This window comes from Acetobacter okinawensis, assembly GCF_002153655.1.
In the GTDB taxonomy this organism is placed as follows: domain Bacteria; phylum Pseudomonadota; class Alphaproteobacteria; order Acetobacterales; family Acetobacteraceae; genus Acetobacter; species Acetobacter okinawensis_A.
On sequence record NZ_JOPJ01000010.1, the window covers coordinates 1 to 57,671 of the forward strand.

The 57,671-nt window shown below is 55.6% G+C and carries 50 protein-coding genes (1 of these 50 running past the window's edge); 26 read left to right on the top strand and 24 right to left on the bottom strand.

The genetic code is table 11. The features are described from left to right. Nucleotides 1–163: 163 nt before the first annotated feature. A complete protein-coding gene (locus HK26_RS06680; protein ID WP_086639070.1) occupies nucleotides 164–1,054 on the top strand; it encodes a LysR family transcriptional regulator in 891 nt (296 codons plus the stop codon). Nucleotides 1,055–1,165: 111 nt separating this feature from the next. On the opposite strand, the gene HK26_RS06685 is transcribed toward HK26_RS06680, so the two are convergent. The 5 genes from HK26_RS06685 to HK26_RS06705 form a co-directional block, all read right to left on the bottom strand. Beyond that, a complete protein-coding gene (locus tag HK26_RS06685) occupies nucleotides 1,166–3,550 on the bottom strand; it encodes a TonB-dependent siderophore receptor (protein WP_257640897.1) in 2,385 nt (794 codons plus the stop codon). Between the two features lie 507 nt (nucleotides 3,551–4,057). Next, nucleotides 4,058–4,288 carry a transposase gene (locus HK26_RS13740; protein ID WP_086639071.1) on the bottom strand — a complete coding sequence of 77 codons (231 nt, stop codon included), beginning with the start codon at nucleotides 4,286–4,288 and terminating at the stop codon, nucleotides 4,058–4,060. Nucleotides 4,289–4,319: 31 nt separating this feature from the next. Then, nucleotides 4,320–5,348, bottom strand: coding sequence for a methionine synthase (locus tag HK26_RS06695; RefSeq protein WP_086639072.1), 1,029 nt, complete (start codon nucleotides 5,346–5,348; stop codon nucleotides 4,320–4,322). A gap of 27 nt (nucleotides 5,349–5,375) precedes the next feature. Beyond that, nucleotides 5,376–6,359, bottom strand: a complete 984-nt coding sequence (locus tag HK26_RS06700; protein ID WP_086639073.1) for a DUF1852 domain-containing protein — start codon at nucleotides 6,357–6,359, stop codon at nucleotides 5,376–5,378. Between the two features lie 297 nt (nucleotides 6,360–6,656). Further along, nucleotides 6,657–7,553, bottom strand: a complete 897-nt coding sequence (locus tag HK26_RS06705) for a LysR family transcriptional regulator ArgP (RefSeq protein WP_086639074.1) — start codon at nucleotides 7,551–7,553, stop codon at nucleotides 6,657–6,659. A 75-nt stretch (nucleotides 7,554–7,628) separates the two neighbouring features. Between HK26_RS06705 and HK26_RS06710 the strand changes: the two genes are divergently transcribed. Next, a complete protein-coding gene (locus tag HK26_RS06710) occupies nucleotides 7,629–8,267 on the top strand; it encodes a LysE/ArgO family amino acid transporter (RefSeq protein WP_374188225.1) in 639 nt (212 codons plus the stop codon). Between the two features lie 8 nt (nucleotides 8,268–8,275). Next, nucleotides 8,276–8,596, top strand: a complete 321-nt coding sequence (locus tag HK26_RS06715) for a DMT family transporter (RefSeq protein ID WP_086639076.1) — start codon at nucleotides 8,276–8,278, stop codon at nucleotides 8,594–8,596. Nucleotides 8,597–8,629: 33 nt separating this feature from the next. Here HK26_RS06715 and HK26_RS06720 read toward each other — a convergent pair whose 3' ends face one another. From HK26_RS06720 to HK26_RS06730, 3 genes are all read right to left on the bottom strand, one after another. Further along, nucleotides 8,630–9,595, bottom strand: coding sequence for a GlxA family transcriptional regulator (locus HK26_RS06720; RefSeq protein WP_086639077.1), 966 nt, complete (start codon nucleotides 9,593–9,595; stop codon nucleotides 8,630–8,632). 11 nt (nucleotides 9,596–9,606) lie between these two features. Next, nucleotides 9,607–11,118, bottom strand: coding sequence for an acetyl-CoA hydrolase/transferase family protein (locus tag HK26_RS06725; RefSeq protein WP_086639078.1), 1,512 nt, complete (start codon nucleotides 11,116–11,118; stop codon nucleotides 9,607–9,609). Between the two features lie 208 nt (nucleotides 11,119–11,326). Beyond that, nucleotides 11,327–12,751 (bottom strand): aminotransferase class I/II-fold pyridoxal phosphate-dependent enzyme, encoded by a 1,425-nt coding sequence (locus HK26_RS06730; protein ID WP_475638869.1) that lies wholly within the window; start codon nucleotides 12,749–12,751, stop codon nucleotides 11,327–11,329. Nucleotides 12,752–12,889: 138 nt separating this feature from the next. On the opposite strand from HK26_RS06730, the gene HK26_RS06735 reads away from it, so the two are divergent. Beyond that, the gene (locus HK26_RS06735) at nucleotides 12,890–13,750 is read left to right on the top strand and encodes a DMT family transporter (protein ID WP_086639080.1); all 861 of its coding nucleotides are present in this window, start codon (nucleotides 12,890–12,892) and stop codon (nucleotides 13,748–13,750) included. Between the two features lie 210 nt (nucleotides 13,751–13,960). Continuing rightward, nucleotides 13,961–14,878, top strand: a complete 918-nt coding sequence (locus HK26_RS06740; protein WP_086639081.1) for a dihydrodipicolinate synthase family protein — start codon at nucleotides 13,961–13,963, stop codon at nucleotides 14,876–14,878. Between the two features lie 56 nt (nucleotides 14,879–14,934). On the opposite strand, the gene HK26_RS06745 is transcribed toward HK26_RS06740, so the two are convergent. Both HK26_RS06745 and HK26_RS06750 read right to left on the bottom strand, forming a co-directional pair. Beyond that, nucleotides 14,935–17,037, bottom strand: coding sequence for a S46 family peptidase (locus tag HK26_RS06745; RefSeq protein WP_086639082.1), 2,103 nt, complete (start codon nucleotides 17,035–17,037; stop codon nucleotides 14,935–14,937). Nucleotides 17,038–17,200: 163 nt separating this feature from the next. Continuing rightward, entirely contained in the window at nucleotides 17,201–17,821 is a 621-nt protein-coding gene (locus tag HK26_RS06750; RefSeq protein WP_086639083.1) for a DUF1826 domain-containing protein, read from the bottom strand. 257 nt (nucleotides 17,822–18,078) lie between these two features. On the opposite strand from HK26_RS06750, the gene HK26_RS06755 reads away from it, so the two are divergent. Next, nucleotides 18,079–18,969 carry a LysR family transcriptional regulator gene (locus HK26_RS06755; RefSeq protein WP_086639084.1) on the top strand — a complete coding sequence of 297 codons (891 nt, stop codon included), beginning with the start codon at nucleotides 18,079–18,081 and terminating at the stop codon, nucleotides 18,967–18,969. A 51-nt stretch (nucleotides 18,970–19,020) separates the two neighbouring features. Here HK26_RS06755 and HK26_RS06760 read toward each other — a convergent pair whose 3' ends face one another. Further along, nucleotides 19,021–19,896, bottom strand: coding sequence for an arginase family protein (locus tag HK26_RS06760; RefSeq protein WP_257640898.1), 876 nt, complete (start codon nucleotides 19,894–19,896; stop codon nucleotides 19,021–19,023). 375 nt (nucleotides 19,897–20,271) lie between these two features. On the opposite strand from HK26_RS06760, the gene HK26_RS06765 reads away from it, so the two are divergent. Both HK26_RS06765 and HK26_RS06770 read left to right on the top strand, forming a co-directional pair. Beyond that, entirely contained in the window at nucleotides 20,272–21,054 is a 783-nt protein-coding gene (locus HK26_RS06765) for an AraC family transcriptional regulator (RefSeq protein WP_086639086.1), read from the top strand. A gap of 274 nt (nucleotides 21,055–21,328) precedes the next feature. Continuing rightward, nucleotides 21,329–23,545 carry a TonB-dependent siderophore receptor gene (locus tag HK26_RS06770; protein WP_086639087.1) on the top strand — a complete coding sequence of 739 codons (2,217 nt, stop codon included), beginning with the start codon at nucleotides 21,329–21,331 and terminating at the stop codon, nucleotides 23,543–23,545. Between the two features lie 56 nt (nucleotides 23,546–23,601). Here the strand turns inward: HK26_RS06770 and HK26_RS06775 are convergent, their stop codons facing one another. After that, nucleotides 23,602–24,399, bottom strand: coding sequence for an acid phosphatase (locus tag HK26_RS06775; RefSeq protein ID WP_257640899.1), 798 nt, complete (start codon nucleotides 24,397–24,399; stop codon nucleotides 23,602–23,604). A gap of 222 nt (nucleotides 24,400–24,621) precedes the next feature. Here HK26_RS06775 and HK26_RS06780 point away from each other — a divergent pair, with 222 nt between their 5' ends. Together HK26_RS06780 and HK26_RS06785 are read left to right on the top strand one after the other, a co-directional pair. Continuing rightward, on the top strand, nucleotides 24,622–25,413 hold the full coding sequence (locus tag HK26_RS06780) for a deaminated glutathione amidase (protein WP_086639088.1): 792 nt from the start codon (nucleotides 24,622–24,624) through the stop codon (nucleotides 25,411–25,413). A 54-nt stretch (nucleotides 25,414–25,467) separates the two neighbouring features. After that, nucleotides 25,468–26,664 carry an MFS transporter gene (locus HK26_RS06785; protein ID WP_086639089.1) on the top strand — a complete coding sequence of 399 codons (1,197 nt, stop codon included), beginning with the start codon at nucleotides 25,468–25,470 and terminating at the stop codon, nucleotides 26,662–26,664. A 23-nt stretch (nucleotides 26,665–26,687) separates the two neighbouring features. Here HK26_RS06785 and HK26_RS06790 read toward each other — a convergent pair whose 3' ends face one another. From HK26_RS06790 to HK26_RS06825, 8 genes are all read right to left on the bottom strand, one after another. Next, entirely contained in the window at nucleotides 26,688–27,644 is a 957-nt protein-coding gene (locus tag HK26_RS06790; protein ID WP_086639090.1) for a GGDEF domain-containing protein, read from the bottom strand. A 387-nt stretch (nucleotides 27,645–28,031) separates the two neighbouring features. Further along, complete coding sequence (locus HK26_RS06795; protein WP_086639091.1) at nucleotides 28,032–28,649, bottom strand: YceI family protein; 618 nt, start codon at nucleotides 28,647–28,649, stop codon at nucleotides 28,032–28,034. Nucleotides 28,650–28,911: 262 nt separating this feature from the next. Continuing rightward, entirely contained in the window at nucleotides 28,912–29,895 is a 984-nt protein-coding gene (locus tag HK26_RS06800) for an ABC transporter ATP-binding protein (protein ID WP_086639127.1), read from the bottom strand. Nucleotides 29,896–29,940: 45 nt separating this feature from the next. Then, nucleotides 29,941–30,978: an ABC transporter ATP-binding protein gene (locus HK26_RS06805; protein WP_086639092.1), complete on the bottom strand. Its 1,038-nt coding sequence runs from the start codon at nucleotides 30,976–30,978 to the stop codon at nucleotides 29,941–29,943. Next, nucleotides 30,968–31,942 carry an ABC transporter permease gene (locus HK26_RS06810; protein ID WP_086639093.1) on the bottom strand — a complete coding sequence of 325 codons (975 nt, stop codon included), beginning with the start codon at nucleotides 31,940–31,942 and terminating at the stop codon, nucleotides 30,968–30,970. The genes HK26_RS06805 and HK26_RS06810 overlap by 11 nt, the downstream gene beginning before the upstream one ends. Nucleotides 31,943–31,957: 15 nt before the next feature. Further along, nucleotides 31,958–32,968 (bottom strand): ABC transporter permease, encoded by a 1,011-nt coding sequence (locus HK26_RS06815; protein WP_374188226.1) that lies wholly within the window; start codon nucleotides 32,966–32,968, stop codon nucleotides 31,958–31,960. Nucleotides 32,969–32,981: 13 nt separating this feature from the next. Further along, on the bottom strand, nucleotides 32,982–34,790 hold the full coding sequence (locus HK26_RS06820; protein WP_086639094.1) for an ABC-F family ATP-binding cassette domain-containing protein: 1,809 nt from the start codon (nucleotides 34,788–34,790) through the stop codon (nucleotides 32,982–32,984). Between the two features lie 68 nt (nucleotides 34,791–34,858). Beyond that, complete coding sequence (locus HK26_RS06825; RefSeq protein WP_086639095.1) at nucleotides 34,859–35,608, bottom strand: PhyR family response regulator anti-anti-sigma factor; 750 nt, start codon at nucleotides 35,606–35,608, stop codon at nucleotides 34,859–34,861. A gap of 187 nt (nucleotides 35,609–35,795) precedes the next feature. Between HK26_RS06825 and HK26_RS06830 the strand changes: the two genes are divergently transcribed. The 12 genes from HK26_RS06830 (at nucleotide 35,796) to glpK (ending at nucleotide 49,766) form a co-directional block, all read left to right on the top strand. Further along, a complete protein-coding gene (locus HK26_RS06830; protein ID WP_374188229.1) occupies nucleotides 35,796–36,239 on the top strand; it encodes a sigma-70 family RNA polymerase sigma factor in 444 nt (147 codons plus the stop codon). A 104-nt stretch (nucleotides 36,240–36,343) separates the two neighbouring features. Beyond that, nucleotides 36,344–36,940 (top strand): sigma-70 family RNA polymerase sigma factor, encoded by a 597-nt coding sequence (locus tag HK26_RS06835; protein WP_086639097.1) that lies wholly within the window; start codon nucleotides 36,344–36,346, stop codon nucleotides 36,938–36,940. A 116-nt stretch (nucleotides 36,941–37,056) separates the two neighbouring features. Beyond that, on the top strand, nucleotides 37,057–37,218 hold the full coding sequence (locus tag HK26_RS13455) for a NepR family anti-sigma factor (RefSeq protein ID WP_242005619.1): 162 nt from the start codon (nucleotides 37,057–37,059) through the stop codon (nucleotides 37,216–37,218). Nucleotides 37,219–37,319: 101 nt separating this feature from the next. Further along, nucleotides 37,320–38,993: a sensor histidine kinase gene (locus tag HK26_RS06845; protein WP_086639129.1), complete on the top strand. Its 1,674-nt coding sequence runs from the start codon at nucleotides 37,320–37,322 to the stop codon at nucleotides 38,991–38,993. 100 nt (nucleotides 38,994–39,093) lie between these two features. Then, nucleotides 39,094–40,815, top strand: coding sequence for a thiol reductant ABC exporter subunit CydD (cydD, locus tag HK26_RS06850; RefSeq protein ID WP_086639098.1), 1,722 nt, complete (start codon nucleotides 39,094–39,096; stop codon nucleotides 40,813–40,815). 1 nt (nucleotide 40,816) lies between these two features. Next, nucleotides 40,817–42,550, top strand: a complete 1,734-nt coding sequence (cydC, locus tag HK26_RS06855) for a thiol reductant ABC exporter subunit CydC (RefSeq protein WP_374188227.1) — start codon at nucleotides 40,817–40,819, stop codon at nucleotides 42,548–42,550. An 85-nt stretch (nucleotides 42,551–42,635) separates the two neighbouring features. Further along, on the top strand, nucleotides 42,636–43,013 hold the full coding sequence (locus HK26_RS06860) for an OmpA family protein (protein WP_025825793.1): 378 nt from the start codon (nucleotides 42,636–42,638) through the stop codon (nucleotides 43,011–43,013). A gap of 35 nt (nucleotides 43,014–43,048) precedes the next feature. Continuing rightward, complete coding sequence (gene recQ / locus HK26_RS06865; protein ID WP_086639131.1) at nucleotides 43,049–44,950, top strand: DNA helicase RecQ; 1,902 nt, start codon at nucleotides 43,049–43,051, stop codon at nucleotides 44,948–44,950. Then, on the top strand, nucleotides 44,947–45,729 hold the full coding sequence (locus HK26_RS06870) for a DeoR/GlpR family DNA-binding transcription regulator (protein WP_086639099.1): 783 nt from the start codon (nucleotides 44,947–44,949) through the stop codon (nucleotides 45,727–45,729). Before recQ ends, HK26_RS06870 begins: the two co-directional genes overlap by 4 nt. Nucleotides 45,730–45,832: 103 nt before the next feature. Next, complete coding sequence (glpD, locus tag HK26_RS06875; RefSeq protein WP_374188228.1) at nucleotides 45,833–47,368, top strand: glycerol-3-phosphate dehydrogenase; 1,536 nt, start codon at nucleotides 45,833–45,835, stop codon at nucleotides 47,366–47,368. A 50-nt stretch (nucleotides 47,369–47,418) separates the two neighbouring features. Beyond that, entirely contained in the window at nucleotides 47,419–48,237 is an 819-nt protein-coding gene (locus HK26_RS06880) for an MIP/aquaporin family protein (protein WP_086639100.1), read from the top strand. A 29-nt stretch (nucleotides 48,238–48,266) separates the two neighbouring features. Then, nucleotides 48,267–49,766, top strand: a complete 1,500-nt coding sequence (gene glpK / locus HK26_RS06885) for a glycerol kinase GlpK (protein WP_086639101.1) — start codon at nucleotides 48,267–48,269, stop codon at nucleotides 49,764–49,766. Between the two features lie 60 nt (nucleotides 49,767–49,826). On the opposite strand, the gene HK26_RS06890 is transcribed toward glpK, so the two are convergent. Then, nucleotides 49,827–50,324, bottom strand: coding sequence for a copper chaperone PCu(A)C domain-containing protein (locus HK26_RS06890; protein ID WP_180539401.1), 498 nt, complete (start codon nucleotides 50,322–50,324; stop codon nucleotides 49,827–49,829). 132 nt (nucleotides 50,325–50,456) lie between these two features. Between HK26_RS06890 and nrdR the strand changes: the two genes are divergently transcribed. From nrdR to thiL, 3 genes are all read left to right on the top strand, one after another. Next, nucleotides 50,457–50,933 carry a transcriptional regulator NrdR gene (gene nrdR, locus HK26_RS06895; RefSeq protein WP_025825805.1) on the top strand — a complete coding sequence of 159 codons (477 nt, stop codon included), beginning with the start codon at nucleotides 50,457–50,459 and terminating at the stop codon, nucleotides 50,931–50,933. Nucleotides 50,934–50,995: 62 nt separating this feature from the next. Next, nucleotides 50,996–51,523, top strand: a complete 528-nt coding sequence (gene nusB / locus HK26_RS06900) for a transcription antitermination factor NusB (protein WP_086639103.1) — start codon at nucleotides 50,996–50,998, stop codon at nucleotides 51,521–51,523. Next, nucleotides 51,489–52,487 carry a thiamine-phosphate kinase gene (thiL, locus tag HK26_RS06905; protein ID WP_086639104.1) on the top strand — a complete coding sequence of 333 codons (999 nt, stop codon included), beginning with the start codon at nucleotides 51,489–51,491 and terminating at the stop codon, nucleotides 52,485–52,487. Before nusB ends, thiL begins: the two co-directional genes overlap by 35 nt. A gap of 32 nt (nucleotides 52,488–52,519) precedes the next feature. Here the strand turns inward: thiL and HK26_RS06910 are convergent, their stop codons facing one another. Beyond that, nucleotides 52,520–53,665 carry a GNAT family N-acetyltransferase gene (locus HK26_RS06910; protein ID WP_086639105.1) on the bottom strand — a complete coding sequence of 382 codons (1,146 nt, stop codon included), beginning with the start codon at nucleotides 53,663–53,665 and terminating at the stop codon, nucleotides 52,520–52,522. 9 nt (nucleotides 53,666–53,674) lie between these two features. Between HK26_RS06910 and HK26_RS06915 the strand changes: the two genes are divergently transcribed. Continuing rightward, a complete protein-coding gene (locus HK26_RS06915; protein WP_086639106.1) occupies nucleotides 53,675–54,538 on the top strand; it encodes an SDR family NAD(P)-dependent oxidoreductase in 864 nt (287 codons plus the stop codon). 374 nt (nucleotides 54,539–54,912) lie between these two features. On the opposite strand, the gene HK26_RS06925 is transcribed toward HK26_RS06915, so the two are convergent. Both HK26_RS06925 and HK26_RS06930 read right to left on the bottom strand, forming a co-directional pair. Continuing rightward, nucleotides 54,913–56,040, bottom strand: coding sequence for a glycosyltransferase family 4 protein (locus HK26_RS06925; RefSeq protein WP_086639133.1), 1,128 nt, complete (start codon nucleotides 56,038–56,040; stop codon nucleotides 54,913–54,915). A gap of 308 nt (nucleotides 56,041–56,348) precedes the next feature. Then, nucleotides 56,349–57,671 carry the 3' portion of an NAD-dependent succinate-semialdehyde dehydrogenase gene (locus HK26_RS06930; protein ID WP_086639108.1) on the bottom strand. The gene runs 66 nt beyond the window's last position, so 1,323 of the gene's 1,389 nt are visible here — the last part of the coding sequence; its start codon lies off the right edge, out of view; it ends in the stop codon at nucleotides 56,349–56,351.

A 57,671-nucleotide genomic window follows, 5' to 3' on the forward strand; every position in this document is an offset into this window, starting at 1 on the left:
ATTCATGTCCGCAATCCACATCGCAGCAAGCGTCATCTTCTACCTCAAAGAATGAGTCCTGAGCCTAGCGTGAAGAAGTTTGACTGCTTCCGCCTGTGTCAGGTTTTCTGCATATTATAATTTTAGTTATTATATTAATCTTATGGCTTGTTTGGAGTGGAATATGGGTTTTCTGGAACGCAGCCATCTGAAAATTATTCAGGAAGTGGCCAGAGAAGGTTCTTTAACCGCCGCGAGCGTGCGCCTTAATCTGACCCAGCCAGCACTCAGTCATGCTATCCGCAAGATAGAAACCCAGTTCGAAGTTAAAATATGGCGGCGGGAGGGACGCTCTCTTGTGCTCACTCAAGCCGGAGAATGGCTGCTAGGGCTGGCTAACCGCCTTCTTCCTCAATTTGAATTGGCGGAAAAACGTCTTCAGCAGTTTAGTAATGGCGAACGCGGCACACTCCGTATCGGCATGGAATGTCACCCTTGTTATCAATGGCTTCTCAAGGTCGTCTCTCCATATTTGGAGCGATGGCCTAAGGTTGATGTGGACGTGCGACAGAAGTTCCAATTTGGTGGAATTGGTGCATTACTCAGTAATGAGATTGATCTTCTCGTCACCCCAGATCCTCTTTACAAGTCCGGTCTGAAGTTCACTCCGGTTTTTGATTATGAACTTGTTCTGGCTGTTGGCCCCGAACACCCTTTGCACAAACAAAATTTCATCTTGCCAGAACATCTTGCAGACGAAACCTTGATTACATACCCTGTTCCATCAGAACGTCTTGATATTTATACGCAATTTTTACAACCAGCCGGAATTGCCCCACGGCAGCAGAAGCAGATCGAAACAACAGATATCATGCTGGTCATGGTTGCACATGGTCGGGGCGTGGCCGCACTCCCGCGCTGGCTTGTTACAGAATATGCCACTCGCTTTGAACTTTATCCTGTCAAATTAGGCAAGAAAGGCATCGCGAAACAGATCTTCCTTGGTCATAGAGAAACTGATGAGGATATTCACTACCTGCGAGATTTTATAGAATTTGCAGCTTCGGCTCCCTGAGCCTGTTTAATCAATAACGGAGTAATCCTGTTTTCCTAAGTAACCCTAAGAAGCCTCAGCATTACAGAAAAACAAAAGCAGGAAAGCTCGTTCTCCTGCTTTTGTAAAAAATCAATAATGGCCGCGCAGAGTAAAGCTGAACGTACGGGGTTCTCCGTAAATCATGCCATCATAAAACCCTTCCTGTCTTACATAGGTCCGATCAGTCAGGTTTGTGATATTCCCTGCAATATCGAGCCAGTTAGCCACCCGGTATCGAGCCATAATATTGATAAGCGTGTACCCTTTAACCCGGAGGTTGGAGGCATCATACTTACCGTTACCAAGAGGTCGTCCCGGATTGGTGGACCATTCCGTGCTGGATTGACTGGATATACCCCCACCAATGGTCAGGTGCCGCAACTTACCGGGGAACGTGTAACTTGTTGTAAAACGGACCAGATGATGTGGGTCCTGACGGTAACTCAAACCTTTTTCGTAAAGATAGCTATAACCGAAGAAGACATTCCAACCTGGCAGCAACTCACCCGAGGCATCAAAGTCGATACCTTCTGTTTTTACACCGTCGACTGAATCGTAAATAGCTTCCCCTGTGCTGGCATTTGTCGCCCCCGTTGCCTGAGCCACATTGCTTTGTCTATTGAGATAGAAAGCCAGAGAAGTGTTTAACCGCTTTTTGAAAAACTCTCCCTTCAACCCTGTTTCATAACTTTTACCCATAACAGGATTTAGGGGTTTGTTATCAACATCCCGCAGATTGGATTGCGGCGTATAAATGTTTGTGTAACTTCCATAAATCGACATGGTTTTGGTAAAGTCATAGACCATACCGGCATAAGGCGTCAGAACAGCATTCTGCTGACCCGTGCTGGAAGAGCCCGAATATTGGTTCGCTTTATTATAGGTGCCCGTATAAGCCTGATAACTGCTCATACGCCCCCCCAGAATGAGAGACAGACCTTTAGCCAACACAAAATGCCCAGACGCATATGCACCATAATTGCGTGTGACATCGACTTCACGCGCATGGGTACGATACGTTGTAAAATTGGGGTAAGACCCGTCCCACGTCTGCCAATTCGCAATAGGTAGCCCGGTTGCACGATACTGGCACCCTGAATACGGGCTAACCCCTGCAATAGAACAGTTCCCCAATGCTTTGCTAAAGGTATACTGGGTCAACTCATCATTATAACCGTTAAACCCAAAAACCAACTGATGCTCGTGGCCCAGAAAATGGACTGGCCCAGAAACATGAACATCAGCATTGTCACGCGCATCTTCATATTCGGCATGCAGGGCGTTCAGATATGCACCTGTTCCATCCTGATTCCAAAAACCACCATAACTGCCGCGTGAAGCATTGTTGACTTTTGCAACCCCAAGATTGTTGTAGGAACTCCCCTGAGTGCGCATATAACCAACCTTCAGGTGCCAGCCAGCGGAGAAATCATGGTCATAGTTAATAAATGCCGTGTACTGGTCGCGAACCGCCTTGCTCCAGTCGGCTGCTGGGTTGGTGCTGCGCGGCAGGTTTGTTGCCGTTCCATCCGCATACCAAATCGGGACGTTTGACCCCCAAGAGGCACCATCATTCTGGGTTCTTTCATATTGGAAACCAAAATTGAGGGTATCACGCGCAGAGATATCTGCTGTAAAATTTGCCAACGCACCAATGCGATTGACATGCTCGCGCACCCGAAACGTATCCGTGTCATCCCATGAAAAAACATAACGGCTGCGAATGGTGCCTGAATGATTCAAGGGCGTATTCAGGTCCGCCATAACCCGATGTTCATTCCAGTTTCCCAGCCTTAAAAGGCCATTGGCTGCGAATTCACGCTGTGGTGCCTTGCGCTGCATATAAATGGTCGCAGACGGATCTCCCGTCCCGCCCAGCAGACCATTTGCTCCGCGAACAATCTGCACGTTATCATACAGATCCATGTTCATGGATGACCCAACACCGCCAAAGCTGGTGGAGGCATCAATCTGCATTCCATCTATTTTGTAGTTGGTAATGTCAAAACCGCGTGCGCGATATGTTGTTCTACCAGCATTATCATTCGCATACGATGTTACACCGGGCGTGGTGTTCAAAACATCATCAAGGGTATTGATCTGCTGATCATCCATAACCTGCCGGGTTATGACTGTTACAGTTTGCGGCGTTTCTCGCAGGCTTAACGGTAAACCGGTGGAAGCGCTGGTTTCGGACGCAGTATAACTTCCACGGTCCCATCTACGGGCTTTAACCAGAATATGTTCATCGGTCTTGGATGCAACGTTGACGATGGTATTCTGGTTCTTATCCGTTTTGACCGCAGAGTCTTTACGATCATCCGCTTTTTTTTCCACCACCTCATCAGAAGCAGTTTTATTATTCTTATTATATGCTGTATCCGCAGCCTCTGCAGAAAAAACTCCTCCTAAGGAGAGGAATGTCGAGGCTAACAGAGCAGTTACGCGAAGAGGTGTTACGGGACGGAGTGTCACATCAAAATCCTACCATAGAGGTTAATGCGAATCATTCTCATAGTCATCGCATCTAGCAGATTGCATCGCGCCCCTAAAGCAACAATAAATTACATTTTATCCATTTTTTATAATGATCCGCAGGATTGATGATTGTTTTATATAAGCTCAGGATTCATTCCTTGAGATAGAAGATGCAACTCGCTGCAGGGTGGATTGCGGACATGCGCGTATGAGCGCAGCGATCGTATCTGGTCGCAGCACATCTGCGCCTTTGAAGTCACTGACCTGACCTTGCTGTCAGATGCAGGAGAACAGGCTTGCCCTGACCATCGTACATGGCAGGGGGTTTGGGGGGGGGCAGACCGCCTTTTGTTCGCCCGATATGGTGGGGAAAAGCCCCTTTTAAAGCGGGGATGCCAATGTCCGGTGGGCTTTGAGGTGCGTCGCATCAATCATCAGGCGCTTCGAGCGGCCAGATTGTTTTGTTAGGGCGACGCATATCCAGTCCAAGGCACCAGGGCGGCTCTACTGAATGAAGTAATTATATAAAGCCTTGTGAGAACCACACGCTTGCGGAGCGTTTTTCCACTGGGGGCCGTTGCGGAACACATAAACGACCCTGCGCAAAACACAGCGGTCATCCACGCGTGGCTCACCGTGTGCCAGAGGATAAAATGGCTCAATTCGCTCCATCTGGTGTTCAGGCAGCAAAAATACATCACTCACAGTCTCACCTCCATCGGTGAGACTGTGCATGACAACTGCTCGCTCAGTTCAATAAATGATCCTAGGCGGAGAGCTCTTTGCGAATAATGTCTGCTCCAGCGCTTAAGGCATTGAGTTTACCTCTGGCAATCTGCCGGGGCAGGGGAGCCATGCCGCAGTTGGTGCAGGGGTAAAGATTTTTCGCATCCACAAACTGCAAAGCTTTGCGTAAAGTATTGGCAACGTTTTCTGGCGTCTCAATAGTATGAGTTGCCACATCAATTGCACCGACCATAACTTTTTTGCCACGGATGAGTTCGATAAGGTCCATTGGAACCCGGGAGTTCTGGCATTCGAGAGAAATCAGGTCGATGTTAGATTTTTGCAGTTTGGGAAAAATTTCTTCATATTGGCGCCATTCTGACCCCAGAGTATTTTTCCAGTCAATATTAGCTTTAATGCCATAACCATAGCAGATATGGACTGCCGTTTCGCATTTTAGACCTTCAAGTGCTTTCTCCAGAGTGGCGATGCCCCAGTCATTCACTTCATCAAAGAAAACATTAAAGGCGGGTTCATCAAACTGGATAATATCAACCCCCGCGGCTTCTAGTTCTTTAGCTTCGATGTTGAGGATTTTGGCAAATTCCCATGCCAGTTTTTCACGGCTTTTGTAATGACCATCATGGAGTGTATCAATCATGGTCATGGGGCCGGGCAATGCCCACTTGATAGGTTTTTTTGTTAAGGTGCGTAAGAATTTTGCATCTTCAACAAAAACAGATTTTTCGCGTGTGACGGCACCAACAACGGACGGCACACTGGCATTGTAGCGATTGCGAATTTTAACCGTCTGACGGTTTTCAAAATCAACGCCGCCGAGATGTTCAATAAAGGTTGTTACAAAGTGCTGGCGTGTCTGCTCGCCATCGCTGACAATATCAATGCCAGCACGATCCTGGTCATCCAGCGTCAGGCGCAGTGCGTCCTGCTTGCCTTCGCGTAGTTCCTCCCCCTGTAGTTTCCAGGGCGACCAGAGTGTCTCGGGTTGAGCGAGCCAGGACGGTTTTGGCAAGCTGCCGGCTGTTGCGGTTGGGAGCAATGTTGTCATCGGATACGGCCTTAGGTTTTGGTTTCATTAAGCAGAATAATTGGCAGACCACTGCTCAAGCCTGTCATGGTAGGGCCTGATAAAGCTTTCTTCTGTGTATTTTCCCTGAGCAATGGCCAGTTGGCTACGTTCTTCTCGGTCATAAACAATACGAGTCAGCGAGTAGTCCTGATGGCTTAAGCTGGGATGGTAGTCTTTAGGGGCTGACGAATTGGCATTATAAATTTCGGGGCGATAAACTTTTTGAAAAACTTCCATCGTGCTGATGGTGCTGATGAGCTCGAGAGTAGAGTAATCAGCAAGAAGATCCCCAAAAAAATAGAATGCCAGAGGTGCTACGCTATTGGGCGGCATAAAATAGCGCACTTTCATGCCCATTTTTGCGAAATACTGATCAGTCAATGAAAGTTCATTTTGTTGATATTCAACACCAAGAACCGGGTGCTGGTTATCTGTCCGATGATAGGTTTTATTGGTGGAAACACTCAGACAAATGACCGGAAGCTTATGAAAGTTCTTTTGATAAACTGGAGAGTGAATAAGGGATTTGAAGAGTTTTCCATGTAAATCTCCAAAATTATGGGGGATATTAAAAACGGTCTTATCTTTGTTATAATTTAAAAGTAATACGCTAAAATCATAGTCTCGGACGTAAGAAGAAAAGTTATTTCCTGCCAGACCAGAAATACGTTTTTCATATTTGTTGTCTATGATTGTCGTATTCAGGATTTCGATAAGTGGGAAAGTGTCGTTCTTGCCCTCAACGTCGATATTCATATCAAAGGAAATAATTTCCACTTCGATTGAATAGCGACTGCCTTGGGGATTATCCCAATGGGCCAGATCATTAAAACGGTTGTTAATCATCCGGATGACGTTGCGCAGGTTTTCCTGACGGTTTTCACCCCTTGCCAGATTGGCAAAGTTGGTTGTGAGGCGCGTGTTGTCTGATGGGTGGTAGTGTTCATCAAACACAATTCGTTTAATATTGAAGGATGATGGATGTATCATTGTTAAATTTTGTCCTTCATTATTATTAAAATCAGATATTTTGAACAAAGATACAAAAAAGTTTAAGTTTTCTCTGATTTTAACTTTTGTATTTGTTGGTCAGTTTCACTCTCAAGCACGTTGATGATGTTATGCCTGAATGATTCGTTGAATAAAAATGATTTGATTTCATTTATCCATAAATATGATTCATGGATTGGAGGCGTCATGGAAAGTTGCATGGCCATAGCCGCCAGCCTGTGTAAGGCTGCAACAGAAAGAAAAAGATCAATGAATATAAGATTGTTTTGGGAAATTTCAGTCTGACGTAAAATCAGGGCAGTGCAGTTTTTTCAAGTGTTGTGTTAATTTTCCCAAAAGCTCGCTCTTGAGCCTCGGAATAATCCAGTAAAGAGCCACATCAATAGCATGTTGTGGTTGAAGCTCTACAAGATTGCCTGTTGCAAGGTGGTCTTGTGCCAGAGGGAGCGGTTGCAGGCCCCACCCAAGGCCAGCCAGTGCAAAATCCATAAACCCTTGGGGGGAGGGGATGTAATGCACGTGTAATGGCAGGGGCATGTGATGTACGTCTTGCAGCCAGCGTGTTTGCAGTTTGTCGCGTTTTTCAAAGCACATGCATGGTGCTGTTGCAAATGCAGCACGCGTGAATCCGTTGGAAAAGTGACGTTGTATAAAATCGGGACTAGCACAGGCAACATAGCGCAACACACCCAGATGGGTTGTGTGGCAGCCGGGTACCGGAGTGGCATCTGCCGTAACGGCGGCCATAACATCGCCCGAACGCAGCCGATCTGCCGTATGTGCTTCATCTTCAACAAGAAGGTCGAGAAAGACATGTGTCTCTTTTGCAAAGTCGGCTATGGCTTTGGGGAACCATGTTGCCAGACTATCCGCGTTTACTGCGATTTTGAGGGGTGGAGAGCGGGAGATTGCCAGAGCCTCTTGCCCGCAAAGCTCGGGAATTTCGGCCTCAAGCAGGCGCACCTTGTCAATATGCGCGCAAAGCGCTTTGCCCAGAGCGGTGGGCTGGCAAGGTTGACCTCTGACGATCAGGAGTGCCCCTAATCTTTCCTCGTATCCGCGGACGCGTTGTGAAATTGCTGAGGGGGTGAGGCCAAGAGCGTGAGCGGCTCCTTCAAAAGACCCTTCACGCACAACGGCACTGACAGCATTCAAGGCGGCGTAATCCAGCATGATTAAGGATTGCTTCATATCATTTAGAAAAACAAGTTTTTCTTATATCGCAAACACGACTACCTAGACGTGATGATGTCTTTTCTACTCCCATTTTGTTCTGGTTTTGCTCTGTCTGCATCTTTGATCGTAGCCATTGGCGCACAAAATCTGTTCGTGCTCCGTCAGGGACTAAGGCAGGAGCATGTTGGTATGATTGTTCTGTTCTGTGGTTTTTCAGATGCCGTGCTGATCATTGCTGGCGTGAGCGGAATGGGAGCGCTGGTTACAGCCCAACCGATGTTAACAGTGGGGTTTACACTGGCAGGTGCGGCATTTTTGGCATGGTATGGCGCACAGGCGTTACGTCGTGCGGTCCAACATGACAGCATGTCTGTAGAGGTGGGGCAGAGTGTTTCGTTAAAAAGAGCGATGGCAACTGTTGCGGCTTTTACGTGGCTTAATCCTCATGTTTATCTCGATACAGTATTGTTGATGGGGGCTGCGGCCACTGCGCAACCTTCATCAGCAAGGCTCATATTTGCGGCAGGGGCGGCATCAGCCAGCTTTTTGTGGTTTGCTGCTCTGGGGTATGGTGCGCGCTTCTTGCAGCCTGTTTTTGCGCGCCCGCGTGCATGGCAGGTTTTTGACTGTATTATTGGCTGCATCATGTTTGCGCTTGCAGGATTCCTGCTCTGGAGTGGTGCGTTTCATCAATTTCTGCAACAGGAATAGGATATTCCATGCACTGGGTTGCTCTCCTTCTGGCTGGTGTTTTTGAGGTGGTCTGGGCGACAGCCATGAAGCAGTCTGCCGGTTTTTCCAGATTATGGCCTTCCGTGCTCTGCATTGCCGGAATGCTGATCAGCATTGGCCTGTTGTCTGCTGCCATGCGGTCTTTGCCGCTTGGAACAGCCTATACGGTCTGGACCGGGGTGGGGGCTGTTGGGGCTTTTGTCGCTGGGATCGTGTTTTTTGGTGAGGAGGCTACGGCAATACGCTTTGTGGCGGCAGTGCTTATAGTGTCCGGCCTTGTTTTGATGAAAATAGGTGATCAGGCATAAATGGCTGTGTTCTGTATTCCCATGTTTGGCAGATCAGTGCCGTTGGCCAAAACGCTTTCTGTACTCAGCAGGTGTTACGCCAAGATGACGTTGGAAGACACGGCGCAGAACCCTGACAGACCCAAAACCTGCCTCGGCCGCCACAACTTTTGGGGGTTTGCGTCCCTCTTCAAGTAGGCTACGGGCAATGGCAAGGCGTGTCTGCTCCACCCATCGGGCGGGAGATAAGCCGGTTTCCTGCGCAAAGAGCCGTGATAGCTGGCGGCGTTCCAATGCGACCATACGGGCCATGGCCTCCACACTGTATTCAGCATCAGGTTGCTGGATGATCTGACGTTGCAGAGACTGTAAGGCAGACCGCCCGGCAGGGGAGAGTTCCCGCTGGCGGCTGTACTGCAATTGACCACCCGGTCGTTTGTAAAAAAGGACGAGCTGCCGGGCAACATCGCGGGCAATTTGTTCCCCCATGTCTTCCCGCACCAAAGAGAGCGCCAGATCCAGACCGGAGGACACACCGGCCGCAGTGCGGAGCGGGCCTTCCTCCCTTACAATAGCGTTTGCATCCACGCTCACAGCGGGGAAGCGCTGGCGAACACAGTCCACATCCGCCCAGTGCGTAGCAATGGTGTGGCCATCCAGCAGGCCAGTTTGTGCAAGCGGAAAAACACCTCCACAAATTGACCCAAAACGGCGGGCTTTTGGGGCTTCCTGAAGCAACCATCTGGTCAAAACCGGATCAGAGGCTCTGTTTGCAGCATCGGGAGCACCTGCGACCAGCAAAGTATCAATGCATGTGTTATGCATATCCTCCAGCAGCAGGTCGGCCCGTAGATTAAAACCACAAGAACTGCGGATGTCCCGCTTTGTGGCCATGATGACAGAGCGGTAAAGCGGGCGACCATAAAAGGTATTGGCTTCCGCAAATACATCGGCTGGCCCGGCTATATCCATCAACTGGACGCCATCACTAACCATAAAGACAATCAGAAGTTCGGTCATCCGGTTCCTGCTCAACCAGCCATGCTGCCGGTTTCCATATAACGCTGGTGCCAGGCAAGGGCAGTGGGCAGATGATGTGGAATATGCTGGCCAAAGCTATGCTGGCGGGCCTGCTCCAAATACTCCTGCAATGGGGCTTTAAAGTCAGGATGTGCGCATTTGGCAATAATTGCGCGCGCCCGCTCCACCGGCGCAAGCCCACGCAAATCAGCAAGTCCTTGCTCAGAAACGATAATCTGCACATCCTGTAAAATATGGTCAGTATGGGGGACCATCGGCACGAATGCTGATATTTTACCCCCTTTGGCCGTGGATGGCGAAACAAAAAGAGACAGGTAAGCATTGCGGGCAAAATCACCCGACCCACCAATGCCGTTCTGGATACGTGAGCCCATAACGCAGGTGGAATTGACGTTGCCATAGATGTCCGCCTCAATCATGCCGTTCATGGCAATAACACCAAGGCGTTTGATCAGTTCGGGACTGTTGCTGATTTCTTGTTGCCGCAAGATGATCTTCTGACGGAAGAAAGCGGCGTTGTCGTTGATGCGCTGTGCAGCCTCCGGGCTGAGGGAAAAAGAGGAGGCCGAGGCAACGGCCATCCGTCCGCTTTCCAGCATGGACAGCATACCATCCTGAATGACTTCACTAAAGCCTGTCAGGTTTTCAAACCGGCTGGTATTCAGCCCCTCCAGCACAGCATTGGCAATGTTCCCGACACCGCTCTGTAACGGCAGGAGAGAGGGGGGAAGACGCCCCTGTTTGACCTCATGCTCGAAAAAATCCATCACATGCCCGGCAATCTGCCGCGCGGTGGCATCCGGTTCAGCAAAAGCTGCGTTACGGTCAGGCTCATCTGTTATGACGACAGCTGCCAGCCGGTCTGGGTCGATGGTCAGTGTGCTGCTGCCAATGCGATCTCCGGGATGTATGAGCGGGATGCTCTGCCCGTACGGTGGCATCCGCACGCCACCCCATATATCGTGAATGCCAGCAAGCTCAGGGTTCTGCCATGTATTGATTTCGATAATAATTTTGTCAGCAATCTGCACCCATGTGGGGGTGTTGCCCACGGATGAACTGAGAATGATCTGCCCGTCAGGCGTTATTGCAACGGCTTCGATAATGGCAACATCAGGCTTGCCGTACTGTCCCTGCCGTGCCTTCTGGGCGACCTGGCCGAGATGTGTGTCGAGGTAGAGCGTGCTGCCGTCATTGATCCGTGCCCGCATTGTGGCATCCCCATTATAAGGGGCGCGAAACGCCACACCGTTCACCTGCGCAAGAGCGCCATCAAGTTGTGGTCCTGTTGACGCGCCGCTCAGCAACCGAACCGTGAATGCCCTACCAGCGTCATGCGCTGTTTTAATGCGCTGGGCCAGAGCTTCTGGCACTGCCTTGGGGTAGCCTGCGCCGGTAAAACCACTTGTGGCAATAATATCGCCATTCCGGATCAATGCAGCGGCGTCTTCGGCCGTCATAATGCGATCAAGGAAGAACGGGTTCTGGATACGGTCTCTCATGGCATGCTCTCATTCGTGTGTTCTGCAAGTCGCTTATGATGAGAGTTGAACAGCACGGACAGCAACGGTCATGATGGTCCGACAAAAAGGTATCATGGACCATATTGGGACATGTCTCTCCACATGCCTGTGATCCGCAGGAAGAATGGGCTGGCTTGTCAGGATTGCCGCGCAAAAACACAATAACCGCATATGAGAGCATCTTCCGTTATGAACAGCTCTCCTCATGGGGGAAGTGGACGTTCCTGCCGCTCAACAGTTTTTCCAGAGAGAGGAAAATTCTTTGATTTTCACATTGCGTCACATTGAAGCGCATGAATGCAGAAGCAGACTGGCTTACACTGAAGACATTGCCGGGGGCATGAATGATTTTATCATGCAGGCTGTTAAGCGCGATCTTTGTGGAATCCTGCCCATCAGGTAATTGGCACCATAAATAGAAACCTCCTTGGGGCACAATCCAGGGGAGTATTCCAAGTGTTTCCAGAGTATGCAGCACTGTTTTGCGGGATTTTTCCAAACGTCGGTGAATTTCCAGCATATGTTTGCGATAATTTCCACCTTCGAGCACATCTGCAATGACTTCAGTAATCATGGGGCTGGGGCCGCCAAAACTGGTCGCTACCTGTAGGTCAATCAGTCCTTCGATCAGCTCTTGCCCGGCGGCAATATAGCCGCATCTTACTGACGCAGAGAGCGCTTTGGAAAAACTGCCAATCCTTATCACATGCTCCAGCCCATCCATGACAGCTAGCCGGGGGGAAGGTACTGTTTCAAAATCTGTAAAAATATCATCTTCAACAATCAGAAGGCCAGAGGCTGCAGCTGTGCTAAGCAGGCGGAAGGCCGTCTGGGGGGAGAGGGTGGCTCCCGTGGGGTTATGTAACACCGAGTTGGTGATGTACAGGCGTGGTTTTTCCTGCTGAACAATGCGTTCAAAAGCTTCGGTATCAGGGCCGGTTGCAGTGTATGGTACCCCTATAATCCGGATACCATGTGCGCGGAGCAGAGCTTGAAAATTGAAGTAACACGGATCGTCTACCAGCACTGTGTCGCCACGCTGCACCAGCAGGCGGCAGATCAGATCAACCGCCTGCGTGCCAGACCCCGTCAGCAGAACCTGATCGGGGCTGATGGCAAGACCTTCTGTTGCAAACTGAGATGCCAGAAGGCGGCGCAGGCGCAGCGCTCCTCTGGTGCCACCATATTCCGACAAAATATGACTCTCCCCACGTGTGACAGCCCGCAAGGCTTTGCGCAGGGTCTCATTGGGCATCCATTCTGTGGGGATCCAGCCGCAACCGGGTTTTAGAACGCTCGGATCAGAATCAAGGGATTGGCGTGATACCCAGAACGGATCAACGGCCCGAGCGGCAGGCGTGGAGGCTTCGGCCAGCGAAAGCGGCGGAAGTGCGCGCCCCGTAACATAAAAACCAGACCCCAGACGCGGGGCAATAACACCCTCGGCCGCCAGCCGGTCATAAGCCTGCACCACGGTGGAGGGTGAGGCCTGCATGGTTCTGGCAAACTGCCGGATAGATGGCAGACGATCGCCGGGAACAAGGGAGCGGGTGGCAATGCGCTGCCGGACTGCCTCCATAATGGCGGATGTCCGTGTGGGTGGCTGTTCCAATGCTGGCCCCTATAATTGTGTGGGTCATATGACCCATACAGTTTTTTAGAACTGTATCAGATTGTAGCTGGTCCGGGCAATTTCACATCCATACATTCAGGCGCACCAGACATCCCACATTATCAAGGACCCCTGTGTATGAAACGGACAACAGAAGGATGGGGCAGTGGTCTGCTGGGGGTTATCATCTTCAGCGGCTCTCTTCCCGCTACGCGCGTTGCAGTCATGGATTTTTCGCCTGTTTTTCTGACCTGCGCGCGTGCTGTCATCGCGGCGCTGTTGGGGAGTGTTTTTTTGTTCGTACTCCGTCAGCCCCGGCCCCAACGGAGGGATATTGTTCCGCTCAGCCTTGTTGCCGCTGGTGGTGTCGTCGGTTTTCCGCTGCTGTCAGCGCTGGCTTTGCAGCATATTACCGCGGCCTACTCCATTGTGTTTATAGGTTTGCTGCCGTTGGCCACGGCAATTTTTGGCGTGCTGCGTGGGGGAGAGCAGCCCAAGCCCGCCTTCTGGTTATTCTCCACCATTGGTGCTGCTGCTGTGGCCGGGTTTGCACTCTACGGCAGTCAGGCAGGTAATTTTACCGGTGATCTTCTTATGGTTGCGGCCATTCTTGTCTGCGGCCTGGCGTATGCGGAAGGGGCAACACTTTCCCGCCGTCTGGGGGGCTGGCAGGTTATCTCATGGTCACTGCTTTTGTCCCTGCCGCTTATGGCGCTCATTGCTCTGGCTTACCTGCCAGCCAGTTGGGGGCACATCCAGCTTTCTTCATGGATTGGCCTTGGTTATGTTTCGGTTTTTAGCATGCTGGTCGGTTTTATATTCTGGTATCAGGGGCTGGCTCTGGGGGGCATTGCCAGTGTTGGGCAGCTTCAGTTGCTGCAACCCTTCTTTGGTTTGCTGCTGGCGGCACTCTTCCTGCATGAGCCGATTGCATGGACCATGCTGGCCTCCACACTTATTGTCGTTCTATGTGTGGCTGGCGCAAAGCGTTTTGCCTGACCCACGCAGTCTTATATTGCCAGTAAATTTATTACGTCATTCATGCGGGTATGAGGGCTTTTGTGACCAGCGCCCGCCTTGGTGGTAAACATCAGGAGCATAGTCGCTGCGGGTAGGGAACAAGCTGCCCATCCGGCTGGCAGCCTGTAATGTTGCGCGTTATCTGCACGCAATGGGTGTTCATGTTCCGTTTGGGAATTGGGGTCTGATATGTCGATTTTTCACGGTCTTTCGGCTTTTCCCATTACGCCTGCCAATGCGGAGGGTGTGGTCGATACAGAGGCGGTCATGCATTTGGCGCGCCATTTGTCGGTGAATGGTGTGGATTCCATTGGTTTGCTGGGTAGCACCGGAACCTATGCTTATCTGAGCAGCACCGAGCGGTGCCGTGTGCTGCGTGCTGCTGTTAAAGCTGTTGGGGGTACTACACCCCTTATTGTGGGCATTGGCGCGCTCCGCACTGACGATGCACAAAACCTTGCGCGCGATGCCGCAGCCGCGGGGGCCGACGGGTTGCTAATGGCTCCTGTGTCCTACACACCGCTGACTCAGGAGGAAGCATTCCAGCATTATGCGGCTGTGGCGGCGGTAACGTCTCTGCCGCTCTGTATCTACAATAATCCGACTACGACCCATTTCTGCTTCGGGCGTGAATTGCTTGCCAGACTGGCAGATGTCCCCAACATTGCCGCCATAAAAATGCCAGCTCCCGCCGAAGGCAAGGTCGCGCAGGAACTGGCGGAGCTACGGGCCAGCCCCATTGGCAAGCTCAGTATTGGCTACAGCGGAGACTGGATTGCGGCGGAAGCCCTGCTGGCTGGGTGCGACGGCTGGTTTAGTGTGTTGGGCGGGTTTTTGCCACAACTGGCCAAGGCCATGGTTACGGCTGCGCGCGCGGGCCATGTGCATGCTGTACGTCAATACCAGCAGGCGCTGCTCCCTGTATGGCAGCTTTTTCGGGAGTTTGGCAGCCTGCGCGTTGCCTATGCCGCCACCAATTTTTTGGGGCTTGCACACGCCCAGCCCCCTCTGCCTCTCCAGCCGCTACCACCACAAGACCAGCAAAGAGTTGTTGAAGCGCTGCGCGCATGCATGGAAGAGTGCGCCAAAAACCATACGCTGCCATGATGGCTGTCTAACTGGCGCAGGGGGGCTTTGGCGCATGCCAACAGGGTAAACGGGGCTTATCGGTGTCCTTTTATCAGCTCTTCAGCCAGTGCCTGTTCGTCATAGACGATGCGTAGTGCGGCGATGATGGCGCTGGTGTCGGTGGAAACAGCACGGTTGGAGGTGATGTCATAATAGAGGTCACCAGCAAGGCTTGGCAGGTTGCCGTCAAAAATCAGCCCTACGGCATGGCCCTCCCGGTTCAGCACTGGTGAGCCGGAGTTGCCGCCGACAATGTCGTTCGTTGAAACAAAGTCCAGATGTGTGGAGAGATCGAGCCTGCTTTTTGCATCCAGCCACCGTTGAGGGAGCTGGAAAGGCGCACTGCCTGTAGCGTGGCGGTACATGCCGGCAAAGTCGGTAAAGGCAGGAATGTTTTTGCCATCCTGCGTCCAGCCGCGCACCGTACCGTAGGACAGACGGGGCGAGAATGTTGCATCCGGGTAAAGTGCATCAAGCCGTCCCTCAGCCTTGGCCTGTGCAAATCGCGCACGGGCAATTGTTCCTTCTGCCTGATGCAGGGGAGCCGATACCTCATCACGCATACGATCGCGCAGGGCGGTCAATGCCGGGTGAAGGCGGCGTGCAAAGGCAATCATCGGGTCTGATGATGCGTGAATGGCTGCATCCCCGCCTTTCCACAGCGCAAGGCGTACGGCGGGGTCTGCCAGCTTTGTCTCACGCACAAGGCGCGCGGCAAGGGTGTCCGGGCTGTCATTACCCAGAGCATCGCGCACCAGTGGGTCATCCGCGCCAAGTATCTGGCGTAGTGTGGTCAGCCCAAGGGCAAGGGATGTGGTTTCCAGCTCTGGGTAGACGGGTGTTTTTGCACCGAGTGCGGCTTCAATCTCGCCCAGTTGTGCGTCATGGTAGCCTGCGTTGCGTTTTGCATCCGGTTTCTGGCGTTCGGCTGCACCGTTCACAAGTGTCATGGCTTCACCGGCAAGCCCATCAAGCGCCATATGCAGGCCAACATTCCGTGCGAACAGTTCGCGCTGCACGGCTATTGCTTTGTCCACCATGGCAAATGGAGTGCCAAACTCCTGCTTGCGGGCAGGGTCGGCATCAATCCATTTCTGGAGTGCGGCATCTTCCTTGGCGCGGCGGGCAACAATGTCGCTCGTGCGCAGTGCGCTTTGTGTGCCGGAATAGGATTTCAGGCTGTTTTGAGTGCTGAAAAGTTCGTCTTCTGCCTGTTTTTCGTGCTCGGCACTTTCACGCGCATATTGCCATAACATACCCTCTCGCACACTCAGCAGGGCAATAACCGTGGGGTTGATCACGTCGCGCTGGAAGGCAAGCGCGGCTGCGGGCAGGCCACGTTCTGTCCGGCCCGGATTGCCGGAGGTAAAAACAAGTTCGTTCTCACGTGGGCCGTTGATATCGAACTGAAGATACGGCGTGTGAACAGGCTTGCCGTTTTCGTAAACACGCAGCATGGAAAGGTCGATATCGTAGCGTGGATAATTGAAGTTATCCGGGTCTCCCCCAAAAAACGCAATTCCCTGCTCTGGCGCCATGACAATGCGCACATCCTGATAACGGCGATAACGGTAAAGTGCGGTTTGTCCTCCATGGTAGAGCGGTACCATATCGCACCGCCAATGAGCGGCATCGCCTTGCAGGCAGTCCTTTGTCAGGCGGCTTTCAATGTCCTGCAGGGCAGCGGAGTATGCCCCGGCGGTTTTCCCTTTTGTCTGCGCGTCAACCTGAGCAGACACATCCGAGATGGAATCCAGCCGGTCCAGTTCCATTCCGGGGCATTGTCGCTCCTCGGCCAGTGATTTTGTATAAAAACCATTGCGAAAATAATCGTGCTGCTTGTCCGATAATGCAGCAAGGCAGGAATTCGCACAGTGGTGGTTGGTCATGACCAGCCCATCGCCGGATACGAACGAGGCAGAGCACCCTTCCGCCAGACGGGCAGATGACTGGATAACATGCTTGATCCAGTCCGGTGTGGGGGTAAAGTGATAGGCAGATTGCATTGCGGCAACGGGAAGGTGGTCAAAGGTCCACATTCCTTCTTCCGCACGAGCACTATACGGCACGACAAGCGCTGTGGTGACAAGAGCCAGAAACGCAGTCCGAAAAGAGCGTTTACCCAAAGAGCGTTCCATGGCGCGTATGTCCTTAAGTGTTATAGTGTAACTTTTCCATCCCATATGTAGCAGCTTTATCTGTCAAAGAAAATGCAGGCTCACACTCAGGGCCCATGCTTGGGGGGCAGGTAACAGAATGCGCAGTCAGGGTGCTCAGAAGATACCCGACAAGGACGCAAACCTACTGCTGGGTCATAGCTGTCGCTTCATGTTCTGCGCCACACAGGCAGGCATCTGCTGTGTCGATTGTCAGGAGCAGTCGCACACGTTGTGCCGCAGGCAGAGACGATAGAGGGGGAGAGCGGTGCAAAATGCCCAGATTTTCGCACCAGTTGGGAAATTTGCGTCCTTTGAGGAAGACAATATCGCCGGGTGCGGCATTATGGACCTGCTCACTACCAGCCGATTTCCATTGCACACCGGGGCCCTGATACGTGCGCAGGAGGCGCAGGGTGACATAATCCACGTGGAATTTACGGCAACTGTCCCCTGTAATGCGCTCCAGCCTTATGCGGAGGGAGGCTTGCCCGGAAATTGAGGCATAAACCTCTGCCAGATTCAGGACATCTGCCAACAGAGGGAGTGTTGCGGCGGCAAAAGCGGGACGCAGGGCGGCGGAAATCATGGGGATTGTGCCGCGTGCTTGTAAAAGGCGTGCCCCGTTTTCAAGATATGTTTGTGATGCAAGGTTTAAGGCGTTGCTTAAAGGGCTTGGGGTAAGAGTGATTGCGCAGTCCGGTTCAAGAATTGTGCGGCTTGCGGAGAGAAGGTGCACTTTTTCCCCGGTCTGGCAGGCTGGCATATCAGGAAGCTCCACGGCTGAAAAAGAGTTATATTATAACGTATCAATTGTGGGGCCGCAACACGCCTGTTCCAAAGGCTTCTGATGCTTTCAAGAACTTGGGGCAGGCAGTCTGAGCATGCTGTTGAGTTGCGTGGTGCGTGGGGTTTATTGATTGTGATGGGGCGCTGACAGGTATAAAAATGGCCACGGCAGAGCCTGTTTGCACGGTGTGTCTTGCCGGGGAAATACTGAGCCAAAGGCAGTAAGGCGTTACAATGTTCCGAGAAAATTTTAACGAACTTCTGTCTTTTCTAGCTGTTGCTCAGGAACGCAGTTTTACCCGTGCGGCGGCCCGGCGTGGCGTAACGCCTTCTGCCTTAAGCCACAGCATGCGCCTTTTGGAAGAGCGGTTGGGTGTCACCTTGCTGACCAGAACAACACGCAAGGTTGTTCCCACAAGTTCTGGTGAATATATTCTGCAAAATATTCAGCCGTTATTTGATGAGATGGAAACACGACTGTCATATCTGGAGGAGTTCAGGAGCAGCCCCAGAGGTAAGCTGCGGATTACCGTAACGGACGAGGCGCTATTGTATTTCCTGCGTCCCAGAATTGCAGATTTTCTTAAAAAATACCCTGAAATCAACTTGGAAATATCAACAGACATGCGGCTTGTTGATATTGTGGAGGAAGCATTTGATGCAGGCGTAAGGTTGGGGGAAATGGTCACGCAAGGTATGGTCTCCGTGCCGATTTCTCCCCCGATTGAATTTGTTGTTGTCGGTGCACCATCGTATTTTGCCACGCATTTACCGCCTAAAGTGCCTGATGCACTGACTGAGCATAGTTGTATAGGTGTCCGGCTTCCAACTTACGGCACACTCTACAAATGGCGTTTCAGGCAGAATGGGAAAGATATAAAATTCCAGCCAACAGGGCAGTTTATCTGTAACAACGTATTTGCTACGCGGGATGCCTGTTTGGATGGAATAGGTCTTGCCTATATTCCAAAAATTATTGCTCAGCCCCATATTGCGTCAGGTGAGCTTGTGATGGCTTTGGAAAAATTCTGCCCGACCCATGCAGGTTTCCATCTTTTTTACCCAAGACATAACCAGAACGCCATGCCGCTTGCTCTTTTTATTGAGGAGGTCAGGGTAAAATAATACTCCCGTAAGAGCATGCCAAAAATGGCATGCTCTTACGGGGTTTTTCCATCAACCACCCAGAAGGGGGAGTTGCTTCAGCATTTCCTGCAAATGCAGGGCGTCCCACGGCATATGTTCGGCAATGGTCAGGCCAACGACCTGCTTTTCTGTCGAGACTTCCCCGACCAGTTTTAAAACATCTGCAATATTCAGCTTGCCTTCGGCAACATCTCCAAAGTCGTGCTTTCCACGTCCCGGTTTTGCAAAAAGAAGGGAGCGGAAGTTATGGGGGTCAAGCACGTCCAGGTCCAGATGGATTGCCAGAACCTCTATGTTGCTCTCACTGAGCCATTGCATAACGGGTTGAGCACCATTGCGCACCTCCTGTGGGGAGCAGGTGCGGATACCATGCTCGGCAATAAACTGCGTTTCGTAAGGGAGTGGGTCATGAATACCCGCGATCATGACCTTGTCTGCCTTCACTGGTTTTTTGACTTCATGAGTCAGGTCCGGGTCTCCGTGCCCCATTAGCGCGCCCAGCACATGGGCATGCGCATTTTTGTACTGTTCGGGTGTTTGAACATCGGGGTGGGTATCAATCCATAGGATGCCCAGCTTGTCCCCATAATGTTCTGACAACCATGCAAATGGAGAGAGGGAGACCAGACAGTCGCCCCCCAGAACGGCAATTGATTGGGGCTGGTGGCGTTCAATAATGCTGCGGGCTGCTTTGGCCTGCTTAACCAGCACGCTGCGCCCATGCATATTGTTCTCAAGGGGGAGGGGAGCACCACTTGGTGCATCAACCGGAACCTCCTCAACCGGGCCGTGGGCGGGCGGTGCCAGCCATGCCAGCAATCTGGAGCCCAGATAATAGGGCGGGTTATCACCCCCCTGCCATTGGGGGAAAATCAGGCGCAATGTGTTCTTGTCCTGCTTTGACACGATAAATCTCCTGCAACGGGCAATACATAAGAGCTTGTGCTCCGCACCGGGGATGCGTGCATCGTCCGGACCATTTTTGCGGGCGCTGTTGTCTATAGTTCTGCCCCTTATTTCATGAATATTATGCATTTCATAGAGTATTATTGCTGAAATATATTCACAAATATAGTGAGCGGGCAGGGTATAGTCATGCAGTATGTTCCTATCATAATAGATAGTTTTTTGTCTGTTTCTCCGGTGGTGTGGCGAGGTCTGTGCTCGGGCTAGTTAGAACAGACTTGATATGACAGTCCTGTTTCTGAGATAATCGGGCTGTAATAAGCCTGAGGCAGTCCATTGGGTGAGTTTTACAGAAATGGGCTGGATATAAACACCATGAAGCGTACTGCGGATTTTCCGCGTCATCCTCCCCCCGTGGTGGGGTTTGCGGATTGTTATACTGGCGGATTTGTGGACGCATTCCATACGCATGAGCGGGCGCAACTGTCTATTTTTCTGGCGGGGAGTGTAACGGTCAACACTCAGGACGAAAGCTTTGTGCTGGGGCCGGGGCAGGGGATGTGGCTACCTGCGCACGTCATGCATCAGGCAACCTGCCGCACTGATCTGGTTTTTCAGGTCGTTTATGTCGATCCCAGTTTTACAGGGGCAGAGTTGCCTCCTTGCAAAATGTTCGATGTGTCCTCCCTCATGCGCGGGCTTGTGGACGAAATTATTGCAATGACCTTCAACTTTGCAATGGACGACCGTATGTCGGCCATTGCCCGGCTCCTTATGGAAGAAATTAACCGGGCGCCCCGCATAGCAGACAGGCTGCTTTTTCCAACAGACCTGCGGTTGCGGCGTGTGTGTGAGGCGATTATTGCCCAGCCCGGAGATTGCCACGATATTGACTACTGGGCGCGTGAGGCTGGTATGGCGCGCCGCACGTTTACCCGCCTTTTTCAGCAGGAAATGGGCATGGGCTTTGCCACATGGCGGCGTAGGGTCAGGGTTGTGGAGGCCGCTGCCAGACTGGCCACTGGCCAGTCCATTGCCGAGGTCGCGTTTGATCTTGGTTATGACAATGCAGGTAGCTTCAGTACCATGTTTCATCGCACGTTTGGTGCAGTGCCCAGCACGTTACGCACCACTGCGTCGCAGACGTCCCGTTCGTAAAAAACGGGCAGAGTGCCGCACTCTCACGGATTGAGTGTTTTTTCTTTTTTAACAGCATAGCTTTGAACAGCCACCATAAAGCTCGGTTTGCCGGTAACGGCAGCCGGGCATTTTGGCGTTCAGGCGGAACTTTGTAGCGTTTGGGCCAATATCGGGCTCCTTGCTTGCTGCGGGTTGTGAATATGGATAGGAGCGCAATTGAGTATCATTATTAACAAATAAGCCGGTAGCAGCCCTCCTACGCAGGAGAGGCCGGTAACAGAACGAGTTGGGTATGAAGCGCAGCAAAATTTTCTATACGGTTTTTTGCTCGTTTGTTCTGAGTGATGCGGCTTTTGCGGCCGATCAGGAGGTACAGACGGATCAATTCCAGCACGCCAAGGCCGCGACAACTGCGCAGGTCGCCGCCAAAAAGGCCAATGCAGAAGCCCTCCAGAACGAAATGGTTGAGGTGCGTGGGCATGGCAGGTCCTCTGTCGTGGCGTCTTCTGCCACAAAAACCAACACGCCACTGGTAGAGACAGCGCAGTCTGTTACCGTCATCACACGGGATGAAATGGATACGCGCGGTGTTCTCACTCTCAATCAGGCCGTACGCTATGCTGCTGGCATAACGGCTGATACGCGGGGTGGGGAGGGCACGCGTTATGACCTGTTCGACCTACGCGGATTTACTGTTCCTACGTTTCTTGATGGGTTGAAGGTGCAGGACAGCCCGACCGGCTTTGCCGTGGCCCAGACTGACACGTTCCGTCTGGACCGGGTTGAGTTGTTGAAAGGCCCCGCCTCCGCGTTGTATGGCCAGTCGAGCCCCGGTGGGTTGACGGCCCTGTCGAGCAAGCTGCCCACTGATCAGAAGTTTTACGGGTCTGTCGGTACAACCGGGGGCATGTTTGACCTGTACCGTGTGGATGCCGATGTCGGTGGCTTTGCTACGGATGATGGCCTTGTGCGCTACCGTATTTACGGTACGGCCAATGGGCAGCATACACAACTCAGCAAAACAGGGAGCAGGCGCTTTAGCATAAGCCCGGCCTTTACATTTGGTGGGGATGGCCCAACAACCCTGACCCTGCTGGGCAATTACCAGTATGACCCCGAGAACGGCTCTTATGGCGGTGCACCACTTGTGGGTTCATACAAGGCTGGAACATTTGGCTATCTGCCCCGTAATTTTTATGATGGCGATGCCTCGTTTGAAAAATTCAACCGCAGGCAGGGCGGAATTACCTATATTCTGAACCATCGTTTTAATGACGACTGGAGCTTTAGCACCCGTGGTCGCTACGATGATATCATGACCAATTATCGCAGTGTGCTGAACACCGGGGATTATGACAGCCCGGACATGACAAGCGGCACCATGCTTGGCCGGTACTCCTATGGAGCACGCGAACATAACCACAATCTGGCATTTGACAGCCAGTTCAAGGGGCATGTTCGCACCGGGGCGTTGCAGCATGCGCTTATGTTTGGCTTTGACTACATGCAGCAACACTCGCGTGATAATGAGAGCATGGGTACGGCCCCCGATCTGGATGTGGTCAATCCGGATTATAATATGGCCATTCCCGACATGGACCCGGCGGAAAATTACCGGACAACCTCGCAGCAGATCGGGGTTTATGCTCAGGATGAAATACGCTGGCGGCGTTTTATCCTGACCGGTAGCCTGCGAAATGACTGGTACCACGCACACCGGGTTACTTACCTGACTCCTTCGGATGAGACACAGAATTCCAGCAAAATTACGTGGCGTGCCTCTGGTCTTTACCACTTCGATTTTGGCCTTGCGCCTTATATCAGCTATTCAACCTCCTTTCAGCCGCAGGTTGGTAATGTGGTGAGCGCAGATGGGCTCAGCACGCGGCAGGCAACCCCGTCCATGGGCAAGCAGCTTGAAGGTGGGGTGAAGTACCAGTTGCCCGGCACCACGTTGTTACTGACTGCGGCGGGCTTTCACATCGAGCAGAGCAACGTGCTTGTCTCTGTTCCGGGGACGGGGAATTACACGCAGAGTGGGCTTGTGCATTCCGATGGCTTTGAGTTTGAAGCGCATGCCGAGCCGTTCCACAATCTGATGCTGACAGCCGCCGTGAGTGTGCAGAAGATCAAGGATGATTCCACACAAAAACCGCTGGTTCAGTCTGGCCGTGGGAATGCCTCGCTGTTTGCATTCTACACGATGCCATCGGGTAAACTCAAAGGATTCGGCTTTGGGGGCGGTATGCGTTACACCGCCAGAACCTATGGTGGAGAACTGGCCGATGGCAGCGTGTGGCTTCCACAATATGCGCTGTTTGATGCGTCAGTCTCGTATGACATGTCCAACCTTTCCCACGCGCTCAAAGGGTGGAAAGTGTCGGCCAATGTTCGTAACCTGTTTGACAAGAACTACGTTGCCAACTGCTACGCGGATGGGGCCGTTGGTGGATATTGCTTCTATGGTGAGCGCCGCAATGCACAGGCCAGCATAGGTTATAGCTGGTAAAAAGGGGGCGGGCAGTAGCCTGGAGCTACTGCCTGCTTTTTATAGTGATCATCAGGTTAAAAAATATCTGCTGCCGCTTTTTGTTCTGTGGTGCAGGTGGTGGCATCGGGTTGTGTCGGGTGGGCCTGTAGAGCCTGAAGCTCCGCACGGACAGCTGTCATTTTTTCCACAAACCAGGGTTGAGCCTGTAGTGCGGCAAACATGGCGGCGCCGTTCATGTATCCTGCCTGCACATCGCTCTTCCAGTGCACACCGCAGACAATGCGGCTTTCGCCAAAAATGCGGGCACGCTGCATAATCTCGCTAGCCCGCTCAGGCAGGGCGCTGGCCAGAATGGACGCGGTCATCCAGCCCCACGTGGTATGTCCCGATGGGTAGGAAAAACTGGTCTGTAATTTGCTGCGCGCGTCTGGCGTGCAGATGTCCTGCTGATTCCCCACAAACGGGCGCGGCCTGTGCCAGAAGTTTTTTTCTTCCGTTACGCGCTGTTCGGTTGGTTGTGCCAAGGTCTTTAGCAGGTCAAGTAGGGCGGGTAACCTGTCCGCGCGAAGGGTGAACCCGGCGGCACAGGAAAAATCACTGATAACGTGTTGCGGTGTAAGGTCTGCATCATTATGCGCCAGTTGCCAGCGACTGCTGCCAATGAGCGCGCGCGTGTTTTCAAAGGCCTGCACATCGGCTTCCTGCGCATGCGAGCCAGCGGGCGGCGGTGGGGGCAGAAAGTTGCGGCCATCTGGTAGCAGGGCTGTTTGGGCCGCACAGGGCTGGGGCAGGGCAGGTAGGGCCAGACAGAGCGTTGCGGCACAAAAAGCAAAAAGACCATGGCGCATGGTGCGGACCTTACATATGGACATGAGCAGGGATTGTCCCATACGCCAAACAGAGCCAGAGCGCGTGTGACGCTTTGATGATGAATACACTATTCGGGGTTGCTGGGGCACGCGCCTTGTGCATGCTATGTCTCCTCCACGGCCATTGTACCGGGTTTTGCACTTGCTTGCGCAAGTGTTGTAGGCTGGGTCTGCTGGCAGGCGGGCACGTTCTCCCGCATGGTTGTGCCCACAAGGATATCTCGGATGAAAATCGCCCTAGGACAGTTTGCCGTCGCTCCGGAATGGCGCGCTAATCTTGCTCAATGCGCCTCCCTGATCGAGCGTGCCGTAGCCGAGGGGGCCAAGCTGCTTGTGCTGCCGGAGAGTTTGATTGCGGCCGATATGCATGATCCGGGCATTACCGTGCGCACGGCCCAGCCACTTGATGGACCATTTGTAAGTGGTCTGGTGAGTGCGCTGGCGGGTACGGACCTGAGCCTGATCTGCTGTATTGCCACACCAGCACACCCGGCCCTGACCCATAACTGCCAGATTGTGCTGAATGCGAACGGGCTTGTTGCGTGTTACCGTAAACTACACCTGTATGATGCCTTCAGCATGAAGGAATCAAACGATTATGTCCCCGGCACGGAACTGCCCCCCATTGTGCAGGTGGGGGATATTCGTGTGGGGTTGATGACCTGTTATGATGTGCGCTTCCCCGAGGTTGCGCGCTCTCTTGCCGTGCGCGGAGCAGATCTGCTGAGCGTGCCGGCGGCATGGGTGCGTGGGCCGGGCAAGGAATGGCACTGGGAGGTCATGGTAACGGCCAGAGCGTTGGAAAATACCTGCTATGTTGCCGCAGTGGGTGAGTGTGGGCCACGCAACATAGGGTGCAGCATGCTGGTGGACCCATTAGGGGTTGCCGTGACCCGTGCGGGAAGTGGGCCCGACCTGTTGTTTGCTACTGTGGATAAGGAGCGCATCCGCACGGCGCGCGAAGCACTGCCCGTGCTGGCCAACCGCCGTTTTTGCGATCCTGACCTAAAGCGTTAACCGCATATCCGAGCCGCGATCGGTCTGTCTTTCTGTGTTTTTAATCAGGTAGCCATGCTTTTTAAAAATCTTTCGACCGAAGCCATTATTGGGCTTTGGGCTTTGTTTGCCTGCACCTTTACAGCGCTGACCAGTGAGGTCGCACCCGTGGGCATTCTGATTGAAATGGCGCGGAGCTTCCATATCCCCGAAGGTAAAGCGGGTTTGGCTGTTAGTGCGTTTGCGCTCATGGTTACGCTGGGTGCCGTGCCTTTAACAATCCTGACTGCGCATGTTGACCGCAAACGGCTGATGCTGCTTTCCCTCTCCGGGTATGTCGTGTCCAATCTGGTGGTGGCCATGGCCCCGACCTTTGGCCTTTTATGTGTGGGGCGGCTGATTGGTGGGGTGGCCCATGCGCTGCTTATGTCCATTGTCTCGGCCTATGCGGCACGTCTGGTACCACCGAGCATGACGGGGCGGGCCATTTCCTTTGTGTATGGCGGCACATCGTTGGGCGCCATACTGGGGGTGCCGGGTACAGCCGCTGTGGGGCATCTGGCAAGCTGGCGCGTGGCCATGTACATCATGACTGGCCTTGCCGTTGTGCTGACACTCTGTATTGCGTTTTTTCTTCCCCCCGTATCATCGACTGTGCATGTCAAGGAGAGCCTGCCCAACATTGTCTCCCGTAAGGTCATGCGCACCTTTCTGATTGTTGTTGCAGTGGATGCTGTCTTCTTTTTTGCACATAATCTGCTGTACACTTATGTGACGCCGCTCCTGCTGGCACATGGGCTGCCGGATGGAGCGCTGAGTATTGCCCTGTTACTGACAGGTGCCTTGAGCATTCTGGGGCTGTGGGGTGCTGGGCAGATTGTGGACCGTCGGCCCGCAGCGGGCATGCTGGCCAGTGGCATGGCCATGCTGGTTGGTATGGGGCTGATGTACGGCCATATTCTGCCGGGATGGTCGTCCGTAGGTGCTGTGGGGCTGTGGTGCATTGGCTACTCAGCCATTATTCCGTTTGTTATGTCTGGCGCCATCCGTGCCCGTGCAACACGGGCGGACGTGGCGGGGGCTGCCATTAATGCCGCCAGTAATGCGGGTATTCTACTTGGCTCAGCCGCCGGGGGTGTGGTGTTGACCCATTATGGTTTTGCGGTGCTGACCCCCATGGCCATTGTGGTGGCGTTGTGTGGTATTCTCATCGCGTTTTTCAGCACGTCCGCTTTTCCGCACGTCCTGCATCCGTCCGAGCATGACACATAATGCTGCTCTGCCTGCTCCGCCCCTTACGGGGCAGGTTCTTTGTTGATTGCTGAGGCTTTTGCGGCGCGTTTTCTGGCGGGAGTGCTCTTTTTGGTGCTGTACATTGAATGATCAGCATGGACCATGATTGCGGCAAGGTCCTTACCATCCTCAGGGTACAGCCCCCCACCAATACTGCCTGAGAGAGTGAGCTTGATGGCGTTGACAACAACAGGGCGGCGGAGGGTGGCAAGCAGCTTGTTGCGTATTGTATCCAGCATCGCTCTGCTCTCAATATCAGGGAGCAGGACACCAAATTCATCTCCACCCAGACGAACGACATAGTCAGATTTACGTATGTTTTTGCGCAGCCGGGTCGCAAGTGCGCGCAACACGTTATCTCCGGTTGCGTGGCCGTAGGTGTCGTTGATCGGTTTAAAACGGTCCAGATCAATCATCAGGAAGCCTATGGTCTGGGTGGGGTCATCTTCAATTTCCTCACTCCACCGCTCCATCAGGCCGCGTCTGTTGCCCACTCCTGTCAATTCGTCTGTAAAAGCGTCTTTCTGGAGAGCACGATATTTACGTTTTATGTCCGAAATGTCGTGAAAAATGCCAATAGCAATCCCTGTTTTATGGAATATCAGTGCATAGTGCTGCACAATACGTACTTTGCCGTCAGCGCCTTTGATGTCCAGAACAAGGCCGGATAGCTCGCTTGTTTCCTCCAGATCAGCCCGGCTGTGTGCATGTTCAATCTGTGCGCGGAACTGTTCTTGCTGTTTTTGGTCAACGCAACTGCGGTCTATAAGGTCCGCTATGGTTTCGATCCTATCGTCCGCAATAAGGCTGAACGCAGGGTTGCGCAGAATAATCCGATGGTCAGACAGGCGGACAACAACCGTCCCGATTGGCACCTTACTGAACAGTGTCTGCCCTAAAATACCCAGATCGGGGAGGGAGTTGAAGTCGATCTCACCAAGCTGGGGAGCGGTGTTCATGGAGGGCTGTTATCCTGCTTCAGCTGTTCAGGCTGGTCTGGTGCCTCCGTCATGAGGCCATTCATCTGTGGCTATAAGCCAGAATGAATGAGGTCTTAAAACTCTTTTTTGGCTATGACCATTATGTCTTAGCGTTGTTCTGATATGAATCTACGTTAAATACAGCATAAGCAATGACATATATCAATCATACTACATTATTAGTATCCCCTATGTGTGGGACAGATGTCGCTTTTGTCTTGCTGTAAGGATATGAGGCAGGATTTTTTTGCGTCAAAGGGGAGTAGTCGGCGCTCTGGCGGAAGGCTGGTGTTTGCTTTTGGTCGGAAGGACAAAACCCCCAGCCACGACTGCTCTCTGGCATGCCATGGCTGGGGGACGCTCTCGTTAGTCCTGCTTTTCAAAGGCGCCGGCAATGCGCAGGGTCACGGTATCGCTGACGTAGGGCACATACATTTTTATGCCAAAATCACTGCGGTTCAGGGTGCCTGTGGCTTCAAACCCGGTTGTATATTTTTTGTCCATAGGGTTCACGCCCGCGCCAATAAAATGCACGGCCAGCGTGAGGGGCTTTGTCACGCCGTGGAGTGTCAGGTTGCCATTGACGGTTGCGTTGTTCTGGCCGGTCAGCTTGACGCTGGTTGAAACAAATGTTGCATCCGCGAACTTGGCGGCATCAAACCACTGTGCGCTCTTGAGTTCATCTGTCAGCTTTGTGCTGGTGGTCTGGACCGAGGCAACAGGAATAGTGACGGACAGCTTGGATGCGCTGGGGTTTTTTGCATTAAGTTCCAGAGTGCCAGAGGCATTGGAGAAAGCGCCAAAATAATTGGTAAATCCAAAATGCAGGACAGAAAAACCAACCTGAGTGTGTCCAGGCTCAACGGCATAATTGCCAGACTGAACCTGCGCTGCGTTGCTGACTGTCTGGGCGGAAACGGGTGTTACTGTGCTTAAAGCGAGAACGGCAGAGGCGGCAGTCAGTAAAGAGGAAAAGCGGGTCATGCTGAAAAGTCTCCAAAAATAGAATGAGCAACCGGGCTGGAGCAGATTTTGCGGGTAAAAACCTTGTTTTATCGGGTTATCCAGCCGTGCCGTGAATTGTCCCCACCTGAATAGCAGCCTTAAAGTGGATGAATAAACAACAATAATATAAATGCTTTGTTTCTGGTTTTTACGTACACGCTGTTGGGATGTGACGCGTTTCTACCATGGAGCGCCAGGCCGTACGCGTCGGAGTGCTACCAGTGGTTGCATGGTTGGAGTGCTATAAAACCGGGTAATGGCAGGCGACCTCATGGCCGGGGGATATCTGCCTTAAAAGAGGAATGTCACTCTGGCAGCGTGGTTGCATGGCCGGGCAGCGGGTATGGAAGCGACACCCTGATGGTTTATGCACCGGGCTGGGAATTTCCCCGCGTAGCGGAGCATGCCGAGACGCCCCGACCACAGGTTGGGGGACCGCACGGGTCAATGCGATGGTGTAAGGGTGTGCGGCATTGTGTAACACCGTATCGGTATCGCCCAGTTCCACAATGGCACCAAGGTACATGACGGCGACACGGGTGGAAATCTGGCGTACGACGGCAAGGTCGTGTGCAATAAAAACATAGGTCAGGCCAAGCTGTTTTTGCAAGTCGGCAAACAGGTTCACAATCTGTGCCTGCACGGATACATCCAGTGCAGAAACCGGTTCGTCCGCAACGACAAGGCGGGGCGCAAGGGCTAGCGCGCGCGCAATGTTGATACGTTGGCGCTGGCCGCCAGAAAATTCATGCGGATAACGCTCCAGAGCACTTTGGGGCAGGCTTACCAGATCCATAAGCTCGGTCAGCCGGTGCGTTATGGATGACGCGGTGCGTCTGCTGCCATCGGGGGCGCGGTGCACCCGCAGGGGTTCGGCCAGCAGGTCACCTATTCGCCTGCGGGGGTTGAGGGAGGCATACGAGTCCTGGAACACCATCTGCATACGCTGGCGTAGCGGGCGCAGCGTGCGCTCGGGCAGATGTGTAATGTCCTGCCCCTCAAACAAAATCTGACCGGATGACACATCGTGCAGGCGCAGCAGGCAGCGCCCCAGTGTGGATTTGCCACAGCCGGATTCCCCAACAAGACCGAGCACTTCTCCGGGCATGACGGAGAAAGAAACACCATCTACCGCCTTGAGTGATTGCCCGCGTTTGAGCGCGTAGGTTTTGTAAACATCCCTGACCGCCAGAAGGGGGAGGGGGGCATGGGGGGGCTGTCTCATGTTGGTGGCCTGTGGTGTGGAGTGGGGCGAGCGCATGGTGGCTCCTCACACGGCAAAGGATGTGGTGCTGCAAGCCTGCCGGGGCAATGGCGTGCCTTCTGTGGGCAGAACGCAGGCGACCCGCTGGTCCGGCCCAACAACATGGAGTGGCGGAGGTGGAGCAGGCAGGCAGGTAGCATGTGTATAGGTGCAGCGTGGGGCAAAAGCACAGCCCACGGGGCGCTCTGCTGGCTGGGGTGGTCCACCGGGTATGGCAGGCAGGCGCTCGGGGCGTGGCCCGCTCATGGGGGGGATGGAGGCCAGAAGGGCTGCTGTGTAGGGGTGTTGCGGGTGGGCGAACAGGTCCTGCGTTGTTCCCTCTTCCGCCACTCTGCCAGAATACAGGACCAGCGTGCGGTCGCATGTCTCGGCTACTACGCCCATGTCATGGGTTATCAGCAGAATGGATGATCCATGGGTTGTGCGCAACTTGCGCATCAGGTCCAGAATCTGGGCCTGAACGGTCACATCCAGCGCTGTGGTGGGTTCATCCGCAATGAGCAGTGACGGATTGCATGATAGAGCCATGGCGATCATCGCGCGCTGGCGCAAACCGCCAGAGAGTTGATATGGGTAGCGGTTGGCCGTGTTTGCCGGGTCTGGAACGCCCATTTCCGCCAGCAGTTCAATCGTGCGCGTGCGCGCCTGTTTGCGTGAGAGGCTGTTGTGCACGCGCAGTTGTTCATCAATCTGCCAGCCGATGGTGTAAACCGGCGTAAAAGCGGTCATGGGGTCTTGAAAGATCATGGCAATTTCCCGCCCACGCAAGGCGCGGAACTGCCGGGCGGATAGGCCAAGAATTTCCTGCCCCTTAAAACGGACAGAGCCGGTTATGGTCACGCCGGGTGCGTCAATCAGGCCCATAAGAGCCATGGCGGTGACGGATTTGCCAGAACCGGATTCCCCCACCAGCCCCAGAATTTCCCGCCCCGCCATGCTGAAGGATATGTTCTCGACAATGGGAATATTCTGCCCGCGTGAGGTAAAGCTGATCGACAGGTCGCGCACATCCAGCAGGGGAGGGGAGTGTGTGTCAGTGGACATCGCGCACCCTCGGGTCGAGAAAAAGATAGGCGGCATCGACTACCGCGTTGGCCAGTACCACAAACACGGCGGAATACATGACCGTGGCCATAATAAGGGGCAGGTCAAGGCTGTTCAGTGCCTGATAGGTCAGGCGGCCAACACCGGGTAGGCCAAAAACAACTTCGGTGAGCAATGCCCCCCCACCGACAAGCTGGGCAAAATCCATACCAAAGAGCGAGACAAAGGTGATGAGTGCTGTGCGCAGCCCATGGCGGAGCAGCACACGGCTGGGGGAAAGCCCCTTGGCGCGGGCCGTCCGCATGAAGTCTTCCCCCATAATCGCCACCAGATCGGCCCGGAGGATACGGCTGTAAATCCCAACAAACATGACGGCCAGCACACACCACGGAATAACCAGTGCACGGAACCACGCCAACGGGTTTTGGCTAAAAGGCACGTACCCTAGCCCCGGCACCCATGAGAACAGCCATGTGTCATGGTAACGGTTTTGGGTAATCAGGTTGACCACCTGCCCCAGCCAGAACACGGGGATGGAAATGCCAACCAGCCCCGCCATCATGAGCAGTCTGTCTATCCACGATCCTTTGCATGCGGCGGCCAGAACACCCATGCCAATGGACAGTACCACCCAGATGATGGCCGCACCCGTAACAAGCGAGAGGGTTACAGGCGCTGCGCGCATGATTTCGGGCACCACCAGTTCACCACGGTTGGCGTAGCTTGCCAGATCACGCGTGATGAACAGTTTTTTCATCATAATCGCGTATTGCACGGGCAGGGGGCGGTCAAAGCCATATTCCTTACGGACTTTTTCCATGGTCTGCGGGGCGGCATTGCGCCCTGCAATACGGGCCGTAGGGTCTGCGCCGGGCGTTGCAAAAAACACGGCAAACACAAGAGCGGAAATGCCAAACAGAACAAAAACCGTCTGTCCCATACGGCGCAGGAGAGGGAGGATCATGCGGTGCTTTTCCTCTCATTCACGCCGGGAGGTGTCGCGCACATCAAGCGCATCGCGCAGCCCATCGCCCAGAATGTTCAGCGCGAGCACTACGGCCACAATGGCAAGGCCCGGAGCAATGGCCACCATCGGGCGGGTATAAATCAACCCTTCGCCATCAAGAATAATTGTTCCCCATGACGCAGCGGGGGCCTGCACCCCAATGGACAGGAAAGAGAGCGCACTTTCTGCCAGCAGCGCCATGGCCATAAGCAGTGGCCCCATAACAACCAGCGTTGTGCTGACATTGGGCAGAATGTCATGCAGCACAATGCGCCAGCGTGGCACGCCAAGGCAGCGGGCCGCAGTAACAAACTCGGCCTGACGCAGGGCAATGACCCGCCCGCGCACGGGCCGCGCGGCATAGGGAACATAGACCAGAGCAATAATAACAATGGGAATGAGCAGGTTGTCTGCCTCGATCACAAACGGACCAATGTGCAGGCTGGATGTAATGGTGACAATGGAGAGCGAAATGGCAAACAGGTAAACAGGCACCGCCCACATAATATCCATGAGCCGGCATAAAACCATGTCCGTTATGCCACCAAAAAAACCGGCGACAATGCCCACCGTCCCAGCCATGACAAGGCACAGAACTGCGGCCGAGAAGGAAATCAGCAGCGAGTTGCGGCCCCCGTAAAGCAGGCGGGCCATAATGTCACGGCCCTGACTGTCCGCTCCCAGCAGGTATGTGGCGTGGCCTGTTGGGCCAATGGGACTCAGGCCCAGATGCAGCGGGTTGTCATTGGGCTGCATAATATCCGTTTCCTGCCCGTTGAGCACAATGGTCCCCGCGACATTGGAGACAAACGGGTCCACATGGGCAATGTGGCGGGCATAAAACGGGGCACACAGGCAGGCCAGCACAATCAGGCCAAGAACCGCAAGGGAGGCAAGGGCAGAGCGGTTGCGCAGTAACGAGCGCAGGGCACTTTGCCATGGTCCGGCGGAGGTTCGGGGCGTGTCGGACGGCTTGGTCATCATGCTGGATGCGTTTCTATTCAGCCAGCAGGGCTTCGCGCTTCATTTCCAGTTCAAGCCACTGCTCCTCACACTCGGCCAGTCTGGCCTCTATTTTGCCAAGTTCAACCATATGGCGGTCAAAGGCCTTGGGGTTTTTGGCGTACAGGTCGGGGTCGGCCATGCCTGTGCGGTGGATGTGGGCTTGGGCTTCCAGTTTTTCCATCTCCAGTGGCAGATTGTCCAGCGCGTACTGGTCCTTGTAACTCAGCTTGCGCGTTGCCTGTCTGGTGGGCTGTTCGCGTGGTTTGGCAGGCTCGGCATTGGGGATGGTCGGGGTGTTTTCCAGCGGTTGCAGGTTCCGCTGCACCAGCATGTCGCTGTAGCCCCCTGCGTATTCAACCCATGCGCCTGTGCCATCGGCTGCCAGCACGGAGGTTGCAATACGGTCGAGAAAATCGCGGTCATGGCTGACCAGCAGAACCGTGCCGCTGTAGGTGCAGAGCATGTCCTGCAAAATATCCAGTGTTTCCAAGTCCAGATCGTTGGTGGGTTCGTCCAGAATCAGCAGGTTGGAGGGCTTGGCCAGTGCGCAGGCCAGCATCAGTCTGCCACGCTCCCCGCCAGACAGGGCGCTTACAGGTGTTCTGGCCTGTTCGGGGCGGAAGAGGAAGTCCTTCATATACCCGATAACATGCCGTTTTTCGTCCCCGATCTGTACCATGTCGCCCCCGCCATCGGTCAGGGTTTCGGCCAGTGTGCGTTCGGGGTTGAGGGTACGGCGCTGCTGGTCCAGCGTGACCATGCTGAGTGATGGGCCAAGGGCTACGGTGCCACTATCGGGCTGGTCGCCCCCGGTCAGCAGCCGCAGCAGGGTTGTTTTGCCCGCACCATTGGCCCCGACAACGCCCAGCCTGTCCCCGCGCAGCACGCGCAGGTTCAGGTTATTGATGACGCGTTTGTCACCCCATGATTTGCACACATTTTCTGCTACCGCCACAAGACGGCTGGAGGTAGAGGCCGACTGGGCGTTCAGTGTGACCGTACCCGGTGCGCGCACGGCCTCCCGTCGGGCGGTGCGCAGGGCGGCCAGTTCGCGCACACGGCGGACGTTGCGTTTACGCCGGGCGGTCACGCCGTAGCGCATCCAGTCTTCCTCGCGCGCAATCTGGCGGTCCAGTTTGTGGGCGTCGCGCTCCTCCTGCTCCAGCACCTCCTCACGCCAGGCTTCAAAGCGGTCGAAGCCTTCATCAAGCCTGCGGGTAATCCCCCGGTCCAGCCATACCACCGAGCGTGACAGGGTAGAGAGCAGGCGCCTGTCATGGCTGATCATGACCATGGCGCAGCCAAGGCTGAGCAGTTCACGCTCCAGCCATTCAATGGTTGGCATGTCCAGATGGTTGGTTGGTTCGTCCAGCAGCAGCACATCGGGGGCGGCAGCCAGCACACCAGCAATGGCGCAGCGTCGTGTTTCCCCGCCCGAGAGGTGGGATGTGCTCTCCTGACCTGTCAGGCCAAGGGCGTCCAGCATGGGGCCGGTGCGCCATTCCATGTTGGGGTCATCAATCTGGGCGGCAACGTAATCTGCTGTCGTGGGGTATGCACTCAGGTCCGGCTCTTGCGGGAGGTAGCGCAGGGATGCACCGGGCTGGAGGAACACGCTGCCTGCATCTGGCTGGATGAGCCCTGCCGCAATTTTGAGCAAGGTGGACTTGCCCGAACCGTTACGCCCGACAAGGCAGAGGCGCTCGCCTTTGCCAACAGCAAACCCCGCACCATCAAGGAGCGGTTTGCCGCCAAGGGTCAGGGTAATGTCTTGCAGGTGCAGGAGGGGAGGTAGCGCCATAACAGATAGCCAGCCGTTCCAGAATGAAGGTCGATAGAGGGTTCTGGCAGCTTTTTACCCAAAACAGATCAGGTCTGAGCCACACCCACACTGCTTACGGCCTGATAGGTGGCAACGGCAAGGGTTAAGGGGTCAAACGGTTTGGTAATCACAAAACAGGGCTCCAGTTTTTCCCCCGTCAGCAGCCTCTCCGGGTATGCGGTCACATAGATGACCGGCACCTTGAAGTTTGCCGTAATTTCGGCCACCGCAGCCATGCCATCCCCGCCCGGGCCCAAATTGATGTCGGCCAGAATAAGGCCGGGCCGGGTCTGGGCGGCAAGCTGTATGGCATCGGCCTGCGTGTGGGCAATGCCTGCCACCTTATGGCCGCACTGCATGACCAGAAGTTCTATATCCATGGCGATGATCGGCTCATCTTCAATAATCAGGACCGATGTCTGCACACCTTTGTGGAGCTGCTTTTGTGCGCTTTCCAGCTCCTGCAATGCCACCTCATGGGGGAGGCCAATAATGCGGGCTGCAATATCCACATTGATTTCTTCAAGTGTCGTCAGCAGCAGCAACTGCCGCTGGGAGGGGGAGAGGCCAGACCCCTGCGTGCTCCTGCGTGCCTCATCCACAGTATAAAGGCGCGAGATCGCCTGATACAGCTGGAGCAGGGGCGTTAACCCTTCTGTCGGGAGCTGGGAGGTCATGCTCCTCAGGCTTTGCGCGACCAGCAGGTCGCCTTCAGGCTGGTTGCCAGTCAGGGCGCGTGCGTAACGTCTGCCATAAGGGAGAGCCCGTATCAGCCCGTCACGCACTGACTCTGACATGACAAATCTCCTTATGATTAGGTCATGGTAAAAACATACGATAAAGCAATGATGCCACGGAGCGGCGTTTGCCGAAAGGGGATGAATCCTGATTAACACACCAAAACCCGATCAGAGCGACGCGCGTCCGGGGTTCAGGGCGGAATTGCTGGCAATTTTACCCTCCCTGCGCGGCTTTGCCCGTTTTTTGGCGCGCGACCCCGCTTTGGCGGATGATCTGGTGCAGGAGACCGTTTTGCGCGCGCTGGATCGTATGGTGCAGTTTGAGGCAGGCAGTAGCCTGAAGGCGTGGTGCTTTACCATTTTGCGCAATCTTTTTCTCGAACAGAAGCGGCGCGGTAAAAAAGAGCGTGAGGTGCTGGCCCATTACGAGCAGCAGCCGCCTTCACGGGTTGCCAGCCCGGCGGACGGACGGCAGGAAGTGCAGGAGCTTGAGGTGATGCTCTGGCAGCTCACCCCCCTATTGCGCGAAGCGCTGGTGCTGATCGGTGCGCATGGCATGACTTATGCCGAGGCAGCCGCCATCTGCGAGGTGGACGTTGGTACCATCAAGGCCCGCGTCTCCCGCGCCAGAACCATGCTGCACAGGCTGGCCCGCCAGCAGGCGGGGGAGGATGGGCCTGAGGAATAACGCCTCTCTTTTTCGTGAAAATAAAAATTGTCGTTGGATGTAACCTTGGCCCTGCGCCGTTCATTGCTCCGTTAAATGATGGAAGAAGAAGCGGAGTAAAAACAATGACAGCCTCATCATTCCACGATCAGGTCATCGCCATTCTGCCCAAGCTGCGTGTGCAGGCGCTGGCCCTGACCCGTAACCGCACCACGGCCGAAGATCTGGTGCAGGACGCCGTGTGCAATGCTCTGGCCGCTCAGGCAAGCTTTATTCCGGGTACCAATTTTGGGGCATGGATGCACCGTATCCTGCGCAACCGCTTTATTTCCGACCTGCGTAAAAAGCGCGAAACCACAGATATTGATGACGCTCCCCAGTCCATGCTTGCGGTTGCTGCCCGCCATGATGACCGGCTGTCCCTCATGGAGTTGGATGCAGCGCTTGCACGGCTGCCAGATGACCAGCGGGAAGCTTTGGTGCTGGGGGTTCTTGAAGGAATGAGCTATCAGGAACTGGCAGAAATGTCTGGTTGCGCGGTAGGTACGGCCAAAAGCCGCGTTTTCCGCGCCCGGCGTCAGCTGGAAGTCTGGTTAACAGGAGAAGAATCCGTGTCCGATGCGGGTGGTCGCAGGCACAGCGAGCGTGTGCAGGCAAAGGCGGCAAAAAAAACGGGCCATGCGCGACCGGGTTCTTCGCACATGAGTGTTGCTACAGTCTGAGCATGGTGCAGGCTGAGCTTGAAAGATGCAGGTCGGGCACGGATGACATGCCCGCCCCGCAGGTTGCCGCGCCACAGACACAACGGCAGGACCCTAGGTTTGGAATGGGAAAGAGTATGGACGGCGCTCCCCCCCGCAAAGGCAGGCAGTCTCGGGATCAGGCTTTTGATGTCTGGCTGAAGCGCGGCCTGCACCAGCTTTTTGATGACGTTGTCAATGAACCCGTGCCCGAAGAGCTGCTGAAGCTGATAGAGGAAGACCGGAGCAGGCAGGACTGAGCCGTTTGTCTGTCTTTTCCTTGCTGGGGCAGGGGGCGCGGCGTGTGGGCGCTCTGCTCATGTCCGGCCTGGGGCGGGTGTTTATCACCACCAGTGCGCGCATGCGTGTGCTTATCTGCCTTTCGGGTATTCCTGTGCTGAGCATTGGCGCAGTCCTTGCTCTACGCAATTATCAGGAAGTCAGGGTTGGCAGCGCGCAGCGTGCGGTTGCGGCCATCATGCGGCTGGACCAGCAGTTCCGGCATGATACGGACCGCCTGCGCAGCGCGCTGGAAACGATTGGCAATATGGATCTGACCAATGATCAGATCGTGCATGCCCTTAGGCTGGCGGAAACCATTAGCGGGCAGCGCTACTGTTTTCTGGCCGTTCTGAATGAACGTGGGCAGAAACTCGATTCCGTTTTGCCTTCTGGTCGCTCCTGCGCGGAGGTGGGGACTCTTACGCCCCCCGCACGTATTAACGCGACGGTCATGGAAGCCGTGCAAAAAAGTGGTGGGGGGGAAGATAACGGCGCGTTCTTGCGCATAACCGTTCCCGCCGCTTTTCTGGCTGAACCGGAAGCGCACGGTTATCTGGTAGGAATCCTGCAAATATCGCGCACGCGTGCGTATTTGGGTGGCGCCTCGGGGTGGGAGGCTTTTTCGGACGACACAAACCCTGTTCAGGCATGGTTGCTCATGCATGACGGGGAGCTTTTTCCGGTCTGTACCAACTGTAACTGGGAACCACCACCGCCCGAACTGGTGTCCCGACTGAAGGAAAAACTGGAAAAAAGCGACCGCTCGGTTGTCTCCTTGCCCTCCATGCAGGGTGGGTACGCTCTGGGGGGCATTGCTGGTGGGGCTGATATATTTGTCTCCACCCAGCGCACCCCCATGGAGGCAGACGCCCTGCGGGCCATGGTGTTCCAGATCGCTGCGTTGCTGTTCCTGCTGGCCGCAGGGTTGGTGGGGGTAACGCTCGCGGCCAACATTGTGCTGGTGTGGCCTCTGCGGCGGCTGACCCACTCCGTACGGAAATGGCAGATGGAAGGGGTGTTTGACGGCCGGGTCACACGCTCCATGCCCCTTGAACTGCAAAGGCTGGGGCAGGCCTTTACGCGGGCAACGCAGCGCCTCTCCCGCCATGAGGCGAGGTTGCAGAAGGCTATGGCGCATCAGGAACTCCTGATGAAGGAAATCCACCACCGGGTGAAAAATAACCTGCAAATTGTGGCGTCCCTGCTCAACCTTCAGGCCAACCAGATTGCTCATCCGGAGGTCAAGGCCGAGTTTGCTCTGGCCCGTGACCGAATCCGCGCACTGGCAACGCTGCACCGCACACTCTACGCCGAAGATACGCTGACCAGCCTGAACATGGCTGTTTTTCTCAAGGACCTGTGTGAGCAGACCTTCCATGTGGCGGGCGAGGCAGATGCAGGGCGTATCCAGCTACAGGTGGAGTCAGACAGTTTCTGGATGGACCCGGATCAGGCCGTGCCTCTGGCGTTGATTGTTACCGAGGTCGTTACCAATTCGATCAAATATGCTTTTCCCGATGGTCGGGAGGGCGTTATTCACGTGCGTCTGACAAAAAATGGCAGTCTGGTCACATTGAGTGTCGGGGATAACGGCATAGGCTGCACGTTCGACCCGGCATCTGGCACACCGGGCATCGGGCTCAAGCTCATTCACGGTTTTGCCAGACAGCTCAAGGCATCTTTGAGCTATAGCGGAAAAGAGGGCGTGCTGTTCACGCTGGTCATGCATCTGGATAAAGCACAAAACCCCTGAAAAATGTGCCACTACGGGACGCTGGCATGCCATGAGCGCAGCCGGGACTGGCGATCTAAACTGTTGCGTCCTTGGCAGAGCAGTATAAACGCTGTCTGTCATGAGGAACGAGAAAGCAGCAATACGTAACTGGACGCGCCTCCAGTCGCGTCTTGGTCGTCAGGCAGCGCGATCAGTGGTGGGGTCCGGGCTGCTCTCCAGTCTTGCCGGTATTGGGCAGGCGTGGTGTGTGGCTGTTGTTCTTGGGCATGCCCTTGTGGGGTGGCAGGGAGCGGCGGAGGGAAGCATCTTTCCTGCATGGCCTTTCCTGCTCTTTCCAGCATTGGCCATTCTGCGTGCATTGTGCATGATTCAGGCGGACATAGCTGCCGCACGTGCTGGCATTGTGGCCCGCAGGCGTCTGCGGGGCGAGGTCATGGCCGCTATTCTGGCTGGTGGCCCTGCATTGCTGCGCCGCACGCATAGCGGTGTGCTGGCATCGCTCGTGGTGGACCGGATAGAAGCGCTGGACGGTTTTTTTGGCCGGTGGGTGCCTGCATCCGTGTTGTGGATGGCAGCACCTGTGGCCATTCTGGTGCCCGTTGGCATTATGCAGCCCCGCGCGGCCCTGATTCTGGGGTTGTGTGGCGTGGCCGTACCAGTCGGGCAGGCTGTCTTTGGTATTGGGGCTGCAGTGGCCTCCCGCAATCAGTTTTTGGCCATGACGCGGCTTCAGGCCCGCTTTCTTGACCGCATCAAGGGTATTGCCACCATTGTTCTGGCTGGCCGTACAGAGGATGAGACCCGGCGTCTGGCGGACGCTGCGGATGAACTGCGTGTGCGGACCATGAAGGTGCTGCGCGTGGCCTTTCTGTCTTCCGCTTCCATCGATTGCGCCATGGTGGGGGCTTTTATTCTGCTTGCCGTGCTGGACGGCCGACAGGCACTGGTCATGCAGGCCAATGGGCCATCCCCGGCTTTACAGCATGTTGTTGTTGCCAGCCTTTTTGCCCTGCTGGCTGTACCGGAATTTTTTGCTCCCCTGCGTAGCTTTGCCCTTGCCTATCAGGACCGCGCTCACGCGCAGGGTGCCGCGACAGCAATACTGGACCTGCCGGAAGTGACTGAACGCCCGGTGCTGGACGGAGCCAGAACGGTTAACGCCAATGGCGTGATGGTCGCGTTTGATGATGTGGGTTTTACGTGGGACCCAGCACGTGGTCCAGCGCTGGAACACGTGACCTTTACCGTGCCTGCGGGGGAAACGCTGGTGCTGGCCGGACCGTCCGGTGCAGGCAAGTCTACCATCATGGAACTGCTGCTGGGCTTTATTGCTCCGCAGAGCGGGCGGGTGCTGTTTAATGGGGCACCCTTGCAGACAATCGTCCCGGATGCGCTTTCCCGCGTTGTCTCATGGATCGGGCAGAAGCCTGTCTTGTTTGCTGGTACTTTGCGGGACAATATCCTGTTCGCCAAGCCAGATGCAGATGAGCGTGAACTGGCAAGTGCTCTGCGCTCTGCCGCAGTGGACGAATTTTTGCCCACTCTGCCCGATGGGCTGGACACGCATATAGGCGAGGGTGGGTTTGGCCTTTCCGGCGGTCAGGCGCAACGCGTGGCCATTGCACGTGCGTATCTTAAAAATGCTCCGGTTCTGCTGCTGGATGAGCCAACGGCCCATCTGGACCCGGTAACCGAAAAAAGTGTTTTTGAAAGTCTGCAACGCCTTGCCGTTGGCCGAACGGTTATTCTGGCCACGCATTCGGCTGCCGCGCATATGTTCAAGGGGCGGCGGATAGACCTGCAGAACGGGCGGGTCGTCAACCGGCAGGGGGCTGCATAACATGGCAATGCACGATCAGAGCGCAACCAGCCCGGCAAATACACAGGCTCGGGCCGCGGGTGGGCAAAACCTGCCCCGTTATACAGACTGGCAGGCCATATGCGTTATTTTCCGCCTGTGGCGCAGGCAGGGGGCGCGGTTGCTGGTAGGGGCGCTGCTGGCGCTGGCCGCACTGGCCTGCGGGCTTGCCCTTATGCAGGTGTCCGGCGTGCGGTTGGCTGGCTGTGTGCTGGGGGAAATTATCGTCACCACAGCCCTGCTGCGCTGGGTTGGGGCAGGGCGTGTGACCCTGCGTTACGCGGAGCGTCTGTTTGCGCATGACGCCATGTTCCGTGCTCTGGCTGATCTGCGTGTCTGGTTCTTCCACTCTCTTGCCCGTGGGGCGGCTGCGGGGCTTGGGTTCCGCAGGGCGGGGGACATGCTCTCCCGTCTGGTGTCGGACATTGGTGCGCTGGATGGGCTGTACCTGCGGATTGTGCTGCCGCTGCTGTGTGCCTGCCTGACGTTTCCGGCCCTGTTGATTATTGTGGGGCGGCAGAGCCTGCTGCTGGGGCTGGGCGTTGGGGTTTTGTTTGCCTGTTCCTCTTTTCTGGTGCCATGGCTGATTGCGCGTTCTGGCCGCAAATCGGCCGAGCAGACGGCGCACCTGTTGGCGCATCTGCGTATTTCCGTTCTGGATCTGGTCGGTGGCCTGCGAGAAATCCGGGCTTTCGGGGCCGAGGGACGGATGCTTGCGCGTGTGCAGGCGGCAGACGCAGCCCTGTTGCACGGGCAGATGGGTATGGCGCGGCGCGCGGCATTTGCCAATGCACTGGCTTTTCTGTTCGGGCAGATTGCCATATTTCTGGTGTTGCTGGCCATTGGCGGTGTTGTGCTGCCAAGGTTGGGTGCGCTGGAAGGCGTTAGCCTGCTGTTCCTGACGGTTGCTGCGTTTGAGAGTGCTGTGCTGCTTACGCGTGCAGGTTTGCAGGCGGGTATCATGGGTGCCTCCGCCCGTAGGGTGGTGGAAATGGCAGTGCAGCCCGGTGCCGCCCGCTCGCAGGTAGCGCTGCATGACGCACCGGAAAATACACATATCCGTCTGGAGGCTGTGCGCTTCCGCTGGGCGGAAGATCGGCCATGGGTGCTCAAAGGGCTGACACTGGATATTCCGCCGGGGAGCAGGGTCGCCATTCTGGGGCCTTCAGGCGTTGGCAAGTCCAGCCTTGCAGCCCTGCTGCTGCGCGCTGCAACGCAGCAGGAAGGGCATATTTTTCTGGGTGGGGAGGATATAACCACCCTTCGCCCTGAATCCGTACGCAGCAAAATGGCTTGGCTATCGCAGGCGACACATCTGTTTGATGATACCATCCGGGCCAATCTGTTGCTGGGGCGGCCTGATGCATCTGAGCAGGATTTGTGGCAGGCGCTGGATCAGGCTGCTGTATCCGATGTGGTGCGCAGCCTGCCAGAGGGGCTGGATACCTGGGTGGGTGAAGGTGGGGTCCGTCTGTCTGGTGGGCAGGGGCGGCGTATTGCTCTGGCCCGCACGCTGCTTGCCCGCGCTCCTGTGCTTATTCTGGACGAACCGGCAACCGGGCTGGATGCACAGACGGAGCAGGAGTTCCTGCGCACATTGAATACAGTCAGCGAGGGGCGCACGGTTATCCTTATTGCCCATCGCCTGACCGGGGTAGAGAAGCTCGACCGGATATGGCGTCTGTCAGACGGGGTGGCCAGAGCTGCGGCACTCTAGCGCTGCGGTAATGGTTATTGACGCGCACGCGCGGGCAAGGCACCAAACAAGATGGTTTTGTTTTGACAATTCAGGAATGACCATTATGCGCCGCCTTATTTCAGTTGCTTGCCTGAGCCTTCTGGCCGCCTGCGCCACACAGGCTCCACGTAAATATGTTGTGTTTTTTTCCAACCAGTCTGCTGAGCTTGATTCGGCGGGGCTGGATGTGGTGGCGCAGGTTGCGCAGGAGGCGGACAAGCACCCCTCCCGCATCGTGCGGGTGGAAGGCTATGCCAGCGCGGGCAAGGACCTTTCGGCTGATGCGCTGCTGGCTATCCAGCGCGCCAAGGCTGTCACGGCAAAGTTGCAGCAAGATGGTGTGCGTAGCGACCGTATTGTGGAAACGCCCCGCGCGCCATCCAATATGGAAGGCATGGTTGTCGGTTCCCGCCGGGTGGAAATCGAGCTGACAAGTCCCTGATAAGCATGGAGCAAAGAGAGCCTGCTCTGGAGGATATGGCGCCGTATGAGCCGCCTCTGGAACCACCAGAAGGGTGGGGGGAGGTGCCGTCCCTGTCATCAGCCCCACTCCCGCGTGATCGGTTCTGTAACCGCTCCGTGGAGGAGGTCTTGCAGGCTGTCTTTGGGTTCCCGGGGTTTCGGAGCCTGCAGGCGCAGGCGGTCGCGTGCGCCATGCACGGGCAGGATGCTCTTGTGCTCATGCCCACGGGGGGCGGCAAAAGCGTCTGTTACCAGATTCCTGCTTTGTGCCGTCCGGGCATGGGGCTGGTTATCTCCCCCCTTATTGCGCTTATGGACGATCAGGTTGCAGGGTTGCGCCAGCTTGGGGTTAATGCTGCCGCCCTGCATTCCGAGCTGGATGAAAACGAATCTGCGCAGATTCGCTCTGATCTGGCAAATGGTCGGGTGGACCTGCTCTATATCTCGCCCGAGCGGCTGCTGTCTTCAGGTACACTGGACCGGCTGACCCGTATTCCACTGTCCATTATTGCTATAGACGAGGCGCATTGTATCTCGGCCTGGGGGCATGAGTTCCGGCCGGAATATCGGGCGCTGACCGCTCTGCCCCGCCATTTTCCCAATGTGCCGCGTCTGGCCCTGACCGCAACAGCGGATGAGCGCACGCGTGATGACATTCTGGCCGCGCTGGATATGCCTCATGCGCATGTTCTGGTTTCCAGCTTCCATCGCCCCAACCTGAACATTGCAGTGCAGCCCAAAGGCTCGGAACTGAAGCAGTTACTGAGTGTTCTGGAGCGGTATAGGGAAGATGCGGCCATTGTCTATTGTGGCAGCCGTGCCAGAACCGAGCGGATTGCCGCATCCCTGCGCGAGCGTGGGTGGCCAGCCCTTGCCTACCACGCCGGTTTGTCCCCCGTGGAAAAACGGGCGGCATTGCTGCGCTTTCGCTCTGGTGAGCCGCTGGTCATTGTGGCTACGGTGGCTTTTGGTATGGGCATAGACCGCCCGGATGTGCGTGCGGTTGTGCATCTGGATATGCCCTCCTCGCCCGAGGCATACTACCAGCAGATCGGCAGGGCAGGGCGCGATGGCCTGCCGTCCGATACCGTGTTGCTGTATGGGGGGGAAGATATTGCCCGTGCGCGCTACTGGCTGGACCAGTCCGCAGCCCCGGATAACGAAAAACGGATCATGCGCAGCCGGCTGGAGGCCATGATTGCGTTTACGGAAACAACGGGGTGCCGCACGCAGGCTCTGTTGCACTGTTTTGGCGAGGAGCTGGAGCAGGCCTGCGGGCATTGTGATAATTGTCGCCACCCTGTTCTGACATTCGATGGCACAGAAGCTGCCCGTAAACTGCTGTCTGCAGTGTACCGTACGGGGGAAAGTTTTGGGGCCTTGCATGTTATTGCTGTGCTGCGCGCCAAAAAAACAGATGGCATCAGCCGGAATGGGCACGACAAACTTTCGGTCTGGGGTATCGGGCAGGACAGGAGCGAACAGTTCTGGCGTGGTGTTGTGCGCCAGCTTATTGCCCGTGGCGCTTTGCGCATAGAAGGGCAATATGGCGGCCTGCGCCTGAACCCCGATATTGCCCGCCCCATCTTGCGCGGCGAGCAGAGTATTGCTTTGCGGGCCGATCCGGTTGTGGAGCATGCAGGCAATGCCGGAACGGGCCGGGAGGCGCGGCAGTCTGTGGCCCTTGATCTGCCGGAAGATCGGCTGGCCCTGTTTGAAGCCCTGCGCAAATGGCGGCGTGAGGAGGCCAAGGAGCAGGAAATACCTCCCTATGTCATTTTCCATGATTCGGTTCTGAAAGACATAGCTCTTGAAAAACCGGAAGATATGGAAACGCTGGGAGACATAAAAGGGGTGGGTCGCTCCAAGCTTGAGCGTTATGGCGAGGCTGTTCTGGCGGTGCTGGAGGCAGTATGAGCAATGCTCTGGAGCGGCGACGCAGACATATTCTGCAGTTGGTCAACCAGCATGGCTATGTTGCAAGCGAGGAACTTGCGCGGGAACTGGGCGTAACCGTGCAAACGGTGCGGCGGGATGTGAACATCATGGCAGGGCAGGGGCTTCTGGCCCGCCACCATGGAGGAGCCAGTACACTTTCCCCCGCCGAGAACATTGCCTACTCCGACCGGCAGATCCTGCATTTGCAGGAAAAGGAGGCGATCGGGCGTGACGCAGCCAGTGCCATCCCCGATGGGGCTTCCCTGTTCATCAATATAGGCACAACAACGGAGGCTTTTGCCCGCTCATTACGCACCCACCGTGCCTTGCGGGTCATTACCAACAATATCCATGTGGCCACTTTGCTGGCTCCGGCGCCGCAATGCAGCCTGATTATTACCGGCGGCAGTGTGCGGCTGCGCGATGGCGGCATTGTTGGCCCTGCTGCGGCAGCCATGATCGAGCAGTACAGGGCGGATTTTGGCGTTATTGGTATTTCCGGCATTGATGCGGATGGGACGCTGCTGGATTTTGATGCGGACGAAATTAACGCGGCGCAGGCTATTATGCGCAACGCCAGAACCGTTTTTTTGTTAGCGGATCATACCAAGTTCTTGCGCAGACCTATGGCGCGCGTTGGTCACATTTCGCAGGTGAATGCGTTTTTTACCGATCAGGCCCCCCCGCCGGGCATTCGGGCCATTCTGCGTGAGCATGACGTGCAGCTACACGTTATTGGGACACAGGAATGTTCGTAAAAGAACCATGATGGTTCAAAAAAACGCATAGCAGGGGGACGATCAGCATTGTTCTTGCGTTCTGTTTTCGAATTCGAATAAAACAGGCAAAGCCTTCGTATAGATGGAACCGATAAAAACCATGTCAGCATCTGCATCACCCGAACGTATCTACGATCTCCTTGTTGTTGGGGGGGGCGTTAACGGTACCGGCATTGCGCGCGACGCCTGCGGGCGTGGGGCATCGGTCCTGCTGGTCGAGCAGGATGACCTGGCCAGTTATACATCTTCCTCCAGCACCAAGCTGATCCATGGCGGGCTACGTTACCTTGAGTATTACGAGTTCCGCCTTGTGCGTGAAGCGCTTATGGAGCGTGAACGTCTGTTGAGCATGGCGCCGCATATCATGTGGCCGCTGCGCTTTGTGCTGCCCCATTCCAAACTGGTGCGCCCGGCATGGATGCTCAGGCTCGGGCTGTTCCTGTACGACCATCTTGCTTCGAACATGACGTTGCCTAAATCCATCGGGGTTGATTTTCGCAAGCACTCTTCCGGTCGTGCGCTCAAACCCGAATACACAAAAGGGTTCATTTATTCCGACGGATGGGTGCAGGACAGCCGCCTTGTCGTGCTGAACGCCATGGATGCAGCCGAGCGTGGGTGTGATGTGCGTGTGCGTACACGCCTGATTGCCGCCCAGCGTGTAAACGGCCAGTGGCTGGCAACGCTGGAAGACCGGATTACGGGGCAGACCCAGACGGTCCGTGCCAAAGCCATGGTCAATGCAGCAGGCCCATGGGTTGCGCGCCTGCTGGCAGATACGCTTAAAATCCCCAATTCCAAATCCGTGCGTCTGGTCAAGGGCAGCCATATTATTGTTCCGCGTGTCTATGAGGGGCCGCAGGCTTACATCTTCCAGAACCCGGACAAGCGGATTGTGTTCGCTATTCCTTATGAACAGAAGTTCACCCTGATCGGCACCACGGATATTCCGTGGAAGGAAGAGCCGGGCAAGGTGGGTATTGCCCCGGACGAAATTGCCTATCTGTGCGAGAGCGTGAACCGCTACCTGAATGTGCAGGTCAAAGAAAGCGATGTGGTCTGGAGCTACGCGGGCCTGCGCCCCCTGTATGATGATGCCTCGGCCAACGCATCTGCTGTAACCCGTGATTATGTGCTGGATCTGGACACGCAGGACGGAGCGCCTTTGCTGTCCATTTTTGGTGGTAAAATTACGACCTACCGCAAGCTGGCCGAACATGCGCTGGAAAAGCTGGCCCCTGTGCTGCCCGCAGTTGGTGGTCAGAGCTGGACAGCCGCAGAAGTGCTGCCCGGTGGGGATATTGGGGAAGGTGGCTTTGACGGAGCCCTTGCCCGCCTGCGCCGTGCGGCTCCGTGGCTGCCCGAAGGGCTGGCATGGCGGCTTATGCGTAACTATGGCAGCCGGACATACGAAATTATCGGGCAGGCCACTTCCATGGCGGATATGGGAGAACTGCTTGGTGGGGACCTGAGCGCGCGTGAGGTGGATTACCTGATGGAGCGGGAGTGGGCACGCACGGCAGAGGATGTGCTCTGGCGGCGTAGCAAACTGGGTCTGCACCTTGATGATGCGGAAAAAACCCGTGTTGAAGCTTATGTTCAGAAGAAAGCCGTCTGAATCTGTAAAACACTGCTTTCCGAACAAAAAAAACAAAAAGAGGAAAGACCATGGACAAGGTAAAAAATACGCTTTGGGGTGAGCTGATAGCCGAGTGTCTGGCTGTGCTGATTATCATTCTGGTGGGTGATTCAGTGGCGGCCATGTACTCTCTGTACGACCCGAGCCCCTACCAGCTTTCCTACTGGGGGGTGGCCATAACCTGGGGGCTGGGGGTGACCCTTGCCATTTACGTTACCGGGGCAGTCTCTGGCACGCACGCCAACCCGGCCGTTACGCTGGCGCTGGCGTGCTACCGTGGTTTTGCATGGCGTAAAGTGCTGCCCTACTGCGCGGCTCAGGTTCTGGGCGGCTTTTTGGGCGCGTGTCTGGTTTATGCCCTGTATGGGTCAGTCATTGCGCATTATGCGCAGGTGCATCATCTGGACTTCGCGCATGATGGTGCTGCGGCTGGTGTGTTTTTTACCCATCCGGGGGATTTTGTAACGCCACTGCATGCCTTGCTGAATGAGACAATTCTGACTGCCTTCCTCGTCCTTGGTATTTTTGCTGTAACCTGCCAGTACAATACGGCAGCGCCACAGGCCAATTCAGGGGCGTTGATCATAGGCCTGCTGGTCGCCATTATCGGTGCGTCCTCAGGTTATCTGGAAGGTTGGGCCATTAACCCCGCGCGGGACTTTGGTCCCCGTCTGTTCTGCTTTGTCGCAGGGTGGGGGGAAACAGCCCTGCCATCTCCCCAGAATTATTGGTGGGTGCCTGTTGTTGGTCCGCTTGCTGGCGGGTTGATCGGTGCCACAATTTATCAGACGCTGCTGCGTCCGTTCATGCCCGCTCTGGGCCGTCAATCCACTCCTGCGGCAGACTGACTGCTCAGAATAAGAAGGGATACCCCCACATGACCAAAAAAGATTGTGTTCTGGCGATCGATCAGGGAACGACCTCAACCCGCAGCATTGTTTTTGACCGAGATGCCAACGAACTGGCTGCGGCCCGTCAGGAGTTCCCCCAGCATTACCCCAACGCAGGTTGGGTTGAGCATTGCCCCGAGGATATCTGGACCGATGTGCTGAACACTGCCAGAGCCGCACTGGAACAGAGCGGAGCTCTGGACCGGATTGCGGGTATTGGCATTACCAACCAGCGTGAGACTATTGTGGTGTGGGAGCGCAGCACGGGCAAGCCGATCCACCGCGCCATTGTCTGGCAGGACCGGCGTACCGCTGCCGTCTGCCAGAAACTGCGCGACGAAGGTGCTGAAACACTGGTGCGTGAGCGCACCGGCCTGCTGCTGGACCCCTATTTTTCGGCTACAAAGCTGGCCTGGCTGCTGGATAATGTGGACGGTGCACGAGCACGTGCGGAAAAAGGTGAACTGGCGTTTGGCACCATTGATTCGTTCATTCTGTGGCGTCTGACAGGCGGCAGGGTCCATGCGACTGATGCCACCAATGCATCGCGGACCATGCTGTTTGATATTCATCGCCAGCAGTGGGATCAGGACCTGCTGACGCTGTTCCGCGTGCCAGCTGCCTTGCTGCCTGAAGTCAAGGACAGCAGCACCCTGTATGGAGAGACAGATCCAGAGCTGTTTGGCCGGGCCATTCCCATTGCCGGTATTGCCGGGGACCAGCAGGCAGCGGTTGTCGGGCAGGCCTGCTTTACGCCGGGTATGGCAAAGGCCACCTACGGTACGGGCTGCTTTTTGCTGCTGAATACCGGTGACAAGCCTGTGGAATCCCGCAATCGGATGTTGACCACGGTTGCCTATCGCCTGAACGGCAAGCCAACATATGCGCTTGAAGGCTCCATTTTTGTGGCCGGTGCGGCCATCAAGTGGCTGCGTGATGGCTTGCACCTGATTACGCATGCCTCCCAGACGGATGATATGGCAACCCGTGTACCGCATAGCCACGGTGTGTATATGGTGCCGGGTTTTGTCGGTCTGGGGGCCCCGCACTGGGACCCGGATGCCCGAGGCCTGATTTGCGGGCTGACGCTGGACGCAACCGCTGCTCATATTGCGCGTGCGGCTCTTGAGTCTGTAGCCTATCAGACGCTCGACCTTGTAAGCGCTATGGTGCAGGACGGTGGTGGCACCACAGAAAGCATTCGTGTGGATGGGGGGATGTCTGCCAATGACTGGTACTGCCAGTTCCTTGCCGACATGCTGCAAGCCAAGGTTGAACGCCCACGGAATGTGGAAACAACGGCCCTTGGCGCAGGGTTCCTTGCCGGGATGGCCACAGGTGTTTGGGAAAATGAGGAAACTGTTGCCGCCGAATGGGCGCGTGGTTCCCTGTTTGAGCCCAAAATGGACAGCACCCAGCGCCGGACCATGATTGCGGGCTGGCATCAGGCAGTCAAGCGCACACTCAGCACCTATACAGGCGGCTAGGCGCATACGGCGTTACAGAAAAACCGGGGTATTACCGGGTTTTCTGTAACGCCAGACCACTCAGGGTGAAGCTGGGGTCACGGGGACAGCAACACTTTTGCTTGAACCGCCCAGAAACTGGAATGTAACCTGCACCCTGTGCTGGGCCAGCTCCTGGGCCACAGGGCCAACGCAGAGCATGTGATAACCTGCATTGGCAAAAACCAGTGTTGTGGTTTCGGGCAGTGCCAGATGCTGGAACAGGTGGTATGTGCCAGGCGTGTTCTCCTGATCGGTATGGTAGCCAATCAGCTTGCTACATGCGGGTGTGGTGACATCGGTCAGAAGATGGGTGGTGTGGCCAGTGTTGGTGAGCGTAAAATATAGTTGGGGTTGCCTGCGTTCCTGTCCCTGTGTGGTGGGGAGGTGGAACGAGATGTCGGAGATGGTAATATCTTTCTGGGCATCGGCCTGACCGGGAATGGGGTGCTCCGGCTGGTGTTCCTCTGCATGGGCAGGGGGGAGCAGCATCAGGCCAAGCAGGGTGCCGGCCAGTATTGCCTGATAACGAGGTTTCATGGTCACTCCGTGGGCCTTGGGGCATGGGCAGTATGGACGAACCCGGTTAAAACACATATCTGATTGTCAGCTGGCGCTCTTTGAATGGCATAACACAGTCGGATACGCGCCTGAGGGAAGGTTGGTACCATCATGCGTTGCCCTTTTTGCGGGAACCCGGACAGTCAGGTCAAGGACAGTCGACCAAATGAAGAGGGGTCGGCCATACGCCGCCGCAGGGCGTGCCTGTCCTGTGGGCAGCGCTTTACCACGGTAGAGCGTGTGCAACTGCGCGAACTGGTGGTGGTCAAGCAGGACGGACGGCGCGCACCGTTTGATCGGGACAAGATTTCCCGCTCCATACGTATTGCCCTGCGCAAGCGCCCGGTGTCGGATGAGCAGATGGAGCAGATCGTCACCGGGGTAGTGCGCCAGCTTGAAGCATCGGGGGATACCGAAGTTGCCTCAGCCCGTATCGGCGAGCTGGCAATGGATGCGCTCAAGGAAGTGGATGGAGTAGGGTATGTCCGTTTTGCCAGCGTATATCGTGACTTTACCGAAGCGCGTGATTTTTCTGAAATTCTGACGCTGATGGAAAGCAAAACCCAGCAGACCGAACAAAAAGACTAGACCTTTATGGATAAAAACGCCACAAAACGCGGCTTCGCATCCATGCGGAGCAGGAGAAAACGATGACAGGACTACAGGACCAACCCAAGCTAAAAGCCGCGCAGCGGCCACGCACCGCCGCGCGCGTTGCAGCTGTTCAGGCGCTGTTCCAGATTGAACAGAATGGGGATCGTCCGGATTCTGTTATCGAACAGTTTCTGATCCACCGGTTCGGCACGACCCTGAGTGGGGAATCCTATGAAGATGGGCGCATCCCCGAGGCCGATGTGGCGCTGTTCACATCCATTGTCAAAGGTGCTGTAGCCAACCGCAGCGCCATTGAGCAGGACATTGTCAAAACCCTGCCATCCACCTGGCCGATAGAGCGGCTTGACCCGGTTTTGCGTGCGCTCTTTTTTGCAGCCATAGCAGAAGCCCGTCACGCGGAAGTGCCTGCCGCTGTGCTGATTAATGAGTATATGGATGTGGCGCACGGTTTCTTCTTCGGGGATGAGCCGCGTCTGGTGAATGGTGTGCTGGACACATTGTTCAAAAATCCGACACCGGTTGAGGATCATGACAGCACCACAGGCACCCCAGCCGAAGAGTGATCTGCCGCGCGAGTTCGCATTTATACGGCGGCATTTTGCTGCGCTGGCAGGCCCGGCAGCCCTGAATTTGCGCGACGACGCCGCCGTTTTCCTGCCCCCAGCGGGACGGGAAATGGTGATGGCGGTCGATGCAATGGTGGAAAATGTTCATTTTCTGCCTACCGACCCACCTGATCTGATTGGCCGCAAGCTATTGCGGTGCAATTTGTCCGATCTTGCCGCCATGGGGGCTGCGCCAGAGGGATGGCTGCTTGCCTTTGCCCGTCCGCCCCATATTACGGAGGATTGGGTAGCGCAGTTTTGCACAGGTCTGGCGCAGGATCAGGCAGTGTTCGGCCTGAGCCTGATGGGGGGGGATACGACCTCCACCTCAGGGCCTCTGGTGCTGTCCCTGACCATTGTTGGTTCTGTTACCCCCGGTCAGGCCATCAGGCGTTGTGGTGCTCGGGCCGGGGATGGGTTGTGGGTTACGGGCACCATAGGAGATGGCGCACTGGGGTTGCGGGCGTTGCAAGGGCCTGCGCCGCTGCCGGACCCTACGGGCTATCTGGCGCAGCGCTACCGCCTGCCACAACCACGTGTGGGCCTGCCACTGTATGGCATGGCGTCTGCCGCAATGGATGTGTCGGATGGTCTGGTGCAGGATGCCGGGCATCTGGCACGGGAAAATGCCCTGCATGTGCGCATTTGTGCAGACAGGGTTCCACTCTCCGCACCAGCGCGCGCAGCAGGCGAGGAATGGCTGCAAACCTGCCTGACTGGCGGAGATGATTACGAGATATTGTTCGCGGTTCCACCGGAGCAGGAGCATCAGCTCCTGTCACACCCGTATCTGCCAACCCGGTGTGGAGATGTGCCGGTAACACGCATAGGGCACTTTGAGAAAGGCCCGCCCTGCGTGTCCGTTGTGGATGGTGCGGGCAGAGCATTGCACTTTAAAACATCCGGGTGGAGCCACCTTTAACGCCTGCCCACGCATAGATGCAAAGGACGGCGTTACGGCAGAATTTTTTCAAACATCCGGTGGCGCTTGTATGGGGTGGGAGAAATACGCTCGATAAGGTTGCGCAGTCCCTGATGCGTTTCCAGCACCCATCCCAGTTCAATGGTGCGGTAGGGCAGAACATGCCCACGATGCATCAATTCATCAATAATCAGAACAGGCAGCATGGCGCGCAGGGCAGTGCCCATATATTTTTTGCGCACACCTAACAGAACCACCCGCGCGGAATGAAAATCATGCTTGAGAATGCGTGACCCCAGCTTGAGCCAGCCAAGGGGAGAGGGTGCTCCCCCCAGGTCACCGCTAATGTCAAACATATTGGGTATGACCAGTGCTATGGCTGCGGGTTCGCCTTCCACTTCAGCCAGAACATATTGTTCGGGTCGCAGCACGGGTTTGAGTGCCTTGAGTAGCGATGCCACTTCGTTGGAGGTCAGGGGCACATTTCCCCATGTGTCGGCCCAGGCATCATTGTAAATTTCACGCAGGATTTCCGCGTCTTCAGCAATATGTGTCAGGCGCAGGCCACGCATGGTAATTTTGCCCAGACGCTCGCGCAGGTTGGCGGGAATCTGGTTGGCCTGCTCGGCCTTTGGTCCGGTTTCCATCCGGTAGGACAGCAGGTCCATAGCCTTGCTAAAACCTGCCTGTTCAATGGCTGGAGCAAGGGTTGCAGGGTGCCAAGGTGTGCCGATCATGGACATTTCAGTCTGTCCTTCGATCATCACCCCCGACTGGCCATTGCTGTTAAGCGTCCATGGTCCACGGATACGCTCAATGCCGCGTGTTTTCAGCCATGCGGTTGCGGCTTCCAGCAGCAGGGGAACGCAGGCGGGTTCAGCCGTGTCCAGCGCTCCAAAAAAACCTGTTCTGGGGCCACCCTGCTGGAGCACCAGAGCATCAATCTGGGCAGATATGCGGCCAATGGGTTTGCCATTGCGCCATGCCAGAAAGTAACACGCAAAGCCATGCTCGAAAAAAGGAGCCTTGCGGGGGGAGAGCATGCTGCGCTCTTCCATGTCGAGGGGAGGAAGATATCCGGGCAAGCCATCGTAAAGCTTGCGCGGAAGCTTTATAAAGAGAGAAAGCTGACGTGAGCCCGAAACAGGGGAAACGGTAATCTGAGTCGGGAAAGACATTGCCCCTCCATGGAACGGAACATAAAAAACTCCCCGGGTGATGCCTTATTCTCTCTCAATGGGAAAGGAAAAAATGTGAGATATGCTGCATCCGGGGCGGACGTTTTGCGTTCTGTGCTGATTACGGGGGCAACCGGCGGCATTGGTGCCGAGCTTGCGCACCATTATGCAGCGCCCGGCCGAACCCTGATTTTGTGGGGCAGAAACGCCCAGAGGCTGGCCCAACTGGCTACGGAATGCTGTGCCAGAGGGGCCGTGGTGCATACGCGCCAGATTGACCTGTGCGATGGCGCGAGTGCTCTGGCGGCCTTTGTAGAGGACGATGCCGCCCACACACCGGATTGCGTGGTGCTCGGGGCAGGTTTGTCAGATATTCAGTCCTTAGACGAAAAAACCGAAGACCCGCAGAAGGTGCTCCAACTCGGCTTGGTGAACTATGCAACACCCGCAGCGCTGGCTACGGCTGCGGCGCGGAGCATGGTTGGACGGCAGGGGGGGCATATTGCGCTCATCGGGTCTGTTGCCGGTTTTTATGAAATGCCATTTTCCGCTGCCTATAGCAGCTCCAAGTCCGGTTTGGCCTTTTTTGCCAAATCCGCAGGGCTTGCATGGCAGCAATACGGTGTGAAGCTGACGCTGATCGTCCCCGGCTTTGTGGATACCCCCATGAGTCAGCGGCTTGATGGCCCCCGCCCATTTCTGGTGCCAGCAAAAAAGGCCGCGCGGGTCATAGCCCGTGCCATTGCGCAGGGACGGCGTGAATATGTTTTTCCGTGGCCATTCCGTGTGTTGCGGGTGGTAGAGCGGTTGCTGCCCCAAAAACTGCGCGAATATATTCTGCTGCGGCTGGCTGTGGGGCAGACCGAGCGATAAACCCAGAGCCATGCGCCTGCACCTAAGGCAGGCGCAGTTGCCCCTAAAAAGGGGCTATATGCCGTGCATAAAAAATCAGGTTGTGGAGAGTTTGATTGTTATATGCGCAGCAATCGGGCGGATTTATTTTTCGCGGCGCTGCTGCGTAGCCAAGCAGCCGTGGCGCATGCATTTGCGGTGCTCGAACGTGCCGTGCCCGTCCCAGGACTGCTGCTGCGTCCACGCTCCCCAATTATGGCCAAGGAGGCGGCAGATCATGCTGGTTGCAAACCATCTCATGGTTGTCCTCTTACCCGCATCGGGGCGGGCAGGTCCAGTGTGCTGCCAGCAGGTCCGCCCTGAATACCAGTGAGTACGTGGATGCTGCCGTAGGGTTAATGATCCTGAAAATCGGCATAAACTTTCAGGGTTTCCGCATTGATTTTTTCCTGTGAGAATTCGGTTTCAGCCAGTGTCCTGCTCGCTTTGCCCATTGCCAGACGGAGCGGCCGGTTGTTGAGCAGCTTTTGCAAGGCATCTGCCAGTCTGCCCGGGTTGCGTGGAGGGACCAGCAGACCGTTGACATCGGGCAGAACAGTCTCCCGGCAGCCTTCCACATCAGTGGTCACAACGGGGCGGCCTGTGGCCAGTGCCTCCAGCAGCACTTTGGGTAGCCCCTCCCGGTAGGTTGAGGGCAGGCAGACGATTGCACTACGGGCCAGCAGCGCTGGCATGTCGGAGCAAAAACCAAGGTAATCTACCGCGCCGCTTTGCGCCCATGCGTGGAGTGTATCTTCCGGAATAGCTGCAAAGCTTGATGAATCCGACGCTCCTGCGAGCAGAAAGCGGGCCTGAACACCCTGAGCTTTGAGGTGCTGTGCAGCGGTTACAAAATCTCCCACACCCTTGTCCCATAGCATGCGCGCAGGCAGCACTACCGCTGGCACCTGATCGGGCTCAGGCGTGGCAGCAAAAACTGACAGGTCTATCCCGGCACCACGGATCAGCCGTGCCGCCTGAGCATGCACGGTGCCATTTGTCGTGAGATGGCGGAGGTCATCGGGGTTTTCAAAAATAACCAGACTACGGCGGGGGTTGAGCAGGAGGCGCAATGCCAGACTGACCGGCCCGCGTAGGAGGCGGGCGCGCCAGTCGCTGGACGAAAAAATATACCCCATGCCCACAGGGGCGTTAACGATATGGCGTATGTTTGCAAGCAGGGCGGCAATTGTCCCGTGGAGTATGGGCTTTATGGCAATGTGGTGGACAATGTCCGGGCGTTCCTGGCGGTAAATACGCAGGACGTTGGCAATACTTTTTAACTCATGCAGTGGATTGAGGCTTTTGCGGTCATGCGGCCATGCAATGACCCGTATGCCACGTTCGCGGATTGTGTGCGCGTGCGTGCCAACCCGTGTGAGCACCACAACATCAAACCCCGCCTCCTTGGCCGCCAAAGCGCGGGCCATAAAGTGCGAGCAGAAAAACCAGTCCTCGGAAATCAGGTAAAGTAGCTTGGGCATTTGGTTTTTCCATGGGGTGGTGGATGCTGGCAGCATACCGGTTCGGCAGGGAGCGGGGTATTCCCTTACGCTTTGGGTGCAACACGGTTAGTTTAACAGACGACAGGACTGCTTTTTCAGGCCGCGTGTGGGCTGTCAAGCCAAGGGCCTGAGCCTGATCCCATGGTAAAGCCATAACGACATAAAAAACCTGCCCAGCCCGAGTGCCGCCCGGATAGAATCTTTTGCTTTGATTCTGTCCGGGCAGGTTCAGGCTGCGCAGGGTCTCTCTACACAGAGTGTAGGTAAATCGCGGCTCTAAAAGAGTTTTAGAACGGCGCGTCGATGTCCACCACGTCAATCAGCTTGTGGTTGACGAATTCCTTGATGCCAAGCCCGATGAGTTCGCGGCCAAAACCGGAACGGGCGACACCACCAAACGGCAGATCGGCTTTTACCATTGTCGGATGGTTGATGTAGACCATGCCGGTGTAAATGCGGCGTGCCACTTCTACCCCACGTTTGGTGTCCTGTGTAAACACGGAACCACCCAGACCATAAGGCGAATCATTGGCAATGCGGATTGCATCTTCAGTGTCTTTTGCACGGTAAAGCTGGGTCACCGGACCAAAGAACTCCCACAGGCGCGCTTCATTGTTTTCCAGATTTGTCAGCAGGACAGGCTGGAAAAAAGCGCCTTTTTCGGGCACAGGCGCACCAATAACCTCGGCTTTTGCACCCAGTTTGCAGGCTTCTTCCACCTGTGCGCGCAGGTCGTCTGCTGCTTTCTGGGAGGAGAGGGGGGCAAGTGTTGTGGCCGGGTCCATCGGGTCGCCCGCTTTGAGTTCGGCCACACCTTTTTTGTACAGCTCTACAAAGCGGTCATAAATGGCATCAGCCACAATCAGGCGCTTGGAAGAGACGCAAACCTGTCCGGCATTCCAGTGGCGGCCAAACACGGCCCATTTGACGGCTTTTTCCAGATCGGCGTCATCAAGCACGATAAACGCGTCAGAACCACCGAGTTCCATGGTTGCTTTTTTGAGCGCCTTACCTGCGACCGAGGCCACAATGGCACCAGCACCTTCGGAGCCGGTCAGGGCAACGCCGCATACGCGCGGGTCGTTCAGCACGGTTTCGGTGTGGTGGCGGGCCAGATACAGGTTGCGGAATGCACCGTCTGGCAGGCCAGCCTTGCGCATCAGATCGTCAAAGGCTGCGGCACACTGCGGCACGTTGGATGCGTGCTTGAGAATGACCGTGTTCCCTGCCGAAAGCTGGGGCGCAATGATGCGTGCGATCTGGTAGTAGGGGAAGTTCCACGGCTCAATGGCGAACACGATACCCTGCGGTTCGTGCACCAGTATGGCCTGACCTTCTTCGGGGTTCTTGACCGGCAGGGGTTCGGCGGCCAGCAGGCGCTCGGCGTGTTCGGCGTAGTATTCAAAAATTTCGGCCGAAAGTGTGACTTCTGCGCGGGCTTCAGCAAAAACTTTGCCCATTTCCAGCGTCAGCAGGGCTGCGTAGTCATCCATGTTGTCACGCAGGATTTTTGCTGCGGCAGTCATGACCTTGGCGCGCTCGGCAAAGGAGACATCGCGCCAGGACTGGAATGCGCCGTAGGCCTTGTCCAGAGCGTTCTGTACGTCCTG

Coding starts and splice junctions, on each gene's coding strand:
- HK26_RS06680 (WP_086639070.1), top strand. CDS start 164: ATGGGTTTTCTGGAACGCAGCCATCTGAAAATTATTCAGGAAGTGGCC.
- HK26_RS13740 (WP_086639071.1), bottom strand. CDS start 4,288: ATGCACAGTCTCACCGATGGAGGTGAGACTGTGAGTGATGTATTTTTG.
- HK26_RS06695 (WP_086639072.1), bottom strand. CDS start 5,348: ATGACAACATTGCTCCCAACCGCAACAGCCGGCAGCTTGCCAAAACCG.
- HK26_RS06700 (WP_086639073.1), bottom strand. CDS start 6,359: ATGATACATCCATCATCCTTCAATATTAAACGAATTGTGTTTGATGAA.
- HK26_RS06705 (WP_086639074.1), bottom strand. CDS start 7,553: ATGCTGGATTACGCCGCCTTGAATGCTGTCAGTGCCGTTGTGCGTGAA.
- HK26_RS06710 (WP_374188225.1), top strand. CDS start 7,629: ATGTCTTTTCTACTCCCATTTTGTTCTGGTTTTGCTCTGTCTGCATCT.
- HK26_RS06715 (WP_086639076.1), top strand. CDS start 8,276: ATGCACTGGGTTGCTCTCCTTCTGGCTGGTGTTTTTGAGGTGGTCTGG.
- HK26_RS06720 (WP_086639077.1), bottom strand. CDS start 9,595: ATGACCGAACTTCTGATTGTCTTTATGGTTAGTGATGGCGTCCAGTTG.
- HK26_RS06725 (WP_086639078.1), bottom strand. CDS start 11,118: ATGAGAGACCGTATCCAGAACCCGTTCTTCCTTGATCGCATTATGACG.
- HK26_RS06735 (WP_086639080.1), top strand. CDS start 12,890: ATGAAACGGACAACAGAAGGATGGGGCAGTGGTCTGCTGGGGGTTATC.
- HK26_RS06740 (WP_086639081.1), top strand. CDS start 13,961: ATGTCGATTTTTCACGGTCTTTCGGCTTTTCCCATTACGCCTGCCAAT.
- HK26_RS06745 (WP_086639082.1), bottom strand. CDS start 17,037: ATGGAACGCTCTTTGGGTAAACGCTCTTTTCGGACTGCGTTTCTGGCT.
- HK26_RS06750 (WP_086639083.1), bottom strand. CDS start 17,821: ATGCCAGCCTGCCAGACCGGGGAAAAAGTGCACCTTCTCTCCGCAAGC.
- HK26_RS06755 (WP_086639084.1), top strand. CDS start 18,079: ATGTTCCGAGAAAATTTTAACGAACTTCTGTCTTTTCTAGCTGTTGCT.
- HK26_RS06765 (WP_086639086.1), top strand. CDS start 20,272: ATGAAGCGTACTGCGGATTTTCCGCGTCATCCTCCCCCCGTGGTGGGG.
- HK26_RS06770 (WP_086639087.1), top strand. CDS start 21,329: ATGAAGCGCAGCAAAATTTTCTATACGGTTTTTTGCTCGTTTGTTCTG.
- HK26_RS06775 (WP_257640899.1), bottom strand. CDS start 24,399: ATGTCCATATGTAAGGTCCGCACCATGCGCCATGGTCTTTTTGCTTTT.
- HK26_RS06780 (WP_086639088.1), top strand. CDS start 24,622: ATGAAAATCGCCCTAGGACAGTTTGCCGTCGCTCCGGAATGGCGCGCT.
- HK26_RS06785 (WP_086639089.1), top strand. CDS start 25,468: ATGCTTTTTAAAAATCTTTCGACCGAAGCCATTATTGGGCTTTGGGCT.
- HK26_RS06790 (WP_086639090.1), bottom strand. CDS start 27,644: ATGAACACCGCTCCCCAGCTTGGTGAGATCGACTTCAACTCCCTCCCC.
- HK26_RS06795 (WP_086639091.1), bottom strand. CDS start 28,649: ATGACCCGCTTTTCCTCTTTACTGACTGCCGCCTCTGCCGTTCTCGCT.
- HK26_RS06800 (WP_086639127.1), bottom strand. CDS start 29,895: ATGAGACAGCCCCCCCATGCCCCCCTCCCCCTTCTGGCGGTCAGGGAT.
- HK26_RS06805 (WP_086639092.1), bottom strand. CDS start 30,978: ATGTCCACTGACACACACTCCCCTCCCCTGCTGGATGTGCGCGACCTG.
- HK26_RS06810 (WP_086639093.1), bottom strand. CDS start 31,942: ATGATCCTCCCTCTCCTGCGCCGTATGGGACAGACGGTTTTTGTTCTG.
- HK26_RS06815 (WP_374188226.1), bottom strand. CDS start 32,968: ATGATGACCAAGCCGTCCGACACGCCCCGAACCTCCGCCGGACCATGG.
- HK26_RS06820 (WP_086639094.1), bottom strand. CDS start 34,790: ATGGCGCTACCTCCCCTCCTGCACCTGCAAGACATTACCCTGACCCTT.
- HK26_RS06825 (WP_086639095.1), bottom strand. CDS start 35,608: ATGTCAGAGTCAGTGCGTGACGGGCTGATACGGGCTCTCCCTTATGGC.
- HK26_RS06835 (WP_086639097.1), top strand. CDS start 36,344: ATGACAGCCTCATCATTCCACGATCAGGTCATCGCCATTCTGCCCAAG.
- HK26_RS13455 (WP_242005619.1), top strand. CDS start 37,057: ATGGACGGCGCTCCCCCCCGCAAAGGCAGGCAGTCTCGGGATCAGGCT.
- HK26_RS06845 (WP_086639129.1), top strand. CDS start 37,320: ATGCGTGTGCTTATCTGCCTTTCGGGTATTCCTGTGCTGAGCATTGGC.
- cydD (WP_086639098.1), top strand. CDS start 39,094: ATGAGGAACGAGAAAGCAGCAATACGTAACTGGACGCGCCTCCAGTCG.
- cydC (WP_374188227.1), top strand. CDS start 40,817: ATGGCAATGCACGATCAGAGCGCAACCAGCCCGGCAAATACACAGGCT.
- HK26_RS06860 (WP_025825793.1), top strand. CDS start 42,636: ATGCGCCGCCTTATTTCAGTTGCTTGCCTGAGCCTTCTGGCCGCCTGC.
- recQ (WP_086639131.1), top strand. CDS start 43,049: ATGGCGCCGTATGAGCCGCCTCTGGAACCACCAGAAGGGTGGGGGGAG.
- HK26_RS06870 (WP_086639099.1), top strand. CDS start 44,947: ATGAGCAATGCTCTGGAGCGGCGACGCAGACATATTCTGCAGTTGGTC.
- glpD (WP_374188228.1), top strand. CDS start 45,833: ATGGAACCGATAAAAACCATGTCAGCATCTGCATCACCCGAACGTATC.
- HK26_RS06880 (WP_086639100.1), top strand. CDS start 47,419: ATGGACAAGGTAAAAAATACGCTTTGGGGTGAGCTGATAGCCGAGTGT.
- glpK (WP_086639101.1), top strand. CDS start 48,267: ATGACCAAAAAAGATTGTGTTCTGGCGATCGATCAGGGAACGACCTCA.
- HK26_RS06890 (WP_180539401.1), bottom strand. CDS start 50,324: ATGAAACCTCGTTATCAGGCAATACTGGCCGGCACCCTGCTTGGCCTG.
- nrdR (WP_025825805.1), top strand. CDS start 50,457: ATGCGTTGCCCTTTTTGCGGGAACCCGGACAGTCAGGTCAAGGACAGT.
- nusB (WP_086639103.1), top strand. CDS start 50,996: ATGACAGGACTACAGGACCAACCCAAGCTAAAAGCCGCGCAGCGGCCA.
- thiL (WP_086639104.1), top strand. CDS start 51,489: ATGACAGCACCACAGGCACCCCAGCCGAAGAGTGATCTGCCGCGCGAG.
- HK26_RS06910 (WP_086639105.1), bottom strand. CDS start 53,665: ATGTCTTTCCCGACTCAGATTACCGTTTCCCCTGTTTCGGGCTCACGT.
- HK26_RS06915 (WP_086639106.1), top strand. CDS start 53,675: ATGGAACGGAACATAAAAAACTCCCCGGGTGATGCCTTATTCTCTCTC.
- HK26_RS06925 (WP_086639133.1), bottom strand. CDS start 56,040: ATGCCCAAGCTACTTTACCTGATTTCCGAGGACTGGTTTTTCTGCTCG.